Source organism: Streptomyces cyanogenus, assembly GCF_017526105.1.
Taxonomy (GTDB): domain Bacteria; phylum Actinomycetota; class Actinomycetes; order Streptomycetales; family Streptomycetaceae; genus Streptomyces; species Streptomyces cyanogenus.
This window is the reverse complement of record NZ_CP071839.1, coordinates 4444509-4502179: the sequence shown is the minus strand read 5'-3', so window position 1 is coordinate 4502179 and position 57671 is coordinate 4444509. Positions and strand designations below refer to the sequence as shown.

The window sequence follows — 57671 nt, the reverse complement described above, 5'->3', positions numbered from 1 at the left end:
GACATCAAGCCGGCCAACGTCATGCTGACCCGCAACGGCCAGGTCAAGGTGATGGACTTCGGCATCGCCCGCGCCATGGGCGACGCCGGCATGACCATGACCCAGACCGCGGCGGTCATCGGCACGGCCCAGTACCTCTCCCCGGAGCAGGCCAAGGGCGAGCAGGTCGACGCGCGGTCCGACCTCTACTCGACCGGCTGCCTCCTGTACGAACTGCTGACGGTACGGCCCCCCTTCGTGGGCGACTCCCCGGTGGCCGTCGCCTACCAGCACGTCCGGGAGGAGCCGCAGCCCCCGTCGGTCTTCGATCCGGAGATCACGCCGGAGATGGACGCGATCGTCCTGAAGGCGCTGGTCAAGGACCCGAACTACCGTTACCAGTCGGCCGACGAGATGCGCGCCGACATCGAGGCGTGCCTCGACGGCCAGCCGGTCGCGGCCACGGCCGCCATGGGCGCGGTCGGCTACGGCGGCTACCCCGACGACCAGGCGACGACCGCGCTGCGCTCGGAACCGGGCGCGGGTGCGACCACCATGCTCCCGCCGATGAGCCCCGACGACGGCGGCTACGGCTACGACGACCGCCCGGACCGCCGCCGCCAGCAGAAGAAGTCCAACACATCCACGATCCTGCTGGTGCTCGCGGGCCTGCTGGTCCTGGTCGGCGCGATCCTGATCGGCAAGTACGCCTTCACCGGCAACAACGGGGGCGACGACAAGGTGGCCGTGCCCTCGTTCGTGGGCCAGCCGCAGAAGACGGCCCAGAAGATGGCCCGGAACGTCGACCTGAAGGTGTCGGTCACCAAGAAGTCCTGCGAGGACCAGGCCACGGGCAACGTGTGCTCCCAGAACCCGGAGCAGGGCACCAAGGTCGACAAGAACAGCACCGTCACCCTGGTGGTCTCCACGGGCGCGCCCAAGGTGCAGGTGCCGGACGTGCTCGGCGCCCAGTTCGCCGACGCGGAGTCCCAGCTGAAGGCGAAGGGCTTCCAGGTCGACAAGAAGACCGAGGTCTCGGACCGCACGCCCGGTGTCGTCATCAACCAGGACCCGCAGGGTGGCGCCACCAAGGAGAAGGGCTCCACGATCACCCTCACGGTCGCCAAGCCCGAGGAGAAGGTGACCGTCCCCGACGTCACCGGCAAGTCCTGCGACGAGGCGAAGGCCGAGATCCAGGCCAAGGGCCTGACGGCGTCCTGCAACGACACCCCGGTCAGCGACCCCGCCCAGGACGGCAAGGTCATCTCGACCAACCCGCAGGCGGGCCAGCAGGTCGTCAAGAACAGCAGCGTGGTGATCAACGTCGGCAAGGCGCAGGAGCCGCAGCAGAAGCAGGTTCCGAACGTCACGGGTCAGACCCTGAAGCAGGCGCGGGAAATCCTGCAGCAGCAGGGCTTCACGAACATCCAGGTCAGCGGCTCGAACGATGACAAGGCACGGGTCATCCAGCAGAACCCGCCGCAGGGCACCCAGGCGGACCCGGCCGGCACGCAGATCGTTCTGACCACCGTGGACTTCGGTGGCGGCCAGGGCGGCAACGACAACGGCGGCCCGAACATCTTCGGCGGCGTCAGCGGCTGACGTGCCCCGTACACGCGTGGGCCCCTGCCGGGACGTCCCGGCAGGGGCCCACGCGTGTCTCAGCGCAGTTCCTTCGGCGGAGTGCGGTCGGCGTCGACCTTCTCCACCCGGACCAGCTCACCCCACACCACGTACCGGTAGCGGGAGGTGTAGGCGGGGGTGCAGGTCGTCAGGGTGATGTAGTGGCCCGGCTTCTTCCTGCCGGATTCCTTCGGGACCGCCGAGACGACCTTGACGTTGTACTTCGAGGTCTCGGGGAGGATCGCGTAGACCTTGTAGACGTACCAGTCGTCGCGGGTCTCGAAGACGATCGGGTCGCCCTTCTCGATCTTGTCGATGTTGTGGAACTTCGCGCCGTGCCCGTCCCGGTGGGCGGCGACGGCGAAGTTGCCGTCCTTGCCGGTGGTGGGCAGCGTGGCCTTGACCGGGTCGGTGTAGTAGCCGGCCACGCCGTTGTCGAGGACGTCCGTGCCGGTGCCCTTCTCGACCAGCACCTCGCCGTTCCGCATCGCCGGCACGTGCAGGAACCCGATGCCGTCCTTCGTGTCGAGCGCGCCGGGGCCGGACTGCTGCTGCGCCCAGTGTTCGCGCACCTTGTCGGCCTGCCGGTCCGCCTTGCGGTCCGCTATCACGTTCGTCCACCACAGCGAGTAGACGACGAACAGGCCGAGCAGCACCCCCGTCGTGATGAGGAGTTCCCCGAAGACGCTGACCGCCAGCGCGATCCGGCCGGGGCGCCGGCGGCCCGGCGCGGTATCCGGAACCGGTTCGGACGCGTCCGTGGTCTCTTCGGTCTCGTCGGCGGTCGCTGCCACAGTCCCTCTGCCCCTACTCGGTGAAGCCCTACTCGATGAGCGCGTCCGGCTTGCCCTTGCTGCGCGGGCGTTCCTGGACCATCTTGCCCCAGACGATCAGCCGGTACTTGCTGGTGAACTCCGGCGTGCACGTGGTCAGGGTGATGTAGCGGCCGGGCCGGGTGAAACCGGAACCGGGCGGGACGGGATCGAGCACGCTGGTGTTGGACGGCGGGGTGACCGGCAGCATCGAGGTCACCTTGTACACGAAGTACGTGTCCTGCGTCTCGACCACGACCGCGTCACCGGCCTCCAGCCGGTTGATGTACCGGAACGGCTCACCGTGCGTGTTGCGGTGCGCCGCGAGCCCGAAGTTGCCGGTCTTCGCGTCGGGCATCGCCGTCTTCAGCGGAGCCTCGCCGTAGTGCCCGACCATGCCCTTGTCGAGCACCTTCTTGTTGCTGACGCCCTCCGCGATGGGCGCCACCACGTCCAGCTTCGGGATGTGCAGGATCGCGAAGCCCTGCCCCGGCTCGAAGACACCCGGGTTCCGCTTGCCGCTGGCCCAGTCGTCCTGGAGCTGGTGCGTCGCGCTGCCGGCCTGCGCGTGCGCGCGGACGTTGGTCCACCACAGCTGGTAGGTGACGAACAGCAGCATCAGCACGCCGGTGGTGATGAACACCTCGCCGATCACCCGGCTGGCGACGGTGGCCGGGCTCGGCCTGCGCAGCCGGGCCTGCCGCCGGGCCTCCACCCGGGTCAGCGGCCGCTGCGGGTCCCGCTGTGCCCGGGGAGCCGCCGTCCCACGCGCCCCGCCGTGCCGCCCGCCACGCCGCTTGGCGGCCTTTCTCCGGGCCGCACGGCCGCCCGGAGCGGCCCGGGAGGCCCCGGCGGCCGAGGCGGCCGCAGAGGCGCCTGTGGGCCCGCTTCCCAGGCCGGATCCCGTCCCTGCCGGGATCCGCAGCGCCATCGTCTCCTCGTCGGGCACAGGCATGCCGGCGGGCACACCGGACGGCGCGACGGGAGACAGCGGCGCCGTGAGGTCATCGCCGAGCGGAGGCCGTGCCAGGCCGTCCTCGGTCAGCCGGGGCATCGGCGCCGTCGGCGGGTCCGGCCGGCGTCCCGCGTACGGCCGCGCACCGACGGAGGACTCGTACGGGCTCCCGCCGCCGTACAAGTCCTCGCGCTCGGGGCGCAGGGCGGTCACGCCGTGGCCCTGCCCACCACCGGGGCGAGCCCCGCAGACCTCGCCACGGCACCCTGGTCGCCGCACTCCGCCAGCCAGTTGGCCAGCATCCGGTGCCCGTGCTCGGTCAGCACCGATTCGGGATGGAACTGGACGCCCTCCACCGGGAGTTCACGGTGGCGCAGGCCCATGATGATCCCGTCGTGGGTGCGGGCGGTCACCTCCAGCTCGGCCGGAACCGTGGCGGGCTCGGCGGCCAGCGAGTGGTAGCGGGTCGCCGTGAAGGGCGAGGGCAGCCCGGCGAAGACGCCCCTGCCCTCGTGCTCGACCAGCGAGGTCTTGCCGTGCAGCAGCTCGGGCGCCCGGTCGACCACACCGCCGTACGCCACCTGCATCGACTGCATGCCGAGGCACACCCCGAACACCGGCACCCCGGTGGCCGCGCAGTGCCGGACCATGTCCACGCACACGCCCGCCTGCTCCGGCGTCCCGGGGCCGGGCGACAGCAGCACGCCGTCGAAGCCGTCCTGGGCGTGCGAGGTCGACACCTCGTCGTTGCGCAGGACCTCGCACTCGGCGCCCAGCTGGTACAGGTACTGGACGAGGTTGAAGACGAAGCTGTCGTAGTTGTCCACGACGAGAATCCGCGCACTCACTGGTTGTCCACCGTCACATCGTTGAAGGGCAGCAGCGGTTCGGCCCACGGGAAGACGTACTGGAACAGGACGTAGACCACGGCCAGGATCAGTACCAGCGTCAGGAGCGCCTTCACCCACGCGTTGCCCGGCAGATGCCGCCAGATCCAGCCGTACATGCCGTCCCTTGCCGTCCCTTCCGTATCCCCTACGGCACCAGACCCACGCCGTACGTCACCAGACTAACGGCGCAGCGCCCCCGGTTCGCCTGCCTCCACAGGCTGGGTGGAATCCAGGTGCGCCCAGACGATCAGCCGGTGACTGTGCCCCCATTCCGGATCGCACGTGGTCAGCGTCAGATACCGGCCCGGACGCGGGTACCCGGACTTCCGGGGGACAGCGTCGATCACCCCGACGTCGGTCGGCACGGTTTTGTAGGGCCCTTTGTCGATCCGATACGTGAACCAGGCCGTTCCGTCCGTGAGGACGACCGCGTCGCCGGGCCGCAGCTCGGGGAAGTCCCTGAACGGGTCGCCGTACGTCCGCCGGTGCCCGGCGACGGCGAAGTTCCCCTGCCCACCGAGCCGCGCGGTGCGCGCGTAGTGGCCGAGGCCCTTCTTCAGGGTGCCGGTGCCGGTGCCCTCCAGTACCGGTTTGTTCCACGTGGAACCGAGCCGCGGGATGTACATGATGGCAAACGGTTCGCCCGGTCTGTACGGTTTCGGCGGCTTTGCCGTTCCGGAGGTCCTCGGTGCCGCCGCGGCCTGTGTCCGGACGCTCCCCCGCGACCACTCGGCGTGCAGCCGGTCGATCTGGTCGTTCATCGCGCCCTCGGCCCGTAGGCCCGTCCAGAACAGCACATAGGCGACGAAGAGCACGATCAGGGTGCCGACGGTGATGCACAGTTCGCTGACGGTTCTGAGGATCACGCGCACCGGCGGCTCCCGGACGGACGTCTACCCCACTGGCTTCGCGTAGTGCAGATCCACTGTGCCGGAGTAACCCGGAAGAGTCACCGTCCCGTCGTCGGTGACTTTCCAGCCGAGGCCGTAGACGTTGACGTAGACCATGTAGGTCTGGATCGCCTTGCTCGCGGCGAGCGCCTGCTTCAGCCGGTCCGGGTCGCCGACCGCCGTGATCTTGTACGGCGGTGAGTAGACGCGGCCCTGGAGGATCAGGGTGTTGCCGACGCAGCGCACCGCGCTGGTGGAGATCAGCCGCTGGTCCATGACCTTGATGCCCCGGGCACCGCCCTGCCAGAGCGCGTTCACCACGGCCTGGAGGTCCTGCTGGTGGATGACCAGGTAGTCGGGCTGCGGCTCGGGATAGCCGGGGAGCTTGGCGGTGGCGCCCGGCGGGGCGTCGTTCAGGGTGACGGTGACGGCCTTGCCGGTCAGCTTCCGGGTGCCCGCGCTCTTCTCCAGCCCGCCGAGCTTCTCGTCCTGGGCCCTGGTGCTGCCGTCGTCGCTCTCGGCGAGCGACTCCACGCTGTCCCGCAGGGTCGCGTTGGACTCGTCCAGCTCCTTGTTCTTGCGGCTGCGCTGCTGGATCAGGTCGGACAGCTTCAGCAGCGAGCCGTCCTGGCGGATGTCGGTGCCCTTGGCGGTGTCGAAGCTGGTGAAGAAGATCAGCCCGGCGAGGGCGAAGACGGCCGCCGTGAGCATCCGCACGGGCCGCAGACGCAGCCTGCGGACAGGGCCCGAACCCGTTGATCCCGTCCCGGGGGAGTCGGCAGAATTGCTCAACGTACCCTTATCTCCTTCGGCGCCACGGAAGCACTACGCTAACGGACGCCCGGGGGAGCACACAGAGTCGTCATGTTGGCCCCTTGTACGCTGCCCCGAGCCCGACCCAGTTACCTGCGCGGCCACGCAGCGCATCGACAGGAGAGACCCTCGTGCCGAAGTCACGTATCCGCAAGAAGGCCGACTACACGCCGCCGCCCGCGAAGCAGGCGCAGGCCATCAAGCTCACCAACCGCGCCTGGGTCGCGCCCGTCATGCTGGCGATGTTCCTGATCGGCCTGGCCTGGATCGTGGTGTTCTACGTGACGGACGGCTCGCTGCCCATCGACAGCCTGGACAACTGGAACATCGTCGTGGGCTTCGGCTTCATCGCCGCCGGCTTCGGTGTCTCCACGCAGTGGAAGTAGCACCCCCGGCACCTCGGTGACCAGCTCTGCCCAGGGCTATCCACTGAGTTATCCACAGCCGTTTTCCACATGGGGAAAAGAAAGACGATCTGTGGATAACCCATCGGGTGTTGACGCCGGTGTGACTGGCCAAACGGCCGTCAGACATCCGTTCGCCCCCTGCCTGACCTGCGGAAACACATCCGAGCGGCAGGGGGCACAGCTGTGTACGCACCGTGTGCACAAGATCCGCCACATCCTGTGGACAACGGTTCGGCAGCAGGGTGTTCCCCTGCTGCCCTTCGGCCCGATCAGGTCAGCTGAGCGGTTCTGACCAGCACCAGCGCCACCGACAGCGCCAGGACGACCGCGCAGGTGCCGTACTGCACCAGCGACCGCCGCTCGCGCGGGGCGTGGACCATCGCGTACCCCGTGACGACACCGGCGACGAGCCCGCCGATGTGCGCCTCCCAGGAGATGTGCATGGACGGGTTGAAGGTGAAGATCAGGTTGATCACCAGCAGGGCGATGACCGGCCGCATGTCGTAGTTGAGCCGGCGCATCAGCACCGCGGTCGCGCCGAAGAGGCCGAAGATCGCACCGGAGGCGCCCAGCGAGGCGGTGGTCGGGGAGGCGAGCAGGTAGGTCAGCGCGCCGCCGGCCAGCCCGGAGACGAAGTAGACCGCCAGGTAGCGGACCCGGCCGAGGGCCGCTTCGAGGGGGCCGCCGATCCACCACAGGCTCAGCATGTTGAAGCCGATGTGCCAGTACTGCTCGTGCGCGAACATCGACGTCACGAAGCGGTACCACTCGCCGCCGGCGACCCCGGAGGTCGGCGTGAACGGCTTCGGCGGCCAGGCGCCGTAGAGCACCACGTCGTCCAGGAGGGAGCGGTCGGCCTGGATCGCGATGAACACCGCGAGGTTGATCCCGATCAGGATCTTGGTGAGCAGGCGCGGGTCGGCCGTGACCGTGCCGCCCGCGATCGTGCGCGGCCGGGACGCCTGCGGTGCGTGCCCCGTACCGGAGCCGCCGCGGACGCAGTCCGGGCACTGGAAGCCGACCGAGGCGCTGACCATGCATTCGGGGCAGATGGGGCGCTCACAGCGGGTGCAGCGCACGCCGGTCTCGCGATCCGGGTGCCGGTAGCACACGGGCACGCTCCGGGCGTCCTGCGCGCTCCCTGCGGCCTGGTCCATCGGTTCCCCTTGGTCGTCGTGTCCGTGCCTGGTCGTACGTGCCTCACGGCGCCGTTCCACCCCGTTCATCCTTACGGACGAGCGGTGCGATTGGTTCCCCGCGTGCGGTGCCCTGCGCGGCCTCCGCTGCGGGTGCGTCCCAGCCCTCGCGTCTGAGCCCTGGCGTGTCAGCCCTCGCGTGTCTCCACGACCACCGTCTCGATCACGACGTCGACGAGCGGCCGGTCGTTGCGTCCGGTCGGCACGTTCGCGATGGCGTCGACCACCTTCCGGCCGGCCGGGCCGGTGACCTCGCCGAAGATGGTCCGCTTGCCGTTGAGCCAGGTGCTCGGCGTGACGGTGATGAAGAACTGGGAGCCGTTGGTGCCCGGGCCGGCGTTGGCCATGGCCATCAGGTACGGGGTGTCGAAGGCCAGGTCGGGATGGCATTCGTCCTCGAACCCGTAGCCGGGGCCGCCCAGGCCGTTCCCCAGCGGATCACCGCCCTGGATCATGAAGCCGCTGATGACGGAGTGGAAGACCGTGCCGTCGTAGAGCGGCTTCCTGCTCCTCTCGCCGGTGCCGGGGTGGGTCCACTCGCGTTCCCCGCGGGCCAGCTCGACGAAGTTTCTGACCGTGACGGGAGCGTGCAGCGCAAAGAGCCGCACCTCGATGTCGCCGAGGGTGGTCTTCAGAGTGGCATACAGCTGCTCGGCCACGGTCCGCCTTCCGTTGTCGTCCGCCGGCTTCGATCCTTCCACGGTCCCGCCCCCGCGTCGCCGGTCGTCCACGACTTCCGCGGGGCGGGCGGCGCGCCGCGGCGATTCGTGGCAGTGTCGACGGCGGGCCCCTGTTGCCCCGAATCAGGCCGAAGCAAGTGATCGGCACCCATATGCCCGCCCACGCATGCCGTACCTGCCGTCCGCAGGCATGATCCGTAAAAGGGTGGAAAGTCGAAATACCGTACGCCACCGAGGAGGAGGAACCCGTGACCCGCATCGACAGCGTGCGCGCCGCGACCGGCTCGGCGAAGGACAGCGTGCTGCACGCCGCGGAAGTGGTGGCGCCCTACGCCGACACGGCCAAGGAGCGTGCCGCGTACTACGCGCAGGAGGCACGCGTACGGCTGGCGCCCGTGGTGTCGCAGGCCGCAGAACAGGCCCGCGTGCAGTACGACGCCCGGCTCGCCCCACGCCTGGAGCAGGCCCGAGCCCATGTGCCGCCGAAGGTGGACGCGGCCGCGCACGAGGCCGCCGTCCGCACCCGCAAGGCCGCCCGGCAGGCCGCCGACTACTCGCGCCCCAAGCTGGAGCAGGCCGTCGCCGCGACCGCTCCGGTACGCGACGAGGCCGCCGCGCGCGGTGCCGCCGCGCTGGCCGCGCTGCGCGGCCAGGTGTCGGCGCAGCAGATCCAGAAGCTGGCCCGGCGCAATGCCCGGCGGGCCCGTACCGGCCGCGCCGTGAAGGTGGTGGCGGTGCTGGCCGTCGTGACGGGCGGCGCCTTCGCGGCCTGGAAGTGGTGGGACAAGCAGGCCAACCCCGACTGGCTGGTGGAGCCGCCCGCGGCGACGGAGGTCCCCGACGGGGGCCGCCTCACCTCGGTCGACGGCACCGGCCCGACGGGCCTGGATTCCGAGGTCCAGGCCAAGCAGGCGGAGGAGGACGCGGCCGACCGCGACGACGAAGTGTGAGCCCGCACATCTGACGAATTATCCGAAAAATGCCCTCCGGCACTGCGTTTTCGCAGGCCGGAGGGCATTTTCTGGGTGGAGCCTAGGGGAGTCGAACCCCTGACATCCGCCATGCAAAGACGGCGCTCTACCAACTGAGCTAAGGCCCCGGCAAGGAGCGCCCGGCCGGAGGAATCGCGTTCCGGCGGGTGCCGCAGACCAGAGTACCGGGTCACCCCCCGTATCCCGCAAAAAGATTGGGGGTCCCCGCGGATGACCACTCTCCGTAAGATGCTCGACGTGGTTCGCTACAGCGAACCGCGGTTTTCAGGGGAAGCGATGGGGAGACGCAATGGACGCCGCACAGCAGGAAGCCACCGCGAGAGCGCGGGAGCTGCAGCGGAACTGGTACGGGGAGCCGTTGGGGGCGCTCTTCCGTAAGCTCATCGACGATCTCGGGCTGAACCAGGCCCGGCTCGCGGCGGTCCTGGGCCTGTCCGCTCCGATGCTCTCGCAGCTGATGAGCGGCCAGCGCGCGAAGATCGGCAATCCCGCGGTGGTCCAGCGGGTGCAGCTGTTGCAGGAGCTGGCGTCCCAGGTCGCGGACGGCAGTGTCAGCGCCGCCGAGGCGACGGAGCGGATGGACGAGATCAAGAAGTCGCAGGGGGGCTCAGTGCTCAACAACACCACCCACACCGTGAACAGTTCGGGTGCGCCCACGGTCAAGCGCGTGGTCCGCGAGATCCAGTCGCTGCTCCGCTCGGTGGCCGCCGCCGGTGACATCATCGACGCCGCGGACGCCCTCGCCCCGAGCCACCCCGAACTCGCCGAGTTCCTCCGCGTCTACGGCGCCGGCCGCACCTCGGACGCCGTCGCGCACTACCAGTCGCACCAGAACTGACCGCTCGGCCGGCGCACCGGAGGGGTCCGGGAGCCGGCCGGCGCAGTGGGGCGAGTGGCTCCTCTCGTGGGTAGGGGGTACGGAGGGGAGCGAGCGGCGCGGGGGTTCGTCGGGCCAGGGGAGGAGCGCGGCTGCCATGGGTGAGGTCTTCGCCGGCCGGTACGAGCTGGCCGACCCGATCGGGCGCGGTGGGGTGGGCGCCGTATGGCGTGCCTGGGACCATCGCCGCCGGCGGTACGTGGCCGCGAAGGTCCTCCAGCAGCGCGACGCCCACTCCCTGCTGCGCTTCGTGCGGGAGCAGGCGCTACGCATCGACCATCCGCACGTGCTCGCCCCGGCCAGCTGGGCCGCCGACGACGACAAGGTGCTGTTCACCATGGACCTGGTCGCCGGCGGCTCGCTGGTCCACCTGGTCGGCGACTACGGCCCCCTGCCGCCGTTGTTCGTGTGCACCCTGCTGGACCAGTTGCTGTCCGGGCTCGCCGCCGTGCACGCGGAGGGTGTCGTCCACCGGGACGTCAAACCCGCCAACGTGCTCCTGGAGGCCACCGGTACGGGCCGGCCGCGGCTGCGGCTGTCCGACTTCGGCATCGCCATGCGGCTCGGTGAACCCCGGCTGACGGAGACCAACCTCGTGGTGGGCACGCCCGGTTACCTCGCGCCCGAGCAGGTGATGGGCGCCGAACCGGACTTCCCGGCCGACCTGTTCGCCGTCGGCCTGGTGGCCCTGTACCTCCTGGAGGGTGCCAAGCCCGACGCGAAGGCGCTGGTGCAGTACTTCCTGGAACACGGCACGCCCGGTCCGCCCAAGGGCATCCCGGAGCCGCTCTGGCAGGTCGTCGCCTCGCTGCTCCAGCCGGATCCCGCGGACCGGTTCCGCACCGCCACGGGGGCGCGCAAGGCGCTCGCCGCCGCCGTGGAACTCCTGCCGGAACCCGGCCCGGACGACGAACTCATCGAGATCTTCGACCAACTCGGCCCGCTTCCCCCGGGGTTCGGCCCGGGCGGCCCGCTCCGGCAGGCCTCCGGTGTGGCGTTGGAACTGGTCCCGGGCGAGGCCGCGGAGCCGGCCACCGACGAGGTGCACGGCTCGGAACCCGGCGCGGGCAACGGGGCGTTCACGGGTTCCGGCACGGGGACGGATTCCCGCAGGTTCACGGGTTCCGGCACGGGGACGGGTTCCGGCGGGTTCACGGCTTCCGGCACGGACACGGGTTCCCGTACGCCCACCTCCACCGGCTCCCTCTCCGACACCGGCAGCTTCCGGCTGCCGCCGCCCCAGCAGCCCCCGGCCCCCGACCCGTACCCCGCCCCGTCCCGGCACCCGGTGCCGGGCGGCGTGCCGGACCCCCGCGTCGACACCACCACGGCGGCGTACACCGCCCGCGACCCACGGGTCCCCCCTCCGCCTGCGCCCCCGCCGCCGCCCGTTCCGCGCGCGCGGGGCCGTCGGGCGCGGCGCGCCGCCCGCCGCCCCGGGCCTCCGGCCAAGGCCGCGATCCCGATCCTGCTGCTGGCGCTCGTCTGCTACGCGGTGGGTTTCTGGGCGCTGGCCCGGGTGTGAGCCCGCCGGGCCGCCACCGTCCACCCGCCGAGGAGGAGCAGCAGCGCGGTGCCCGTGCCGATCCCGCCGACCGCGACCAGCCGCATCACCCGGTGGCCGGTCCCGTCCCCGGTGGCCCCGGTCAGCGCGGCCTCCCGGTCCTGCCCGGTGATCGTGAAGACGTCGTCGGGCACGGGCCGGCCGGCGTATCCGGGCCCGGCGTGGGCCCGGCCGCCGACCCGGACCCGCAGCGTCACGTCGAACGGCCCTTGCCCGAACGTGCCGGCCAGCCGCGCGCTGAGGTGGACGACGAGGTAGTAGTCGCCGGCGAAGCGGACGGAGGTCACCCCGGCGGGCACGGCGTAGCGGTTGGTGTACTCCACCGGCGGGAGCGGGGCGAGGGCGGCGGACTTCGGTGCGCCGGTGTAGCCGAGGGCGATGTCGTCGACGTGGCCGCGCACGGGGTTGTAGAGGGAGAGGTTCAGCGCGCCGCCGACATAGCCGTGGCCGGGGGCGCCGCCCAGGTCGGCGGAGGCGTGCAGGTGCCGGCCCCAGTCCAGCGGCACCTTGTAGAAGCGGGTCTCGCCGGGTGCGAGTGCGGTCCGCCAGACGCCCTGGGCGAGCGGGCGTGCGGTGGCGAAGCCGGTGCCGCCGGGGCGGGAGCGCGCGGTGCCGGTGAGGGGCTCGGGGGTGGCGGAGTTCCAGGCCTGCGGCGCGGTGGTGGGGCCGGCCTGCGCGCGGCCGGGTTCCGTGACGGGCGCGATCTCCAGGTCCCATCGGCCGGCCCGGGCCGCCGCTCCGGAGCCCTCGGCGTCGAGCCGTTCGACGAGCACGTAGTACGTCCCGCCGCCTTGGCACAGCGTCTTGCCGGCATCGCGCTGTGCCAGTGCGGTGACCGGGCGCGGGCTGAGCCCGGCGCCGAAACGGGCGGAGGCGTAGGAGCAGGGTGTGCCCTCGGCGTCCTGGAGCGAGACGCGGATGCCGTCGGTGGCGGAGACGGTGGTGTCCGCGGGCGGTACGGCGGTGACGGGGACGTACGCGGTCTCGGCGGCGGTGAGGTGGAGGCGGTAGAACAGCCTGCCGTCGCGTGGCAGGGAGCTGCGGTAGGTGTGGCCCGCTTCCAGCAGGGCGGCGTCGGTTGCGGGCCGCTGCGCACCGGTGACGCTCTGGGCGCCGGGCGCGAAGGAGTACGGCACCGGAACCGGCGGGGCGGCGGCGGCCGGGGCGCCGGCCGGCAGGGCGAGGGCGGCGCACAGGGCCGGCAGCAGGATCAGGACGCGCCGGGCGGCCACGGCCTGCCGCCACACCCACGCCGCCGTACCGCCTCGCGCCCGCACGCGCCACCACCCCCAGTCGTCGGACGGCCGCACCGGACCGCAGGCCCCATCCTGCCCCGGCCGCCGCTGCGCCATCCGGGCAATGCCCGCGCCCGTCCGAAACGCGCCCGGCTCCCTGCGGCGCCCGGGCCGCCCGCTAGCCCACCCGCCGGCCGCCCGCAACCCGGGGACAACGCAAAACCCCGACCGCGCAGGCGGCCGGGGTCGGTTCAGATCGGGTATCGGGACTCACGAACCCGTGGGCACGGAGTCAGTCGCCTCCGTCCACAGATCCTGCTCGGCGCGATCCGCCTGGATCTGGCGGTACACGAGGAGCCCGCCGATGGCGGCCAGTGCGACCAGGAGCAGCTTCTTCACCGCGCGACCTCGTCTTTCCTTGACGTAGGGGACCTCTGGCGCCCGACTATACACACCGGCCGATATCGATCGGTGACCTGCGTCGGGGCCCAACTCCCGCCCCCGGAAGCGCAATAGACCAGGTCGGAGGCGGTTCCGGCCGGAGGGTGACGGCGCCCCCACGGACGGTTACTTTGCTCCCTCTTCGCTCACCCTCACCGCGTTTTGCAGGCTTTTCCTCCCTCCTGCACCCATCCGAGTGGTGTTGATCTGAACATCGACGCGCCACGGGCGTCGGTCCACCACTTCGCGACGCTCATACACATCATGAGGAAAGTACGCAAATCGCCCAACCCGAAAGTGAGGGGCCATGACCAGGAACAAGGTCATGAAGCTGTGGACCGCCATCGTCACCGCCTTCCTCGCGCTGTGCACGGCGCTCGGACTCGTCACCGCCGCCTCCGCGACCGTCGCCGCGGCCGGACCCCGGACCGAGAGCCCCCGCACCGGCACCGCGCAGCGCACGACCCCGACGATCCCGGCGGCACGCCACTGGGCCTGGTCACATGCCAGGGCCCTGCCCCCCACGATGAAGCAGCGGATCCGGGCCGAGGCCCATGGCAAGACCCCCAGTTGCCGGCACCGTCCGCTCACCGAGACCGAGGCGGAGACCGCGGCCCAGGACCACCTCTCGGAGTCCCTCGACTGCTGATCCCTCCCCCGCCGCAGTACCGCAACGTCTCGACCGCACGGCGACTTGCGTACGCACCAGTCGACACGGAAAGACCCCCGGCCGGGTTCGGCCGGGGGTCTCGCGCTGTTCCGGCACGGAACAGGCCCCCGCCACCACGCCGCCCCCGGCACGCCGCCGCCCATGCGTCATCCTCGTACGGCAACGACCACACCCCACGGAAAGGTGGTGAGCGCTGCCGTGAACCGGCGCGTCACCGTAGTCACCGCTGTCCACGGCCCGTCCGCCCGGTTCCTGCCGGACGCGTACGCGTCCCTGTGCGCGCAACGGCTGCCCGCCGGCTGGGAGTGGGACTGGGTCGTGCAGGAGGACGGCACGACCGACGAGGTCCGCCCCCACGTCCCGGACGACGACCGGGTGTCCTTCCGGCAGGGCCGGCCGGGCGGTCCCGGGGTCGCCCGGACGATCGCGCTGGCGCGCGTCGAGGGCGCGTACGTCAAGGTGCTGGACGCCGACGACCAGCTCACCCCGGGTGCGCTCGCCCGGGACGTGGCCGTGCTGGAAGAGCACCCGACCGTCGGCTGGACGACGTCCCGCGTCCTGGACCTGCTGCCCGACGGTTCCACGGCCGGCTTCCCCGGCGACCCGGACGACGGCCCGATCGAGCGCGGTACCGTCCTCGACCGGTGGAAGCGGGACGACTTCCGCGCCCCGGTCCACCCGGCGAGCCTGTGCGTACGGCGGGAGCTGCTCACCGCGCTGGGCGGCTGGATGGCGCTGCCCGCCTCGGAGGACACCGGCCTGCTGCTGGCGCTGGACGCGGTCAGCCGCGGCTGGTTCTCGGCCGAGACCGGTCTGCTGTACCGCAAGTGGGAGGGTCAGGTCACGGGCCGGCCGGCGCACGTCGACCCCGCCGAACGCGCGGCCCGCATGGCGGTCGCCGAGACCCGCGCCCGGGCGCTGGCCACCTTCGGCTGGGCCTGTCCGCCGGCCGCTACCCGCTGAACGGCTCCTCCCCCTCGGCGAGGAGGACGGCCTGCGAGGGGCACTTCTCGGCCGCCTCCCGGACGGCCTCCCGCACCCGCGGGTCCTCGGCCGCCTCCGCCGCACCGGGCCGTACGACGCCGTACCCGTCCTCGAAGGCGAACACGGCCGGCGCCCGGTACGCGCACTCGGCGGAGCCGTAGCACAGGGAGCGGTCGACGGAGACCTTCATGCGTCCTCCACGCGTGGGCGGTGACCTTCAGGACGTCACTGCCCGGCCGCACCCCCGCCGAACCCGCCCGCCGGGCTACCGCTGCCCGCCCGCGGCCGAGAGCCAGTGGGCCACCCGGCGGACCGTCGGCTCGTCGAGCCGGTCGGCGAGCGTACGGACCGCCTCGTCGTCCTCGGGACCCAGGTCGTACAGGCCCGCCTTGCCCAGTCCGGCCATGAGCACCTGGTGCCGGCGGTCCGTCATGCGCTCGGCCAGCCGCGCCGGTTCCGGGGAGAGCGGCGCGGGCCGCTCCGGCGCGGGGGCGGGGGGCGTGGCGGACGGGGCGTCGAAGAGGCGCCAGCCGCCGTCCTCGGGCCCCCACAGGGCGACGGTCGCCTCGGCTCCGCGCGCCCGCACGGTCCGGGTCATGTCCCCGACGGCGTACAGCACCGGCTCCCGGTACGGGGACTCGGCGCCCACCGTCCAGGTGCCGTGGGCGGGTTCGTGGAACATCGCTACCCAGCGGGGTTCACCGGGCGGCCGCGGGCACCGGGGACGCTGCTTCTCCATGGGACACCTCACCCCTTCGGAAAGGACCGGCGGGGCGACCGTAACTGACGCACCGTCAGATCACCAGGGGTGGGCGTTCCCGCCCGTCCGGCACCGGTCCCTCCCCTCGTGGGGACCGGTGCCGGACGGTGCCGGGCCGTCGACCCGTGCCCTGTCGGCGCTGCGGCACGGGTCGAAGTACGGGGGCCGGACGGTGTCCGGGGCGCGCGCGGGCTCACCCGCCGGGCGCGACACGCGAGCGATTTCGGCTGAGAACGTTCGGCGCCATGGGGTGCCTCTGCGAGCACTGAGCCGGTGGCCTGTCCGGACGGTGTGTGACCGGTCCGGTACCGGGTTCGGATCCTGCCATCTGCGGTCCCGCAGCAGGAGTGCCCGATCTCCGGACCCACCCTTCGCCGCAGGTCAGCCGTATAGGGTGAGTTTTCCGGTCCGGACGTCCGCACGCGGGGGAAAGTAAGGGGTGGGAACCTTGAGTTCCGACTCAGGGGCACGCACAGCCTTCGCCGAGCGCCTGGCGCTGCTGTACAAGGAGGCCGGAAACCCTCCCCTCAAGAGCGTCGCCGAGGCGGTCGTACGACTGCAGCGGGTCGACGAACGCGGCCGTCCGGTACGGGTGTCGGCGCAGCGGATCAGCGACTGGCGCCGGGCCCGGAACGTGCCGGCCCAGTTCGCCGCCCTCGCCGCGGTGTTGCAGATCCTGATCCCGGAGGCACGGCGCCTGCGGCCCACCCCGGTCTCCACCGGCCTGTACGACCTCACCCACTGGCAGCGGCTGTGGGAGCTGGCGCTGACCGGTCCGAGCGGCGAACGGCCCGCGCCGCCCGCGGAGGAGAACCGGCGGCCGCCGGCCCAGGCCCCGCCGGTCGCCGGCGGCGTGTGCCCGTACCGGGGCCTGGCACCGTACCGGCGGGAGGACGCCCGGTGGTTCTTCGGCCGGGAACGCAGTACGAACGCCCTCGTCGCGCAGCTCCGCGCGGTCGAGCGGCCGGGGGGCCTGGTGATGCTGGTCGGCGCCTCGGGAGCGGGGAAGTCGTCCCTGCTGAACGCCGGGCTGGTCCCCGCAGTCCGGAACGGCGCCCTGGACGGCCCGGCGGCGGACGGGGCGGTCCGGCCCCAGCGGGTCCTGCAGTTCGTCCCCGGTGCCGATCCGCTCGGTGAGCTGGTCCGCCGCATCCCGGAGCTGGCCGAGATCGCCGACGTCGCACGCAGGGCCGAGCGCAAGGCGGCGGAGAACCCGGTGCTGCCCGGCAGCGACGCCCCGCACCTCGCCCGGGCCGTACGCAGGGCGGTCGCGGTCTGGGCGGGCCACGACCGGGACCCGGACGCCCGGCCGGTCGTCATCGTGGACCAGTTCGAGGAGGCGTTCACCCTCTGCGCCGACGAGGCGGACCGCCGGGCCTTCATCCAGTTCCTGCACACCGCCTGCACGCCGCCCGCGGGCTCCACCGGACCCGCCCCCGTCCGGGTCGTCCTCGGCATCCGCGCCGACTTCTACGAGCAGTGCCTGCGCTACCCGGAACTGGCCGATGCGCTGCAGCACCGGCACATGGTGCTCGGCCCGCTGACCAGCACCGAGCTGCGCGAGGCGGTGACCGGTCCGGCCAAGGCGGTGGGCCTGGAGCTGGAGCCGGGGCTCGCCGAGCTGATCGTGCGCGAGGTGAGCGCCGACGGCCCGCGCGGCGCGCACGACGCGGGCGTGCTCCCCCTGCTGTCGCACGCGCTGCTGGCCACCTGGCAGCGCCGCAAGGGCGGGAAGCTGACGCTGGCCGGCTACCGCGCGGCGGGCGGCATCCAGGGCGCGGTCGCGGCGACCGCCGAGCGCGCCTGGTCCGGGCTCGACCCGGCGGCCCGTACCGCCGCCCGGCTGCTTCTGCTGCGGCTGGTCCGGCTGGGCGAGGACACCCAGGCCACGCGCCGGCGCGGCACCCGGCGGCAGCTGGCGCAGGAGTCCGCGGACCCGGGCAAGACGCAGGAGTCGCTGGAGGCCCTGGTGCGGGCCCGGCTGGTGACCCTGGACGCCGACACCGTGGAGATCACGCACGAGGCGCTGCTGCACGCCTGGCCCCGGCTGCGGCACTGGATCGACGAGGGCCGCGGCGACCACCTGCTGCGCCAGCGGCTGGAGGAGGACGGCCGGGCCTGGGAGGACTCGGGGCGGGACAGCTCGCTGCTGTACCGGGGGTCCCGGCTGGAGGAGGCCCGCACCTGGGCCCGGTCGGCCGGGGACACGTTCCTCACCCGCAGCGCGGTGGAGTTCCTGGCCGCCTCGGTACGGCTGCGCAAGCGCTCGGTGAGGCTGGGCCGGGCCGCGGTGGCGGCGCTGGTCGTGCTGGCCGTGCTCGCCGCCGGCTCCGCGGTGATCGCCTTCAAGCAGCGCGACGACGCCGTGTTCGCGCAGGTGCTCGCCGAGGCCGACCGGGTGCAGCACACGGATCCGTCGCTGGCCGCGCAGCTCGACCTGGTCGCGCACCGGCTGCGCCCCGGCGACGAGGGCACCTACAGCCGTCTGATCTCGATCGTGAACGCGCCGCTGGCCACCCCGCTGTCCGGCCACACCGGCGCCGTCTACCTCACCTCGTTCAGCCCGGACGGCCACACCCTGGCCACGGCCGGCTACGACCGCACGGTCCGGCTGTGGAACGTCACCGACCCCAACCGCCCGGCCCCGCTCGGCAAACCGCTCACCGGTCCCGCCAGCTGGATGAGCAGCGCCGTCTTCAGCCCGGACGGCCACACCCTGGCCGGCGCCGGCGACGACGGCACCGTCCGGCTGTGGGACGTGACCGACCCCGCCCGCCCCGTACCGCTCGGCACGCCGCTCGCCGGCCACCAGGGCACCATCTACCTGGCCGCCTTCAGCCCCGACGGCCACACCCTGGCCACGGCCGGCGAGGACCGCACGGTACGGCTGTGGAACGTCACCGACCCGCGCCGGCCCGCCCCGGCGGTCACGCTGCGCGGGCACTTGGCGGCGGTGCGCTCCGTGGCGTTCAGCCCGGACGGGCACACGCTCGCGACCGGCGGCGACGACGACACGGTCCGGCTGTGGGACGTCACCGCGTCACGCCGGCCGACGGCGGTCCGGATCCTGCGCGGGCACACCGACCTGGTGCACTCGGTGGCCTTCAGCCCGGACGGGCACACCCTGGCCAGCGGCAGCGCGGACGACACCATCCGGCTGTGGGACGTGTCCGAACCCGCCCGCGCGGCGGCGATCGGCTCGCCGCTGACCGGCCACACCGGCCCGATCTGGTCCGTGGCCTTCAGCCCCGACAGCGGCCGGCTGGCCGCCGCGAGCGCCGACAGCACGGCGAGCCTGTGGAACGTCGGCGACCCGGCCTCCCCGTCCCAGATCGGCGAGCCGCTGGCGGGCAGCAGCGGCGAGATGTACGCGCTCGGGTTCAGCCCGGACGGCCGTACCCTCGCCACCGGCAGCGGCGACGGCAAGGTGCGCCTGTGGTCGGTGCCGACCTCGGACATGCTCGGCCGCAGCGGGGCGTTCCGCCCGGACGGGCGGGTTCTGGCCACCGCCACCCGGGACGGCAGGCTCCGGCTGTGGAACGTGGCCCGGCCCGGCCGGCCCGTCCCGCTCGGCAAGCCCTTCATGCACGCCGACGGCGACCAGCGCTCCCTGGTGTTCTCCCCCGACGGCCGCACCCTCGCCGTCCTCACCGGCGTCCGCGCGGTCCACCTGTGGAACGTCACCGATCCCGCCCACCCCGTCTCCGCCGGCCCGCCGCTGCGCCTGCGCACCCGCTTCATGGGCCCCGACGCGCTGGCCTACAGCCCCGACGGCCGCACCCTGGCCACCGCCTACGACGACCGCACCATCCAGCTGTGGAACGTCACCGACCCCGCCCACGCCGTACCGCTCGGCACCCCGCTCACCGGCCACCGGGGCTACGTCAACGCCCTCGCCTTCAGCCCGGACGGCCGCACGCTGGCCGGCGGCAGCGCGGACGGCACGATCCGGCTGTGGAAGGTGACCGACCCCGCGCACGCCGTACCGCTCGGCACGCCGCTCACCGAGCACTCCGGGCCCGTCAACGACCTCGCCTTCAGCCCGGACGGGCACACGCTGGCCAGCGGCAGCGACGACGACACGGTCCGCCTGTGGAACGTCACCGACCCCGGCTCGGCGAGCGCGCTGGGCGCCCCGCTCACCGGCCACACCGAGGCGGTCACGTCCGTGACGTTCAGCGCCGACGGCCGCACCCTGGCCAGCGGCGGCAACGACAACACGGTCCGCCTCTGGAACGTCGCCGACCCGGACTCGGCGACCCCGATCGGCCAGTCGATGAGCCCCAACGCCAAGACCGGCGCCTTCCTCTCCTTCAGCCCCGGCAGCCGTGTCCTCGGCGTCTCCAGCGGCAGCGACACCGTCCGCCTGTGGAGCCTGGACGCCGACGCGGCGATCCGGCACATCTGCTCGGTCACCCGGAACGTCCTCACCCCGCACCGGTGGCACGAGTACCTGTCCCGCCTCTCCTACGACCCTCCGTGCGGTCGATGATCGGCCAACATCCCTGATTCCCCCCGGACTTGGCCCCACGGAACCGACAACCTTGTTACCCTTGGCCATAGCCCGGTCGCTGGTGCATCCCCCGTCGCCAGCGGCCGGGTGTTTCGCTGTGCCGTGCTCCGGCGCACGCTGATCGTTCCCGGGAGCAACCCCGTGGTCCGCGCACCTGGTCCTCGCGTACCGCCACCACCACCGCCGACCGGCCGATCAGTCCCAGTCGGACGGTGGCTGCTCGATCCTGCCGCCCGTGTGCGGCAGCCGCACGTGGTCCTCGGCGCCGGCGGGAAGGGCGGAGACGCAGGCTGCCGAGCAGGCGTTGACCAGGAGGGGCAGGACGTCGGTGGCCACCCGCAGGGAGATCCACGCCTGGTGGAGCCCGTGCTGCTCGATCGGCCGATCACAGACACTGCACCCACGGATGGCTGTGGCACCCCAGCGCCGGGCATCGAGCGCCGTCAGGTCGAGATCTTCAACGGAGGCTCTGGGCGGCTGTAGTCGGGGGAACGGAGGACGGAGCTTGTAGTTCCCGAACAGCGCGCGGGTGCTCACCGTGCTCCGGACCAGTTTCGAGCATCTGGTGATCTCGTAGGGGAACCAGTGCAGCCGGTACGAGGTGTAGGGGGTGAACTCCTCCAGGCTGGTCATGGCACCGATCTCGGGCGGAATGCGGACCAGGTTGCTGCCGTAGAGCACGAGGTGTCTGACCGCCGTCAGTCTGGCGATGCCCGTCGGCAGGGTGATGACCTGTCGGCGCTCCTCGGCACTGAGTCCGGCCAGAGGCCGGAACTCCTCCCGCCCGTCTTCCGCGGCCTCGTCGACCAACTCCAGCAGACGTCGCCACCCAGCGGTCGAGGTGTCCTGGCGTTCGGCGTGGAAACCGACACGGGCGCGCGGCTGCGGCCTGGCCTGGTCGAAGCACACGCACTCGTCCCGGCAGGAAGCGCGTCCCACCGATGCCGGGTCCGCTGTGTCGCCCCACCGGTTCACGAAGAGTTTCGATGCGCCCTCATCCACCATGGGGCCACGATACGGATCTTCATTTGGCCGGCCCAGCGCTCACGGACCTTCGACCGCCTGACTTCATGGACATCAAAGACCCCCAACCGGTACCGGCTGGGGGTCTCGCTGGTGAGCCCTCCTGATAGCCAGAAGAACCCCGGCTCGGCGGCGGCGCGATGACCGCTGGGCACCGCTGTTCTCCGCACCTGTACGCCGTTGTTGGTGTCAGTAACTGGTGTCAGCCCCAACGCCGCGCTTGACGCGGGGCTATGTACTCCATTTTGCGCTGCTCTCGCCTCTGGTCATGCGTCGGTGTGGTGTGCGCGACTCTGGTTGCAGTACCGGACTTCGCCCAGATTTCCAAGTCGACACTGGGTTATTTCGCCCCAAAAGCCCCTGCCCCGCCCTGCCGCCCCTTGCCGAGGCTTGCCTAAGCCTGCCGCGGCATGGGATGGTCGTCGCAAGCCGCACGTTGCCGCTGAAGGGGGTGTGAATCCGTGACCGACCATGAAGCTGTCCCGCCACCAAAGTGGACTGACCAGAAGATCGGCACCAAGGTCCGCTTGGCGCTGTGGCTTCGCGACGTGGTTGGCGAGGGGAACATCTTCACCAAGGCGCAGATGAGGCATGCCTTTCCGGAATACGCCCAGCTGGATCGTCGTCTCCGCGACCTGCGGGATCATGGGTGGGAGATCGAGACTAGGCTCACCCGGGTCTCCCTCAAGCAAGACGAGCTCTTCTTCGCGCGGGCTGGCGAACCTATCTGGGACCCGGCGACGAGGGCTGCTCGTGTCGCTCGCCGGGGCCCTTCTGCCCGTATCCGCCGCATAGTCCTCGAGAGGGATGGGCACGCGTGCGTGCGCTGCGGATTGCGGGCCGGCTCTACTCGTCTGGGCCTCGCCTACGTAGTGCCGATTTCGCACGGCGGGACCGATAGTCCGGACAATCTGATCACTCTTTGCCCGAACTGTAACGCTGGCCGTACCTCTCAGCCACCAGGCGAGGAAGAAGTCTGGTTGCGGATGCAGAGTCTGTCACCGGGCGAACAGTCTCGCTTGCTCGCCTGGATGACACTGGGCCGTCGACCGGTTTCTGCCGTCGAAGAAGTGTGGCAGCTGTACCGCGCCGCTCCCGCCAGCCAGAAGAACACCCTTAAGGAGCTTTTGGCGCATGCCGTAAGTGCCCGAGATGAGGGCGATGAGCCCCTCTGACCCACAAGCTTCCGCCGGTCCCCGCATCACCTTCCACAGATCTACGGGTCCCGGCGGATGGTCCTACCCCTTCGACAGAGGAGAACTTTGTCCAGTATGCAGGGTGCGCTGCCCGAACGGGAGCGTCCGCCAAGTTATGAGATCCTCGTCGCCGCGATCAGCGTTGGCTATGGCGCCGGGTATAGCGCCGGCATCGGCGGCGAGACGGAGCAGGTACTCGGCGCCGTGGTCGTGATGACGATCACACATTTCTGGGCTCGGTGGCGTCGCTGACAACAGGCAGGCGACCTGCTCGCCTGGCCGACAGGCGGGGCCCTGCTCACCCCGGCAGGACCCTGCCTTCCTCCGCCTTGGCGGGGGTCATCCAGCTCCTATAGAGAGAGACCCCTGACAAGGCGCCTTTGGACATCATTAGTCCTGACATCTGCGGACCGCGTACCTCAAGTACTTCGACGAGACGGACGCCCTGGGGGGTACGGGGAGATGCACGACGGGGAGTACAAGGTGGACGACCCGCTCCCCCGTCGAACTCCTCGGTGAGATCAACATGGGTGGCGCGATTCGAGGCCGGCCACTCCACCCCGATCAAGCAGGTGCAGCGGGTCAAGGGCGTGGGCCTGGTCCTCAAGGACCTGAAGACGGAGTCCTCACAGGCCGTGCTACCGCTCCCGGAGTTCTGCGCTCGCGTCCTGGAGGAGCGCCGGGAGCTTCAGGAACTGGAACGGAAGATCGCTGGTGAGCACTGGTCGCAAGAGCCAGACCATGACTTGATCTTCTCCTCCGAGCACGGCGGCATGATCGACCCTGTGGGCTTCTCCCGTACCTTCGATCGGCTCGTCAAGCGTGTCGGCGTCCGCCGGATCACGGTTCGCCTCGCTCGGCACACCTGCGGCACCCTGCTGGCCTTCCTGAAGGTGCACCCCAAAGTGGCTCAGGCGATCCTGCGGCACAGCCAGATCAGCATGACCATGGACGTCTACACGCACGTGGTCGGCGACAGTGAGCGGGAAGCGGTCGGCATGCTCGCCGAGCTTCTGGAAGATCCACTCATCGGCTCATGTCAGCCGTAGATGTCAAAAACCCCCAGCCGGTACCGACTGGGGGTCTCCTCGCTGGTGGGGCTAACAGAGGCCCTTACCACGAATAGGCCCTGGCCTTAAACGGGAGAGACCCGGAGTAGTGCCCGCTCCTGATCACCACCGTGCTTCCGTAGCAACCGTCCTCGCTGTAGACGGTGACGTTGAAGCGGGACTGGTTCGAGATCGTGCGGAAGCTGGTGTTCACCGGGCCCGGCGCATCGCAACCGTGTTCCGAAGCCGTGCGATCATAGCGCGTACCGGTGAAGTTAGCCCCGGTCCAGGCGCACACCTTGCCCGTCGCGCACACCGACGCTGCGGAAGCGGGCTGCACGGCAGCGAAGGGAAGGGTTGCTGCCAGAGCCGCGCCGGCCAGCAGTAAAGAACGTTTCCTCACGGGCACATCCGTTCTCAGAGATCGTTACTGGTTGTTGATCTTGTCATGCCCTGAACGGGCAAGCAAGCCTCACAGTGAGCTACCGAGGGAGCCTCGGGCGGCGGGCAGCAAAGCGCCTCGGGGCCCGCGCCGCGTCGAGCCTCCGGCACAGTCAGATCAGCATGACCATGGACGTGTAAACCCACGTCGTCGGCGACAGTGAGCGTGAAGCGGTCGGCACGCTCGCGGAGCTGCTGGAAGATCCGCTCATCGGCTGACCGCCGCCGTTGGTGTCAACCACTGGTGTCAAAAGACCCCCGGACCAATGATCCGGGGGTCTTTGTGCTGGTGGGGCTAACAGGATTTGAACCTGTGGCCTCATCCTTATCAGGGATGCGCTCTAACCAACTGAGCTATAGCCCCGCCGCGCTCTGCGGTGTGTGTCCCGCGCGCTGACTCCTGAAGATTAGCGCACGACCGCGTCAGTCCCAAAATCGGTTGTCGGGGGACCGTCGGAACGCCGCTGGTCCGGTGGTCACTCGTCCTCCGCCAGGGTCAGCTCGATGCCGCCCACGAAGCCCGCGGAGAGGTTGTAGATGAACGCGCCGAGCGTCGCGAGGGCCGTGGCCAGGACGACGTCGATGACCGCGATGATCGTCGTGAAGGTCAGGACGTGGGGGAGGGACAGGAACGCCTGGAGGTCGAAGCCGTTCGCCTCGTTCGAGCCGGTCGCCTCCGAGATCGTGCCGCCGACCGTCGAGAACACGCCCATCGCATCCATGACCATCCACAGCACCGCCGAGGCGACGATCGTGCAGATGCCGAACGCGATGGAGAGCAGGAAGCTGACCTTCATCACCGACCACGGGTCGGCCTTGGCCACCCGCAGCCGCGCCTTGCGGGTCCGCGGCGCCGTCCGCACCCCCGTACGCGGCTTGCGCACCGCACCGGCGGGAGCCTGCGCCGGATAGGCCTGCGGCGGGTGGTACGGCCCGTCGGGCTGCTCCGGGCGCCGCTCGCCGGGCAGCGGCGACGCCGGCCGCGCCTCACCGGCCGCGGCCGGACCTCGGGTGTCCGTCACAGTGCCCCCCTGGGACTCCTGGGATTCCTGCGTGCCGGAGGACTCCGCCACGGAAGCCTTCACCGGCTTCAGGTTGGTCGTGTGCGGATCGCTCGCACTCCCCGCACGCGCGGCGGAGCCACGGCCGCCGCCGTCCGTTTCCGTACCCGTGGAGGTACCGGCCGATCCGGCGCCCGTGGCTCCGCTCACGATGACTCACTCCTCGTGCTACTCGGCCGAGGGTGCCTCACCCTCGTCCGTGCCGGTGGTCGCGGCGTCCTCGGCGGTCTCGTCCACGGCCACATCGCCGTCGACTTCCTCCGCCTCGCGCCCGGCCTCGGCGTTACGTGCGATACCGACCACGGCATCGCGCTTGCCCAGGTTGATCAGTTGGACGCCCATGGTGTCACGGCCCGTCTCCCTGACCTCGCTGACTCGCGTACGAATCACACCGCCGGAGAGGGTGATCGCGAGGATCTCGTCGTTCTCCTCGACAATCAGCGCGCCGACGAGCGAACCACGGTCCTCCACGATCTTGGCGGCCTTGATGCCGAGGCCGCCGCGACCCTGGACGCGGTACTCGTCGACGGCGGTCCGCTTCGCGTACCCACCGTCGGTGGCAGTGAACACGAACGTACCGGGTCGAACAACATTCATCGAGAGAAGCTCGTCGCCCTCCCGGAAACTCATCCCCTTGACACCGGAGGTGGCACGGCCCATCGGGCGAAGGGAGTCGTCCGAGGCGGTGAACCGGATCGACTGCGCCTTCCTGCTGATCAGCAGCAGATCGTCGTCGGCCGAGACCAGCTCGGCACCGATCAGCTCGTCGCCCGAACCGTCCTCGCGCTCCCGAAGATTGATCGCGATGACACCGCCGGAGCGGGGCGAATCGTAATCCTTCAGTGGCGTCTTCTTGACCAGGCCGGACTTGGTGGCCAGCACCAGGTACGGCGCCGCCTCGTAGTCCCGGATGGCCAGGATCTCGGCGATCGCCTCGTCCGGCTGGAAGGCGAGCAGGTTCGCCACGTGCTGCCCGCGCGCGTCCCGGCCGGCCTCGGGCAGCTCGTACGCCTTCGCCCGGTACACGCGTCCCTTGTTGGTGAAGAACAGCAGCCAGTGGTGCGTGGTGGAGACGAAGAAGTGGTCGACGATGTCGTCTTCCTTCAGCTTCGTACCGCGCACGCCCTTGCCGCCGCGCTTCTGCGCCCGGTAGTCGTCCGTCTTCGTCCGCTTGACGTAGCCGCCGCGCGTGACGGTGACGACGATGTCCTCCTCGGCGATCAGGTCCTCGATGGACATGTCGCCCTCGTACGGGATCAGCTTGGTCTGGCGGTCGTCGCCGTACTTCTCGACGATCGCGGCCAGCTCCTCGCTGACGATCCCGCGCTGGCGGACCGGCGAGGCGAGAATCTCGTTGTACTCGTTGATCTTCGCCTGGAGTTCGTCGTGCTCCTGGACGATCTTCTGCCGCTCCAGGGCCGCCAGGCGCCGCAGCTGCATCTCCAGGATCGCGTTGGCCTGGATCTCGTCGATCTCCAGCAGCTCCATCAGGCCCGTGCGCGCGACGTCGACGGTGTCACTGCGCCGGATCAGCGCGATGACCTCGTCGATGGCGTCCAGGGCCTTCAGCAGGCCGCGCAGGATGTGCGCCCGCTCCTCGGCCTTGCGCAGCCGGAACTTCGTCCGGCGGACGATGACCTCGATCTGGTGCGTCACCCAGTGGCGGATGAACGCGTCCAGGGACAGCGTGCGCGGCACACCGTCGACCAGCGCCAGCATGTTGGCGCCGAAGTTCGTCTGCAGGTCCGTGTGCTTGTACAGGTTGTTCAGGACGACCTTGGCGACCGCGTCCCGCTTGAGGACGATCACCAGGCGCTGGCCCGTGCGGGAGGACGTCTCGTCGCGGACGTCCGCGATGCCGCCGATCCTGCCGTCCTTCACCAGGTCGGCGATCTTCTGCGCCAGGTTGTCCGGGTTCACCTGGTACGGCAGCTCGGTCACCACCAGGCACTGGCGGCCCTGGATCTCCTCGACCTCGACCACCGCGCGCATCGTGATGGAGCCGCGCCCGGTGCGGTACGCCTCCTCGATGCCCTTGCGGCCCACGACCAGCGCGCCGGTCGGGAAGTCGGGGCCCTTGATGCGCTCCATGAGCGCGTCGAGCAGCTCCTCGTGGGAGACGTCCGGGTTCTCCAGGTACCACTGGGCGCCCGCCGCGACCTCGCGCAGGTTGTGCGGCGGGATGTTGGTGGCCATGCCGACCGCGATACCGGCGGAGCCGTTGATCAGCAGGTTCGGGAAGCGGGCCGGCAGGACGGTCGGCTCCTGGGAGCGGCCGTCGTAGTTGTCCGTGAAGTCGACGGTCTCCTCGTCGATGTCCCGGACCATCTCCATCGACAGCGGCGCCATCTTGCACTCGGTGTAGCGCATGGCCGCCGCCGGGTCGTTGCCCGGCGAACCGAAGTTTCCGTTGGAGTCGACCAGCGGCATCCGCATCGACCACGGCTGGGCGAGGCGCACCAGGGCGTCGTAGATGGAGGAGTCGCCGTGCGGGTGGTAGTTGCCCATGACGTCGCCGACGACACGGGCGCACTTGTAGAAACCGCGCTCGGGGCGGTAACCGCCGTCGTACATGGCGTACAGCACGCGGCGGTGGACGGGCTTGAGACCGTCCCGGACGTCCGGCAGCGCACGGGACACGATGACGGACATCGCGTAGTCCAGGTACGAGCGCTGCATCTCCGTCTCGAGCCCGACGGGCTCGACACGCATCGCGAGTTCGCCGCCCTCTTCAGGCGTCACGGGGGTGTTCTCGTCGGCCATTGCTGGTGGGGATCCTTCCTGGTGCGGTCAGCTGAGACCGACTCAGATGTCGAGGAAGCGGACGTCCTTGGCGTTGCGCTGGATGAACTGGCGCCGGGCCTCGACGTCCTCGCCCATCAGTACCGAGAACAGGTCGTCGGCCTGGGCGGCGTCGTCGAGGGTGACCTGGCCGAGGACCCGGTGCTCCTGGTCCATCGTGGTCACGCGCAGCTCCTCGGCGTTCATCTCGCCGAGACCCTTGAAGCGCTGGATCGAGTCCTCGCGGACGCGCTTGCCGCGCTGCCGGCCCATCTCGATCAGCGCGTCGCGCTCGCGGTCCGAGTAGGCGTACTCCACGTCGTCCCGGCCCCACTTGATCTTGTACAGCGGGGGACGGGACAGGTACACGTGCCCGGCCTCGACCAGCGGCCGCATGAAGCGGAACAGGAAGGTCAGCAGCAGGGTGCTGATGTGCTGGCCGTCGACGTCGGCGTCCGCCATCAGGATGATCTTGTGATAGCGGAGCTTCTCGATGTCGAAGTCCTCGTGCACACCCGTGCCGAAGGCCGAGATCAGCGCCTGGATCTCCTGGTTCTGCAGGATCTTGTCGATCCTGGCCTTCTCCACGTTCAGGATCTTGCCCCGGATCGGGAGGATCGCCTGGTACTGCGGGTTCCGGCCCGACTTGGCCGAGCCGCCGGCGGAGTCACCCTCGACGATGAAGATCTCGCACTTGGCCGGGTCGTTGGACTGGCAGTCGGCCAGCTTGCCCGGCAGCGACGCGGTCTCCAGCAGGCCCTTGCGACGCGTCAGGTCGCGCGCCTTGCGGGCCGCCACGCGCGCGGTGGCCGCCTGGATGCCCTTGCGGACGATGTCCGCGGCCTCGACCGGATTGCGGTCCAGCCAGTCGTTGAGGTGCTCGTAGACCGCCTTCTGCACGAAGGTCTTGGCCTCCGTGTTGCCCAGCTTGGTCTTCGTCTGGCCCTCGAACTGCGGCTCGCTCAGCTTGACGGAGATGATCGCGGTCAGACCCTCACGGATGTCGTCACCGGTGAGGTTGTCGTCCTTCTCGCGCAGCAGCTTCTTGTCGCGCGCGTACTTGTTGATCAGGCTGGTGAGGGCCGCACGGAAGCCCTCCTCGTGCGTACCGCCCTCGTGGGTGTGGATGATGTTGGCGAAGGAGTACACGCCCTCGCTGTAGCCGCTGTTCCACTGCATGGCGACCTCGAGGGACAGGCTCTTGTCCTTGTCCTCGGCCTCCAGCGAGACGACGGTGGGGTGCACCGCCTCTCCCTTGCGGGAGTTGAGGTACTTCACGAAGTCGACGATGCCGCCCTCGTAGTGGTACGTGACGGTCTTGACCTCGGCCTTCTCGTCCGCACCCGCCTCGTCCGCGCCGCTCGTCGCCTTCGCCGACTCGCGCTCGTCGGTGAGCCGGATCGTCAGGCCCTTGTTGAGGAACGCCATCTCCTGGAAACGCCGCGACAGCGTCTCGAAGGAGTACTCGGTGGTCTCGAAGATCTCCGGGTCGGCCCAGAAGGTGACCGACGTGCCGGTCTCCTCCGTCGCCTCGTGCTGGACCAGCGGGGCCGTCGGAACGCCCATCTTGTAGTCCTGCGTCCACCGGTGCCCGTCGGTCCTCACCTCGACGGCGACCTTCGTGGACAGGGCGTTCACGACGGACACACCCACACCGTGCAGACCGCCGGAGACGGCGTACCCGCCGCCGCCGAACTTGCCGCCCGCGTGCAGCACGGTCAGCACGACCTCGACGGCCGGCTTGCCCTCGGAGGGCACGATGCCCACCGGGATGCCACGGCCGTTGTCGACGACGCGCACACCGCCGTCGGCGAGGATCGTCACGTCGATGGTGTCGGCGTAACCCGCCAGCGCCTCGTCGACCGAGTTGTCGACGACCTCGTACACCAGGTGGTGCAGACCGCGCTCGCCCGTGGAGCCGATGTACATGCCGGGCCGCTTGCGGACCGCGTCCAGCCCTTCGAGCACGGTGATGGCGCTGGCGTCGTAAGAGGCCGAGGCGGTGGCCTCGGTGCTCACGCCGGCGTCGGTGGACGGGATGTTCTCGTTGGGGTTGCCGGAATCGGCCACGAAGCGCCCTTTCTGGCACAGCACGAGCCGGGCTCGTCGGCGGATTGCCGGAGCGGCTGCGGCATGTTGCGTTGGTAAGCCTTGATCAGCGTTGCTCAGCTTTTCCCGGGCGGTCCCCACGTTGGGGCGGGATTGTCTTCCAGTCTACCGGTAGCACTGACATCGATGGGGGTTTGCCGGTACCTGAGTCCCCATGTGCCGCCCTGAACCGGTCTCGGCCGGGTCCCGATATACGGATGGGGGCTCCAAGGGGCTCACGGCGGCACTCAGAGCTTCGGGCCGTCAACCCTTGGCTACTGGGGGGTCAGATGGCGATCCGCGGCCTTTCCGGGCCCGGTGCGACGGTGATCCACGCCGGTGCGCGCGGGTACGACGGGCCGCCGGGACGACCGCCCGACGTGAGGTAGATCACCCGTAGGTGTCGCCGGGACCGGTGCTCCCCGGGGCCCGCAGCGGGCCGTAGCGACGGGCCTGGCCGCCCGGGTTGAGCACCTTGATCACGCGTACGCTGCCGTGCCCGAGGTCCTCGTTGATCCGCGCCACCAGCGTCGGCGCGAGTACCCGCAGCTGGGTCGCCCAGGCCGTCGAGTCGCACTGCACGGTCAGCACCCGCTCGTCCTCGTCGTACCGCTGCGGCACACAGTGCTTGGCCAGGTCCTCGCCGACGATCCGCGGCCAGCGGCCCATCACGCCGCCCACCGCGGCCGGCGTCTCCCAGCCGCGCTCGGTGATCAGCCGGTTGATCGCCGCACCCAGCGCCATCGGATCACGGCCGTCGGCGCCCGCCCCGGAGCGCAGACCGCCGCCCCGCCGCGCCTGCTTCCTCTGCCGCGCCGCGTCTCCGCGCGCGCGTGCCTGCTCCTTCGCGGCGCGCAACGCCACGCGCGCGAGATCGACACCGGAGGGCTCGGTCCTCCCCGCGGCCCTCGGGGCCTTCGGGGTCTCGGCGGCATTGGGGAGCTTGGGGGGCTTCGGGGTGGGTTCCTCGGGGCTCATACGCGCTCCACCGTCCCGCCCGCCACCACGTACCGGGCACCGGCCAGCACGTGCGGAACGTCGTCGTCCACGGCGGCGGTGACCAGCACCTGCTCGCCGGGCGCGACCAGCTCCGCCAGCCGTTCCCGGCGGCGGGCGTCCAGCTCGGCGAAGACGTCGTCCAGGATCAGCACCGGCTCGTTGCCCTCGGCGCGCAGCAGGTCGTAGGAGGCCAGCCGCAGGGCGAGGGCGTAGGACCATGACTCGCCGTGCGAGGCGTACCCCTTGGCGGGCAGCTCCCCGAGTCTGAGGACCAGGTCGTCCCGGTGCGGTCCGACGAGGGTGACGCCCCGCTCGATCTCCTGCTTGCGGGCCTCGGTCAGCGCCGCCGTCAGCTGGGCGTACAGCTCCTCGCGCGTGTGCGCCTCGCCGGGAGCCGACGGCTTGTACTCCAGCGCGACCGGTCCGCCGCCGGGGGCCAGCTGCTCGTACGCCTTGTCGGCGAGCGGCTGCAGCGCGGCGACGAGGTCGATCCGCTGGGCGAGCAGTTCGGCACCCGCGCGCGCGAGGTGCTGGTCCCAGACGTCGAGGGTGGACAGGTCCATGGAGCGCCCGCCGTGCCGCCGGGCCAGCGCCGCCGTCTTCAGCAGGGTGTTGCGCTGCTTGAGCACCCGCTCGTAGTCGGAGCGCACGCCCGCCATCCGCGGCGACCGCGCGGTGACCAACTCGTCCAGGAACCGCCGCCGCTCGCCCGGGTCGCCCTTGACGAGGGCGAGGTCCTCGGGCGCGAACAGCACGGTCCGTACGATCCCCAGCATGTCCCGCGGCCTGACCTGCGAGGACCGGTTGATGCGGGCGCGGTTGGCCTTGCCCGGGTTCAGCTCCAGCTCGATCAGCTGCTGCCGGTCGCCCTGCCGGACCTGCGCCCGGACGACCGCCCGCTCGGCGCCCATGCGCACCAGGGGCGCGTCGGAGGCGACCCGGTGGCTGCCGAGGGTCGCCAGGTAGCCGACCGCCTCCACGAGGTTGGTCTTGCCCTGCCCGTTGGGGCCGACGAAGGCGGTGACGCCCGGGTCGAGCGGGACCTCGGCCCGGGCGTACGAGCGGAAGTCGGCCAGCGAAAGATGCGTGACGTGCATGGTCGTCCGCCGACCTCCCCCAGGGTTGTGGATCGCTCGGGCGACCCTGTGGACTACTTCTTCTCTACGGCGTGACCGCCGAACTGGTTGCGCAGCGCGGCGATCATCTTCATCTGCGGCGAGTCCTCCTGACGGGAGGCGAACCGCGCGAACAGCGACGCGGTGATCGCCGGCAGCGGCACCGCGTTGTCGATGGCGGCCTCCACAGTCCAGCGTCCCTCACCGGAGTCCTGTGCATAACCGCGCAGGCCCTCCAGGTGCTCGTCCTCGTCGAGGGCGTTCACCGCGAGGTCAAGCAGCCAGGACCGGATGACCGTGCCCTCCTGCCAGGACCGGAACACCTCGCGGACGTCCGTGACGGAGTCGACCTTCTCCAGCAGCTCCCAGCCCTCGGCGTAGGCCTGCATCATGGCGTACTCGATGCCGTTGTGGACCATCTTCGCGAAGTGGCCCGCGCCGACCTTGCCCGCGTGCACCGAGCCGAAGTCGCCCTCCGGCTTCAGCGCGTCGAAGACCGGCTGCACCTTGGCGACGTGCTCGGCGTCGCCGCCGTACATCAGCGCGTACCCGTTCTCCAGGCCCCAGACGCCGCCGGAGACGCCGCAGTCCACGAAACCTATGCCCTTGGCGGCCAGCTCCTCGGCGTGCCGCTCGTCGTCCGTCCAGCGGGAGTTGCCGCCGTCCACGACCACGTCACCGGGCTCCAGCAGCTCGGCGAGCCGGTCGATGGTCGACTGGGTGGGCTCGCCGGCCGGGACCATCACCCAGATCACCCGCGGGCCGCTGAGCTTGCCCACAAGCTCTTCCAGGCTGTGGACATCCGCGAGGTCCGCGTTGCGGTCGTATCCGATGACGGTGTGGCCCGCGCGGCGGATCCGCTCGCGCATGTTGCCGCCCATCTTGCCGAGGCCGACGAGACCGAGCTCCATCAGTTGTGTTCCTTAGGTCGCTGTGTGGCGTGTGGGGCACCTTCGTGCCGAGCCGAGCCTAAACCCGACCACTTCCGCACAGTTGTGGGCATACCCGCTCACCTGCGGAGACCCAGGAGCACCCATCCCGCCCGGTCACGGTGCCGGATACCCACAGGAGCCCCCGGCACCGTGCACAGCTGTGGAGAACGGTCAGCCGCTGAGCCGCACCGGCATGATCAGGTACTTGTACGCGTCGTCGGCCTCGGCATCCAGCGCCGGCTTGCCGCTCAGCAGCGCCGGCTTGGTGGACGTGGTGAACGACAGCTGGGCCACCGGCGAGTCGATCGCGCTCAGACCGTCCAGCAGGAACGTCGGGTTGAAGGCGATCGAGATGTCGTCGCCCTCCAGCTGCGCGTCGACCCTTTCCACAGCCTGTGCGTCGTCGCTCGACCCGGCCTCCAGGATCAGCACACCCTGCTCGAAGCTCAGCCGCACCGGGGTGTTCCGCTCGGCCACCAGCGCCACACGCTTGACGGCCTCCACGAAGGGCGCGGTCTCGATCACGGCGACGGAGTTGAACTCGGTCGGGAACAGCGTGCGGTACTTCGGCAGGTCACCCTCGAGCAGCCGGGTGGTCGTACGCCGGCCCGCGCCCTCGAAACCGATCAGGCCCTCACCGGCGCCGGAGCCGGACAGCGCCAGCGTGACGCTGTCGCCCGCGCCCAGCGACTTCGCGGTGTCCAGCAGCGTCTTGGCGGGGACCAGGGCGACGGCGGAGGCGTCCGGGTTCTCCGGCTTCCACAGGAACTCGCGGACCGCGAAGCGGTAGCGGTCGGTGGAGGCCAGGGTGACCGTGTCGCCCTCGATCTCGATGCGCACACCGGTGAGCACCGGGAGCGTGTCGTCACGGCCGGCCGCGATGGCCACCTGCGAGACGGCGGCCGCGAAGACCTCGCCGGGGACGGTGCCGGTCGCGTTCGGCATCTGCGGCAGCGCCGGGTACTCCTCCACAGGCAGGGTGTGCAGGGTGAACCGGGAGGATCCACAGACCACGGTCGCCCGTACACCGTCTGTGGAGATCTCCACCGGCCGGTTGGGGAGCGCGCGGGAGATGTCGGCGAGCAGGCGGCCGGAGACGAGGACCGTGCCCTCCTCCTCGACCTCCGCCTCGACGTTCACACGCGCGGAGACCTCGTAGTCGAAGCTCGACAGGCTCAGCTGGCCGTCCTCGGCCTTCAGCAGCAGGCCGGCGAGGACAGGCGCCGGCGGACGGGCCGGGAGGCTGCGTGCCGCCCACGCCACTGCCTCCGCGAGTACGTCGCGTTCCACCCGGATCTTCACCGTAAGCCGCCTCCTGCTGTTGCTACTGAGTCCTCCGACTCGGTGTCACCGCCCACTGCGAAGGGAAGGACACCGGGGACCAGTCTGACGCACCCCACTGACAGTAGGTGCCCGTCGGGGTCAAGTCGGTCCGAGGGGCAGCCGGGCACGAGACGGCGAGTTGTGCACAGCCCCCGCTTCAAAGCGATTCCCGAGCTCTCTCTAGTCGGGAGTAGTAGTAGGGCCTGTGGATACCGTGGATAACCCCGTTTGCCCAGCTCAGCGCGGGTTTTTTGTCCACCGGCCCTGTGTATGGAGGCAGTGGACAACCGGGGCCTTCTGTGGAGAACGGAAAGTTCTGCACACGTCGCCCACAGGCTGAGGGCAGTTCTCCCCAGCTGCGTCCCCAGGAATACCCACGTTACCCACACCCCAACCCGGCAGCTTCCTGTGACGCCTTTCACTCGACGCGGTGACGGGGCGCGCCGCGTTGCCGAACAGTGGACAGCGCTGTGGAGAAGCCGGGGATCGCTGGGGACAACCGCCCTCAGCCTGTGGGCGGCCGGTGGACAACTCGGTGCACAGGCTGCGGGCCCCCGCGTTTTCCACAGTCTGTGGAGATCGTTCGTCCACGATTCCACAGGCCTCTGAGCTGGGCGGAAGCGGTGGGACCAGCTTCCCTGTGGACACAGTTCGGGACAACTCCACAGTCCCCAGGATGTGGACGGAAGAAAGTCACCGAATCTGTGGAGAGTGGCCGTAACCAGGCAATTAATCGAACACCGGATGACGACCGAGGAACGCTCCACAGCCCGCGGGAACCGGGTCCGCAGCCCGCAACGGCGGTCTGCAGCCGTCGGTAGGTGGTCCGCGGACCGGCAGGCGGCGCCCCTGCCGGCCGTCTCCGGCGCCCGGCACAGAAAAGGGCGCCCTGGGGGCAGGTGTCCCCAGGGCGCCCTCGGCGCCGCCGTACGGCCGGCGTCAGCCGTTCTTGATGCGGTTGGTCAGCTCGGTGACCTGGTTGTAGATCGAGCGCCGCTCCGCCATCAGCGCGCGGATCTTGCGGTCGGCGTGCATGACGGTCGTGTGGTCACGGCCGCCGAACTGCGCGCCGATCTTCGGCAGCGACAGATCCGTCAGCTCCCGGCACAGGTACATCGCGATCTGCCGGGCCGTGACCAGCTGGCGGCCTCGCGAGCTGCCGCACAGATCCTCCACCGTGAGCCCGAAGTAGTCCGCGGTCGCCGCCATGATGGCCGTCGCCGTGATCTCCGGCGTCGAGTCCTCGCCACCGGGGATCAGGTCCTTCAGGACGATCTCGGTCAGGCCCAGGTCCACCGGCTGCCGGTTGAGCGAGGCGAACGCCGTCACCCGGATCAGCGCGCCCTCCAGCTCACGGATGTTCCGCGAGATCCGGGAGGCGATGAACTCCAGCACCTCCGGCGGGGCGTTGAGCTGCTCCTGGACCGCCTTCTTCCGCAGGATCGCGATACGCGTCTCCAGTTCCGGCGGCTGGACGTCGGTGATCAGACCCCACTCGAAACGGTTCCGCAGCCTGTCCTCCAGGGTGACCAGCTGCTTGGGCGGCCGGTCGCTGGAGAGCACGATCTGCTTGTTGGCGTTGTGGAGCGTGTTGAAGGTGTGGAAGAACTCCTCCTGCGTCGACTCCTTGTCCGCCAGGAACTGGATGTCGTCGACGAGCAGGATGTCCATCTCGCGGTAGCGCTTGCGGAAGCTGTCGCCCTTGCCGTCGCGGATGGAGTTGATGAACTCGTTGGTGAACTCCTCCGAGCTGACGTACCGCACGCGGGTGCCCGGGTAGAGGCTGCGCGCGTAGTGCCCGATCGCGTGCAGCAGGTGGGTCTTGCCGAGCCCCGACTCCCCGTAGATGAACAGGGGGTTGTACGCCTTCGCGGGCGCCTCGGCGACCGCGACCGCCGCCGCGTGGGCGAAGCGGTTGGAGGCGCCGATGACGAACGTGTCGAAGAGGTACTTGGGGTTCAGGCGCGCGGTCGGCTCACCGGGGCCGCTCGCCGGTGCCGGCTGCGCGGCCAGCGGACCGGGGGCGCCCGTGGAGGGCACGTCCGGGCGGCCGGGGCCGCCGCGGTGCGCCGGCGGCTCGGGCAGCTCCCGGCGGACCGGGTCCCGCTGGTCGTACTCGGTCCGGGACGGGTCGTACTCCCCGCGTCCGGTGTCGTAGTCCGGGCGGGAGGGTTCGTACTCGGCGCGCGGGCCGTCGTAGTCGCCGCGCTGCTGCTCGTACGGCGGCCGGTCCATGCCCTGGGGGCGGTAGTCCTGGGCCGGCGCGCCGTACGCGTCGGCGCCGGAGCCGTAGCCGTCCTGGGACGACGGCGAGGCGTACGGGTCCCGCTCGGGGAAGCCGAGCCGGGGCTGCTGCCAGCCGTAGTCGTCCTGCCCGTGGCGCGGCCAGGCGCCGGGCTCGGGGCGGTGGTACTCGGACGGATAGGCCGGGCGGACGGTCGGGAGCTGGTCCGGGCGCGGCGGCGGGTGCTCGGTGCGCGGCTCGGTGCCCGGGAGCTGCTCGGCGCCGCGGTGGCGGCCGTAGCCCTCGTACGGCCCGGAGGGCAGCTCCGGCTCCTCGTAGCGCTGCTTGGGGCCCTGCGGGGCGGGCGCGGCGGAGGCCGGCGGTTCGCCCGCCGAGTCGTCCACGGTGATCGCGATGCGGATGGGGCGGCCGCACTCACGGCTCAGGGTCTCGCTGACGATCGGCGCGAGACGGCCCTCCAGTACGCCCTTCGCGAATTCGTTCGGTACGGCGAGCAGAGCGGTGTCCGCGACCAGCGCGAGCGGCTGGCAGCGGCGGATCCAGTGCTCGTCCTTCGTCTCCACACCCTGTCCGCGGCCCTCGCCGAGGAGCTGCTCCAGTACTCGTGGCCACACTGCGGCAAGATCGGCAGGTACGTCAGCCACAGGGCACGCTCTCTCACAGGTCCCACGAACGTGTGGTCCGGGGACGGGTCGGGATGGGAATCCGGGTGGGTGGTCGGGGCGGTCCCCCTCGGGCAGGGACAAGGGAACGCATTCGGAGTCCAGTCACGGTAGTCAGCGCGGCGGGTACGGTTCAAGTTGTTGTCCCCAGCCTGTGGACAGTGTCTCTCGGTGACCCCCGGTTTGACCGAATGGCGCAGCCGCGCGTACCGTAACCAGGTCGAGTTGTCGATGGCTGCTGCCGCCTGCCTCCGATGGGCACAGGTCACTTCAGGTGATCGGGAAGCGGTGCACTCGGGCGTGACGCGAGCTACTCGTGGGCGCACGGTGACAGCCAGGACGGCACCCCGCCACTACCGATTTCTTCTGGAGCCCCCGAGTGAGCAAGCGCACCTTCCAGCCGAACAACCGTCGTCGCGCGAAGACCCACGGCTTCCGGCTGCGTATGCGCACCCGTGCCGGCCGCGCGATCCTCGCGTCCCGCCGTAGCAAGGGTCGCGCCCGCCTGTCCGCCTGATCCCGATCAGGTCATGACGTCGTGCTGCCCACCGAGAACCGGCTGAGGCGGCGCGAGGACTTCGCGACCGCGGTACGACGGGGTCGTCGGGCCGGACGCCCGACTCTCGTCGTCCACCTTCGTAGCGGTGCCACGGACCCGCACGCGCCTGGGGAGAGCGCTCCCCCGACGCGTGCGGGTTTCGTCGTGAGCAAGGCCGTGGGTGGCGCGGTCGTGCGCAACACAGTGAAGCGCAGACTGCGCCATCTGATGCGTGACCGAGTCGCCCTGTTTCCCCCCGGTAGCCTGGTAGTCGTACGAGCGCTGCCCGGAGCGGGCGACGCAGACCATGCACAGCTGGCCCGAGACCTGGATGCCGCCCTGGAGCGGCTGCTGGGAGGGGGCACGCGATGAAGTACCCGCTACTGGCCCTGATCAAGCTGTACCAGTGGACGATCAGTCCGCTGCTGGGGCCGGTGTGCAAGTACTACCCGTCGTGCTCCCACTACGGCTACACGGCCATCGACCGGCACGGTGCAGTCAAGGGAACGGCACTCACCGCTTGGCGCATCCTCCGGTGCAATCCGTGGTCGCTCGGCGGTGTGGACCATGTTCCGCCGCGTAAGCGCCCGCGGTGGCACGAAATACTGCGCAACGCGTGGCGCGCACGCAGGGGCGGGCCCTCCGCCGCCGAACCGGCCATCGAGGCGAAGCTTGTTCCCGAGTCTCCTTCGAGCCCGGCCGCAGAGACCTCGTCCCATGCCCAAGGAGCATGATTAGTGGACACGATTGCCAGCCTCTTCAGCTTCATCACAACACCCGTTTCCTGGGTCATCGTCCAGTTCCACACGGTGTACGGCGCCATCTTCGGCCCTGACACCGGATGGGCCTGGGGCCTGTCCATCGTGTCCCTGGTGATCCTGATCCGCATCTGCCTGATCCCGCTCTTCGTGAAGCAGATCAAGGCGACCCGTGCGATGCAGACGCTCCAGCCGGAGATGAAGAAGATCCAGGAGCGCTACAAGAACGACCGGCAGCGCCAGTCGGAAGAGATGATGAAGCTGTACAAGGAGTCGGGTACCAACCCGCTCTCCTCGTGCCTTCCCATCCTGGCGCAGTCCCCGTTCTTCTTCGCCCTCTACCACGTGCTCAACGGCATCGCGTCGAACAAGACCATCGGCGTGATCGACCAGGGGCTGCTGGAGAGCGCGCAGAAGGCGCACATCTTCGGGGCCCCGCTGGCCTCCAAGTTCTTCAGCAGCGAGAGCCAGGTCGCCGCGCTGCACGCCTCGCTGACCGACGTCCGCGTCGTGACGGCGATCATGATCGTGCTGATGTCGGCGTCGCAGTTCTACACGCAGCGCCAGCTGATGACGAAGAACGTCGACACCACGGTGAAGACGCCGTTCATGCAGCAGCAGAAGATGCTGATGTACGTCTTCCCGGTCATGTTCGCCGTCTTCGGTGTGAACTTCCCCGTCGGTGTCCTCGTCTACTGGCTGACCACCAACGTGTGGACCATGGGCCAGCAGATGTACGTCATCCACAACAACCCGACCCCGGGTTCCAAGGCCCAGGCCGCCTACCTGGAGCGCCTGACCAAGCACGTCACGCAGCACGGCAAGGTCCGCCGGCGCAGCGAGAAGGTCATCATCAAGGCGATCGTCGCCAAGGGCCGCGACCGCAACGAGTTCGAGCGCAAGTTCATCAACGCGCTGAACAAGGCCGGCCTCGCCGCCCAGGCCGACGGCACGGTCACGCAGAGCGCGGCCCAGGCCGCCGCACAGACCGAGGAGGGCGCGGTCGCCGGCACCGCCACGGCCACCGCCGTCCGGCGCCAGCAGCCCAAGCGTCAGTCCAAGGCCCAGCGGCAGTCCGGCGCGGCCAAGCAGGCGGAGGACTCCCTGTCGCTGGAGAAGTCCGAGCCGCAGGACGCCAAGCCAGCCGCTGCCAAGCAGCCCCAGAAGCCCGGCTCCGGCACCCGTAGCAAGGCCCAGTCCGGCCAGCGCAAGGGTGGACCGCAGCGGCCCAAGTCCCCGTCCAAGAAGTAAGAAGGAGCCCATCCCGTGACGGAAGGCACCACCTCCGCCGCTTCCGAGGGTGCAGACACCCTCACCCGCCTGGAGCAGGAGGGTGAGATCGCGGCGGACTACCTGGAGGGTCTGCTGGACATCGCCGACCTCGACGGCGACATCGACATGGACGTCGAGGCCGACCGCGCCGCCGTGTCGATCATCAGCGACACCGGCAGCCGCGACCTGCAGAAGCTGGTCGGACGGGACGGCGAGGTGCTGGAGGCGCTGCAGGAGCTGACGCGCCTGGCGGTGCACCGGGAGACCGGCGACCGCAGCCGGCTGATGCTGGACATCGCGGGGTACCGGGCCAAGAAGCGGTCCGAGCTGTCCGAGCTGGGCGCCAAGGCCGCCGCCGAGGTGAAGAGCACCGGCGAGCCCGTGAAGCTCAAGCCGATGACCCCGTTCGAGCGCAAGGTCGTGCACGACGCGGTCAAGGCCGCGGGACTGCGCAGCGAGTCCGAGGGCGAGGAGCCGCAGCGCTTCGTCGTCGTGCTGCCCGCCTGATCGGTCCCTTCGTTTCACCGGCCCCGTCTGTTGAGCAGGCGGGGCCGAACTTTGTCAGCCTGGTAGTTCTGGTGGCCGGTGCGCGAAGCGCCGGCGCTGTACGGAAGGACGGTCCCCGTGACGGAGGCAGCGGAGCTTCCCCCCGCGCCCGAGCAGGCGCGGGAAGTGTTTGGTGATCGCTTCGCCGATGCGGTCCGCTATGCGGAGCTGCTCGCCGAGGCGGGCGTGCAGCGGGGCCTGATCGGCCCGCGGGAAGTGCCCCGCCTGTGGGAGCGGCACCTGCTGAACTGTGCGGTGCTCTCCGAGGCGGTCCCGGAGGGAGTGACGGTCTGCGACGTCGGCTCCGGGGCCGGGCTGCCGGGCATTCCGCTGGCCCTGGTCCGCGACGACCTGAACATCACGCTGCTGGAGCCCCTGCTGCGGCGCACCAACTTCCTGACCGAGGTCGTCGAACTGCTCGGCCTGGACCATGTCACCGTGGTGCGCGGCCGTGCCGAGGAGGTCCTGGGCAAGCTGCCGCCGGTCCATGTGGTGACCGCCCGGGCCGTGGCCCCGCTGGACCGCCTGGCCGCCTGGGGCATCCCGCTGCTGCGCCCGTACGGCGAGATGCTCGCGCTCAAGGGCGACACCGCCGAGGAGGAGCTGAAGGCCGCGGCCACCGCCCTCAGCAAGCTCGGTGCCGTGGAGACGTCCATCCTCCATGTGGGCGAGGGCGTGGTGGATCCGCTGTCCACGGTGGTGCGGGTCGAGGTCGGGGAGAGCCCGGGAGGTGTGCGCTTCGCCGCGAAGCGCGCCAAGGCGGCCCGTACCGGTCGCGCCCGGCGACGTCGGTGAGACGAGGGACGAGCATCACTGATCCGTCCTGACGACGAGACGTACTCCACACAAGCTGCCAAACCTACGCAAGCCGGAGTGTCGCGAAGGTCCGGTCGCGGTGGCTGTGCATCGTGTTTCACGTGAAACGTCGCTCACTGCTGCACGGCATCATCAGTCGTGGCCGCGCTGCGGCCGAACCCCGCGACCGTAAGCCTCTCGGTGCACTCCGAGAGGACCCCGTTTCCCCGGACGCTCCGTCCCTCTCCGGGGGCACGGAGTTGTCCACAGAGGTGGATTTCTCCACAGAACACCAGGCCTCACTGGTTCACGACCCCGAAGACATGGGAGGCTCTGTTCATTGCGAGCCTGAAGTCGAGGAGAGTGAATCCTTGCGGTCCGACGCCAACATCGCGGGACCGATGACCGATCCGGTCCCCGGTCCCCGTACCGAGTCGATGGGGGCGGATGTTTCACGTGAAACACCGTCCCCGATGGACGACACTCCCATCGGTCGTGCGGCCCAACTGGCGGTGGAGGCTCTCGGCCGCGCCGGCGAAGGTCTGCCACGACCGGAGCAGACCCGAGTCATCGTGGTCGCCAACCAGAAGGGCGGTGTCGGCAAGACGACGACGACCGTCAACCTTGCCGCTTCGCTGGCTCTGCATGGTGGCCGTGTTCTGGTGATCGACCTCGACCCGCAGGGCAACGCGTCTACGGCCCTGGGGATCGACCATCACGCCGAAGTTCCCTCCATCTACGACGTGTTGGTGGAGAGCAAGCCTCTCGCCGAGGTCGTCCAGCCCGTCCCCGACGTCGAAGGCCTCTTCTGTGCCCCGGCCACCATCGACCTCGCCGGTGCGGAGATCGAGCTGGTGTCCCTGGTGGCCCGGGAGAGCCGGCTGCAGCGAGCCATCCAGGCATACGAACAGCCGTTGGACTACATCCTCATCGACTGCCCGCCCTCGCTCGGCCTGCTGACGGTCAACGCGCTCGTCGCGGGCGCGGAGGTCCTCATCCCGATCCAGTGCGAGTACTACGCGCTGGAAGGCCTCGGCCAACTCCTGCGCAACGTCGACCTGGTGCGGGGGCACCTCAACCCCGCCCTTCATGTGTCGACCATCCTGCTCACCATGTACGACGGCCGGACGCGTCTTGCTTCCCAGGTCGCGGAAGAGGTGCGCAACCACTTCGGTGACGAGGTGCTGCGGACGAGCATTCCTCGCTCCGTCCGTATCTCCGAGGCGCCGAGTTACGGGCAGACGGTGCTGACTTACGATCCAGGATCGAGCGGCGCCCTCTCGTACCTTGAGGCCGCCCGAGAAATCGCGCTGAAGGGCATCGGCGTCAGCTACGACGCGAGCCAGGCCCACATCGGCGCCCAGAAAGACCCGAGCATGGTGGAGGGGATCCAGTGAGCGAGCGACGGAGGGGTCTGGGCCGTGGTCTCGGCGCATTGATCCCCGCGGCCCCGACCGAGAAGGCCCCGGCCCCGGCGGCGATGGGAGGGGGAGCATCCGCCTCCCCCGCAGCCGTCCCGGTGCTGACGACCGATCGCGGAGTGGCCGCGGCGAAGGTGGCCACGCTGCCGCCGGCTGCACAGGAAGCCGAGGCGGCGACGGCGAGCCCGGGCGCCGAGGTGCCTGCGCCTCCGATGGGAGCCCACTTCGCCGAGATCCCCCTCGACGCCATCACGCCGAACCCGCGCCAGCCGCGTGAGATCTTCGACGAGGACGCGCTCCAGGAACTGGTCACCTCCATCAAGGAGGTCGGCCTTCTGCAGCCCGTCGTCGTGCGGCAGCTGAGCCTCGGCCGCTATGAGCTGATCATGGGCGAGCGCCGCTGGCGGGCCTGCCGCGAGGCCGGCCTGGAGGCCATCCCGGCCATCGTCCGGGCCACGGACGACGAGAAGCTCCTCCTGGACGCGCTGCTGGAGAACCTGCACCGCGCGCAGCTGAACCCGATCGAAGAGGCGGCTGCCTACGACCAGCTGCTGAAGGACTTCAACTGCACGCACGACCAGCTGGCCGACCGGATCGGGCGTTCCCGCCCGCAGGTCTCCAACACCCTGCGGCTGCTGAAGCTCTCCCCGACCGTCCAGAAGCGGGTGGCCGCCGGAGTGCTCTCGGCCGGTCACGCCCGAGCGCTGCTGGCCGTCGAGGACTCGGAGGAGCAGGACCGGCTGGCGCACCGGATCGTGGCCGAGGGGCTGTCCGTGCGGTCCGTGGAAGAGATCGTGACTCTGATGGGCTCGCGACCGCAGAAGGCCTCACGCGCCCGGGGGCCTCGTGCCGGCTCCGTTCCCTCGCCGGCGCTGAACGAGCTGGCCACGCGGCTCTCTGACCGCTTCGAGACGCGGGTGAAGGTCGAGCTGGGCCAGAAGAAGGGCAAGATCACCGTCGAGTTCGCCTCCGCGGACGACCTCGAGAGGATCCTCAGCACGCTCGCCCCGGGCGAGAAGCTGGCACTCCAGAAGAGCCTCCACGAGAGCGACGGCGAGGAGACGCACGACTGATCCTCGGGCAGTGCCGCCCGGTGGTGCAGGGAGCGGGCCGTGTTCCGGTGTGTACCGGAACACGGCCCGCTCTTTGCTGTGAGGCGGTATCGAGTGGATCGCATCGTGGATACGATGCGATCAGGTATGGCACATCCACCGGACAGCATCTGCATCTGTGAGTGGGAGACGGGAGCCATGCGATCGATGAGCCGCACCGGACTGGTGAGCGCGGGTCTGAGCCTGGGAGTGGTCGGCGGATTCGTCAGCAGCCTGCTCAGGCGACGGAGTGCTCTGACAGCCGCTCGCGATGCGGCGGGTGAAGGAAGCGAGGATCAGCCTTCATGGGGCGTCGGCTCGTGCCGCTTACGCTGGACAACCTTCAGGACGTTCCCCATCGTTGCCGCTCGTGCGTCTTCTGGGAGCTCGACCCTGTCAGCGGTGAGGCGGCAGTGAAGGCGGGCACGGCCGCACTGGAGAAGGAAGCCTGGATCTCCGCCGTCCTGCTGGACTGGGGGTCGTGCGGCCGGGTGGTGTACGTCGATGACGTACCGGCGGGATTCGTCCTCTACGCTCCGCCGGCCTATGTCCCACGCTCGACGGCCTTCCCCACCAGCCCGGTGTCGCCGGACGCCGTCCAGCTGATGACGGCCTTCGTCATGCCCGGCTATCAGGGGCAGGGACTGGGCCGGGTACTGGTACAGGCGGTCGCCAAGGATCTGCTGCGCCGGGGCTTCAAGGCGATCGAGGCGTTCGGGGACGCCCGCTGGAAGGAGCCCGCCTGCCTGCTGCCCGCCGACCATCTCCTGGCCGTGGGCTTCAAAACGGTCCGCCAGCACCCCACGCATCCCCGGCTGCGGCTGGAACTGCGGTCGACGCTCTCCTGGAAGGAAGACGTGGAGATGGCACTCGACCGGCTCCTGGGAGCGGTCCAGAAGGAGCCGGCGCTCCGGCCGCTGTAGTTCCTGGGCAGCGACCATGGCAGGTGGCCGTTCAATGGGAATGGGCCAACCCGAGGGGGTTGGCCCATTCGTGTTTCACGTGAAACGTCACTGGGTGATGAACTCTTCGAGGTCGCGGAGGAGCGCGGCCTTGGGCTTGGCGCCGACGATGGTCTTGGCAACCTCGCCGCCCTGGTAGATGTTCAGGGTGGGGATGGACATGACGCCGTACTTGGCGGCAGTACCCGGGTTCTCGTCGATGTTGAGCTTGACGATCTCGATCTTGTCGCCGTGCTCGGCAGCGATCGCCTCCAGGGACGGAGCGATCTGGCGGCACGGGCCGCACCACTCCGCCCAGAAGTCCACCAGGACAGGCTTGTCGTTCTTGAGGACTTCCTGATCGAAGGAGTCGTCGGTCACAATCTTCAGGTTGCCGGCCACGGTGGGCTCCTTACCTTGGTCGTGCGGTGGGGCGGGGGGGGAGAGGAAGGTCAGACTGCGGTCTTCTCGGGTTCCGCCTGCTCCTCGTCGGCGAGGGCGGCGAGGTAACGCTCGGCGTCCAGAGCCGCGGAACAACCGGTGCCGGCCGCGGTGATCGCCTGACGGTAGGTGTGGTCGACCACGTCACCGGCGGCGAAGACACCGGCAACGTTGGTGCGGGTGGACGGGGAGGCGACCTTCAGGTAGCCCTCCTCGTCGAGGTCCAGCTGGCCCTTGAACAGCTCGGTGCGCGGGTCGTGGCCGATGGCGATGAACAGGCCCGTCACGGGCAGCTCGGACAGCTCGCCGGTCTTGACGTTGCGCAGCTTCAGGCCGGAGAGCTTCTGGTCGCCCTGGATCTCGGCAACCTCGCTGTCCCAGACGAACTTGATCTTCGGATCGCCGAAGGCACGCTCCTGCATCGCCTTGGAGGCGCGCAGGGTGTCCCTGCGGTGGACGACCGTCACGGACTTGGCGAACCGCGAGAGGAAGGTGGCCTCCTCCATCGCGGTGTCGCCACCGCCGATCACGGCGATGTCATGCTCCTTGAAGAAGAACCCGTCACAGGTGGCGCACCAGGAGACACCACGGCCGGAGAGCGCGTCCTCGTTCGGCAGGCCCAGCTTGCGGTGCTGGGAGCCGGTGGTGACGATGACGGCCTTCGCCCGGTGCACCGTGCCCGCGGTGTCGGTGACGGTCTTGATCTCACCGGTCAGATCGACGGAGACGATGTCGTCCGGAACCAGCTCGGCACCGAAGCGCTCGGCCTGGGCGCGCATGTTGTCCATGAGGTCGGGGCCCATGATGCCGTCGCGGAAGCCCGGGAAGTTCTCCACCTCGGTGGTGTTCATCAGGGCACCACCCGCGGTGACGGCGCCTTCGAACACCAAGGGCTTCAGCGACGCACGGGCGGTGTACAGCGCCGCCGTGTAGCCTGCGGGCCCGGAGCCGATGATGATCACGTTACGGACGTCGCTCACGGCTTGATTCCTCGTCTCTGGTCTGCGTCAGTCGACCGGTGCTAGTCCCTTTCGGGACTCTCACCCCACCCAACGGATCCTACGGGGCGCGCATTCCCGGTGTGTCCGGGCACACGCATGCCCTTGAGCGGCCGAAGGAGTGTTCCAGCGGACTCAGGGCCGTCCGACGGACTGCTTCAGCAGCACCGTGCCGGTCGAAGCCGTCTGCTGGTGTACGCAGGCCGCGTCGATCACGTACGCGGTGACCCGCTTGCTGTCCTGGCCGTCGGCCACGACGACGAGGTAGGCGGCCCTCCCCGCATAGGTTCCCGTCTTGGCGCCCAGGACGTCGGCGCTCTGGCGGAGCGCCTGCCGGACACAGTCGGGGACCGGAACCGCGGTCTGGATAAAGGTGTTCGGGCCCTCGGTCGAGCCGGGCGTGCCCGACCCGTCGTCGGAGTTCAGCCGGGGCTTCCCGCTGCCCCGCTGCAAGCCCTTCTGGGTGGTGAGGAGAGTCTTCACCTGGTGCTGCACGCTGTCGCCGGAGAACGTCTCGGCGGACGCGGTCGGGGTCCCGTGGGCCGTCGTGTGGTCGCCGTTGTCGCCGAGCGTCGTCAGGACCAGGCTTCCGGCACCCAGGACCGCGGCCGTGAGAACGGCACCCAGGACGAGCCGGCCGCGGCGCCGCCCTCGCTTGTCCTTGCGCCCCGGCCCGGTCGCCGCACGCGGACGCCCCGCGGGGCGGTCGGCGGGATGATCCGCGGGGTGATCGGCAGAGGTCGGTGTTTCACGTGAAACATGACCCGCGGTGCCCTCACCGCCGGTGGTCAGCGGTGCCTCGGCGGCCAGGGCGGCGTCGATACGGGCGGCCACCTCGTCCGGCATCCGCTCGGGCGCCGGCACGGAGACCAGCAGACTCCGGATCTCCTCCAGGGAGGCGTACACGTCCGCGCATGCCTCGCACGCCTCCAGATGGCGCCGTACGTCCGTGCTGCGGTCCGGCGGAAGCAGGCCTTCGGTGAGGTCGGAGATCTCCGCGACGTCCGGGTGCCCGGCCGTGTCTGTCGTGGAAGTCACGCTCGCCCACCTCCGCCCTTCGCTACGGCTGAATCACTCGGTCCCGCGTTCCCGGGACGCCCGCCCGGGGACCCCGTTGCCGGTGGGACGGATGACCCCGGCTCCCGGTTCCGTCCCGGGCCGGCTTCTTTCCCGCTCCCGGCACCGCCCCGTCCTCGGTCTGGGCTGCCTTCGGGCCGTAGGTGCGTGAGCAGCGGGAGCAGCCTGGCCCTGCCCCGGGCGCAGCGGCTCTTCACCGTTCCCGTCGGCACGTCGAGGATCCGCGCGGCCTCCGCCACGGGGTAGCCCTGCATGTCCACCAGGACCAGGGCAGCCCGCTGCTCCGGTGGCAGGGTGCCGAGCGCTTCGAGGAGCTGGCGGTGCACGTCCTTCCGCTCGGCCGGCGCCGAGGCGGACTCGACTGGCTCCAGCAGCTGCTCCAGCCGTTCGGTGTCGTCGACCGGGGCCGTCTTGCGCGAGGCCGTCTTGCGCGCCCGGTCCAGGCAGGCGTTCACCGTGATCCGGTGCAGCCACGTGGTGACGGCCGACTGGCCCCGGAAGGTGTGGGCGGCCCGGTAGGCCGACACCAGGGCGTCCTGCACCGCGTCAGCGGCCTCCTCGCGGTCCCCCAGGGTCCGCAGGGCGACCGCCCAGAGCCGGTCCCGATGCCGCCGCACGATCTCGCCGAAGGCCTCGGGGTCGCCTTCCACGTGGCGGGCGAGCAGGTCGCGGTCGCCCACTCCGTCGTATCCGGCGCCCTCCGCCATCTGCCCCCTCCGGTCCGGGCGGGCGTCAGCCCGTGAACTTCACTTCGCCGATGGCCTGCTTGAAACCGGCACTGGCGTACAGAGTGGAGTCGTACCCCGAGGTCGGAACGGCCGTCAGCCAGACCAGAACGTACTGCGTCTTGACCGGCTTGGTGACCTTCACCGTGGCGGTGGTCCCCGTGGTCGTGGCACTGCCGATCTTCGTCATGGAGTCCAGCGACGCCGGCGTCAGCGAGTCGGCAGCGTACAGCTCTACCGTCGTGTGGTCACCGCCGTAGCGCAGGTCGAGGGTGGCCGTGGTGACCTTCTTGGCCGAACCGAGGTCGTACACGATGCCGACGCCCGGCTTGTACGGCGCGAACGTCGGACCCTCGTTGTAGCTCTTGGTCTTCCAGTACGTCGACGTGTCGCCGTCGTAGGTCTTGGGTTCGGCACCGGAGTTCTGGGGGTCGCCCTTGGCGACGAACTCCTGGCCGTTCTGGATCTTGATCGGGACCGGCTTCGGCTTGACGGCGTTCTTGTCGCCGCCGTCCGTCGTCTGGGTCTTGTGGGTGTCGTCCGACTTCTCACTCCGGTCCATCAGTGCGTCCGCCAGCTGCCAGCTGCCGAGGCCCAGGGCGGCGATGAGCAGGGCCGACACCGCCCACTTCAGAGCCTTGCCGGTACGGCTCTGGAGCGGGGGCGGCGGGGCCGCGATCGGCTGGGTGGCACCGGGGTGCGACGCCGGGCGGCCGTAGGTCCCCTGCTGGTAGGTCGTGCGCTGGTACTCCGGCGGGGCCGTGAACGCCGGCTCGGGCGGGCGGATGCGCGGCATCTCGCCGATCGCCTTCACCAGCTCCTCGGGCGTGGTGCACGGCGCCTCGTGCCGGGACGCCGTGGCCCCGTCGTTGACGAGGGCGCGCATGGCCAGCTCGGACAGGCCGCGATGCACGCCGGCCCGCACCTGGTCGGGGGCGATGAGACCGATGTCCTTGGGGAGGCCGGACAGGCCGTAGGCGTCGCTCTCGTAGGGCCAGCGCTGGGTCAGCGCCGCGTACAGCAGGGCGCCGATCGCCTCGGTGTCGGTGCGCTGCGGGGTGTCGGAGCCGATGCCGCGCAGCGCCGCGTTCACCGCCAGCCCCCGGATGCGCCACTGGCCGGTGGAGGCGCGCAGTACGGCGTTCGGGTTCAGCCGCAGATGGGCGAGGCCCTCACGGTGCGCGGCCGCCATGGCCGAGGCGACCTGACTGACCATCTGGTAGGCGTCGTGCGGCTCCAGCGGGCCGCCGGTGAGGAGCGTGGACAGCTCGGTGGCGTCGGGCAGCCACTCGTGGACGACGTAGACGAGGTCGTTCTCCTCGACCGCGTCGAGGACCTGGACGAAGCGTGGATCTCCGAGCAGGGCGGAGGAACGGGCGGCGGCGAGGACGGAACGGGCCCGGGCGTGGTCCGCGGGCAGTACATGGATGCCGACGGCACGACGGAGTTTCTCGTCGACCGCACGCCAACTGCTGAATCCGTCCAGACGGGTGACGCACTCCTCCAGCCGGTAGCGTCTGGCGAGCTTGTGACCGCTGTGCAGCTCCGGAGGCGATGCCTTACGCCCGGGACCTTCGGTTCCGCCGCTCCCCTGCGCCTCGTCGCTGTCCGTGTCCCGCTCCGGGTTCATGGCCACCCCGTCGGCCGTGGACTGGTCCGCCTTGGCGGTCAGCGGCTGCTCACCGCTGTTGTCTGCCACGTCGACGGCAGCCGTGCTCCGTTCCGCCACCGTCGTCCCTGCCTCCCCATCCGTTGCACGCTGTCCGACGCCGAAACCAATTGTGCCCACAGTCCGCCGCTATGCACGACACGCGGCGGCGGACGATGGTTGTGCGGCTACCCCCACCTCACCGACCCAGGCGCCCGCGCACCATGCCGACGAGCGAGTTGAGTTCCTCGATACGCATCCGGCGCGCGGCGACGAAGAAGACGCCGAACAGGACGGCACCGCCGACGAGGAGCGCGGCGAACGAGCCGACGACGCCGTGGCCGAGAGTGTGCCCGATGCCGTAGCAGGCCGCGCCGCTCAGCAGGACCGCCGGCACCGAGGCGATCCCCAGCCGCGCGTACGTCCGCAGCACCCGGGCCCCGTCCAGGTCCCCGCCCAGCCGCTTGCGCAGCCGGCGCCAGGCGACGCCCACACCGATGGCGTAGGCGAGGCCGTAGGCGGCGGCCATACCGGCGACCGCCCAGCGGGCGGGCAGCAGGAAGTAGCACAGTGCCGAAGCGCTGGCGTTGACCGCGGCCACGATGACCGTGTTGTAGAAGGGGGTGCGGGTGTCCTCGTAGGCGTAGAAGGCGCGCAGGACGACGTACTGCACGGAGTACGGGATCAGGCCGAGGGCGAAGGCCATCAGCATGTAGCCCATGTTGACGGCCGCGCCCGTGCCGGCCGAGCCGAAGATCAGCGTGCACATCGGGATGCCGAGCGAGACGAACCCGAAGGCGATGGGCACGATGGCGACCGCCGTGGTGCGCAGGCCCTGGGAGATGTCGTCGCGGACGGCGCCCGCGTCGTCCTCGGCGGCCGAGCGCGAGATGCGCGGCAGCAGGGCGGCCATGAGGGACACGGTGATGATGGCCTGAGGCAGGCCCCAGATCAGCTGGGCGTTGGCGTAGGCGGCGAAGCCGGTGCCCTTGACGCCGGAGTCCTTGCCGGCGGCGGTGGACAGCTGGGTGACGACCATGGCGCCCGCCTGGTTGGCGAGGACGAACAGGACCGTCCACTTGGCGAGCATCGCGGCCTTGCCCAGGCCGTGGCCCCGCCAGTCGAAGCGCAGCCGGATCCGGAAGCCTGTCTCGCGCAGGTAGGGGATCATCGCCAGGGCCTGGACGACCAGGCCGAGCAGCACACCGACGCCGAGCAGCCGCTGGCCCTCCGGCGGGATGGTGGTGACGCCCATGTGGGAGTTGGCGGCAGTGCCGTAGACCCAGATGAACATCCCGAGCGTCACGATGATGACGATGTTGTTCAGGACCGGGGTCCACATCATCGCGCCGAACTTCCCGCGCGCGTTGAGGATCTGACCCATCACCACGTGGATGCCCATGAAGAAGATCGAGGGCAGGAAGTAGCGGGTGAAGGTGACCGCGACCTCGTTCGCCGCCGGGTCGTTGGCCACCGGGTTGGCGAGCAGCCGCACCAGCAGGGGCGCGGCGAACATCGCGAGCCCGGTCAGTGCGGCCAGGGCCACCATCACGAGGGTCAGCAGCCGGTTGGCGAAGGCCTCGCCGCCGTCCTCGTCCTCCTTCATGGAGCGCACCAGCTGCGGCACGAACACGGAGTTCAGGCCGCCGCCGACGGTGAGGATGTAGATCATCGTCGGCAGCTGGTAGGCCACCTGGAAGGAGTCGGCGAGGAAGCCGAGGCCCAGTGCGGCGGCGATCAGCGCGGAGCGGATGAAGCCGGTGAGGCGGGACACCATCGTGCCCGCCGCCATGACCGCGCTGGACTTCAGCAGCCCGGCGGCCCGTCCGCCCTTCCTGGCGGGAGCGGCCGTGGCCGTGGAGGTCTCCGCCGCGACGGCCGCGGCCGGACCGGCGGGATCCGGAGCGACGGCCGGTGCGGGCACCGAGGACGGCGCCGGATATCCGGCGCCGGCATAGGGGTGGCCCTGCTGCGGGCTCTGCGCGTGCGGCGGGTACTGGCCGGGGCCGAGTCCGGCGCCCGGCGCGGCGGCCGGTCCCGGGACGGCCGGAGGGTCCATGGGCGCGTGCCCACCGCCCTGCTGCTGGTCCTTGAAGAGATGCGCGAAGGCGTCCGGCTCGTGGTACTCCTCACCGGAGTGCGTGACCAGGTCGTCCACGCCGACGAACTGGGTCGTGCGCGGATCTTCGCCGTAGGGCAGGTACTGGGTGGCGCCGGCCGGCTCCGGCGCCGGAGTCTGGGCCCACACGTTCGGGTCGGGGGCGTGGGGCGACTGGGCGGGCGGGGCGTACAGCGGCTGCTGCTGGTCGTACGGGTCCGCGGGCGGTGGCGGGTGCGCGGCGCGGTCGTAGAGCGCCTCGGCGACCGGGTCCTGGGCGGCGAGGTCGTGCGCCCGGTAGGGGTCCTGCTCGTAGGCGTCCTGGAGATACATGTCCGCCGCGTGCTGCGGCGGCACCTGGCCGGGCTCGGGCGGCGGCTCGGGGTAGCCCGAGCCGGCCGCGCCCTGACCGCGGTCACCGTCGTACGGCGCGTTCATGCTTACCCCACCTCATCGTCCCGGGCCCACCGGCCATGACATCGCTCAACGGTCCACTCTCTCACCCGTCCCGGACGGGTCGGTGTTTTCCGGTGCGGTGTCCGGCGCAGGGTCACTCGGCTGCTCCGGGTCCTCTGCCCCGGAGGCGGAGCCGGACTCCTCCGTGTGACGGTCTCCGGGTGCCCCGGGGTTCCCGGGCTGGTCCGCGTGTTCTCCCGCCGTGCCGGGGCCGTCCTCGTCGGCCTGCCGGGCGGCGGCACGCTTGCGCTGGGTGTACATCCGGAAACCGGCCAGTACGAGGAGCAGGACGCCGCCGCCGATGACCAGCATCACGGTGGGCGTGACCTCGGTGACCTTCACATCGAAGCTCACGGCGTCGCCGTAGGGCCGGCCGTCCTGGGTGTACAGCTGGGCGAGAACCGTCACCCGGCCGTTGGCGTTGGCCGACGTGGTGAACTTCACCGACTGGCTGTGCCCGCCGGAGATCTCCACGGGCTGCTCGTCGTAGGCCTTGCCGCCGATCTTCAGGCGGGTCGGCATGGTCGAGGTGAGGCGCAGCACCAGGTGGCCGACGGGCTGGACGAGGTTGTTCTGGACGGTCACCGGGATGGTGGCGCTGCGGCCCGAGAGCTTGGTCTCCGACTTGTCGATCAGCTTGACCTGCTCGGCCAGGTCGTCGACCCAGGCCTCCACGCCGTCGCGGTAGCTCTCCGCCTCGTCGCTCCAGCCGCGCCAGGACGTGGACATCTCGCGGTTTATGGCCATACCGAACGGTGTGACCACGCGGGACTGGTTGGAGAGGACCACCCGGAACCTGTCGAGCTTGTCCTGGGTGCGGGCGATCTGCTCGAAGGCCGTCCTCGGCAGCTCCTGGCGGCGCAGCGAGGAGGGGTAGGCGGAACTCGACGGAATGCGCGTGGTGGCGCTCGGGTCGGGCTTGTCCTTGGCCGCGGCGGTGAGGTTCTGGGGCTGGGACCAGGTGCCGCCCTGGAGCGCCTTCACCGCTGCCGCCATCGCCTGGGCCTGGCTCGCCGTGGGCATGCGCTGCGGAGCGACGACGATGCTGCGCTGCTTGTCCGTCTGCGTGTTCAGTTCCAGGCTCTGGGCCAGGAACTGCTGGACGGCGAGGGTGGCCGAGCCCGCCTTGGTCAGGTCGTCGTCGAACGCCGTGGACAGCCGCGCGTCGGCGACCACCGCCGTGGTGCCGCCACCGACAGGCCGGGCGGCGGACGGCGTGTACGGCAGTCCGGCGGTCTCCTGGAGGCTGTCGCTGCGGGCGATCACCCGGTCGGCGCCGGCGGAGGTCGCGACCTTCATGATCGACGGGTCCACCGCGCCGTCCACCGGCCAGGCGAAGTCGGTGCTCGCTGTGACATGGAGCACTGTCTTGACGGTGGTCGCGGCGACGTCCGTGGCGTCCTTGAGGTGGCTGAGCGAGCCGGTGACGCTGGTGCCGCGGTGCGCCAGGGAGGCCAGGTCCGGATCGCCGAACGGCAGCGCGACGACCTCCTTGCCGGCCACCGCCTTCTGCAGGGCGGCCAGCCACTGCTTGGCGACCGCCTGGTGCTCCCGTGAGCCGGGCGTGCTGGTGCCGTCGGGACCCTGGAGCCGGTAGTTGCCGGCGGCCATGGCGTCGACCGAGGCCAGCAGGTCCGGGTCGATCACCCAGGCGACGTCCAGGTCCTTGCCCAGCTCCACCATCCGGGCCAGCCGGCCGCCGGGGGCCAGCTCCTTGGCCAGGTCGTCGTCGAGGAACTCCGGCGTCTGCAGCTCGCCCGCGCCCGTCTTGGCGGTCATGTGGACCGTGGAGATCAGCGGCCACAGGAACGTCGTCCTGGTCTTGGTGTCGGCGTCCGACGGCTGCCACGGCAGGAACGTCCGCTGGATGCCGAGCACCTGGTCCCAGGGCTGGGCGGAGGTCTGGCCGGAGAGGGCGACCCCGAACTCGTAGACCCCGTCCTCGCCGAGGTCGAGCTTGTCCACGGGGACGGAGATGCTGAAGTGCTCGGCGACGCCCGGGGCGAGCTTGGCGAAGTTCTCCTCGTACTTGTCGCCGACGTCGGTGCCGGTGCTGCCCTGCGTCTCATCGGGGTGCCGGGCGACGGAGTCGATGGCCGAGCGGGTGGTCAGCGGGGGGCCCACCCGCAGTCCCACATGGGCGTGGGTGACGGTCTGCTTGCCGTTGTTGGTCACCGTGCCGGACACGGTCAGCGTGTCGCCGTCCGTGGGGGCACTGGGGCTGAGCGAGTCCAGGGAGACGGACACCGTGTCGGAGGAGGCGGCCTGCGCGGGCGCGGCCGCGGGCAGCTGGAGCAGACCGGCCAGCAGTGGTGCCCCGGAGAGCAGTGCTCCGGCGCGCCGCAGCCACCGGCGGGCAGGTGAGGCACTGGTCCCCTGGAAGTCAGCCGCCTCGGCCACGCGCTCGCCCGTCCCTCGTCGTCGTCAGTGGTCGTCGGAATGTGCGTCCACGCATGGTAACGATGCCCGCTGAACTGAAGTGCCGCGGTCTGCTCCGCAAGATCGAAGAACAGCCGCGGCACGTCCTCTATATCCAGTATCGAGGGGAGAGCGACCGAACGCCGCAAGAGCAGTGCTTGCGGCAGGTATGCCGGGAGCTGTCCGCACGCCGTAATGGGGCGCCCCGGGTCGCGCGGGGCACGTACCCTCTTCTGTTGTGCCGAACCCGAACGAAGACACTCCCTCCGCCCTGAGTCAGGCGCAGCACCGCGCGGTCACCGAGCTGCTGCGGGTGGCCCCTGTCGCCGACGATCTCGCCCGCCGATTCCAGCAGGCCGGCTTCTCGCTCGCCCTCGTCGGCGGATCGGTCCGCGACGCGCTGCTCGGCCGGCTCGGCAACGACCTGGACTTCACCACCGACGCCCGCCCCGAGGACGTACTGAAGATCGTCCGGCCATGGGCGGACGCCGTCTGGGAGGTGGGAATCGCCTTCGGCACGGTCGGCGCGCACAAGGATGGCTACCAGATCGAGATCACCACCTACCGGTCGGAGGCGTACGACCGCACCTCCCGCAAGCCGGAGGTGTCCTACGGCGACTCCATCGAGGAGGACCTGGTCCGTCGTGACTTCACGGTCAACGCGATGGCCGTGGCACTGCCGGAGAAGGAGTTCATCGACCCGCACGGCGGTCTGGAGGACCTCGCGGCGCGCGTGCTGCGCACGCCGGGCACGCCCGAGGAGTCGTTCTCGGACGATCCCCTGCGCATGATGCGGGCCGCCCGGTTCGCCGCCCAGCTGGACTTCACGGTCGCCCCCGAGGTCGTCACCGCCATGACGGAGATGGCCGGGCGCATCGAGATCGTCTCGGCCGAGCGGGTCCGGGACGAGCTGAACAAGCTCATCCTGTCCGCGCAGCCGCGCAAGGGTCTGACGCTGCTCGTCGACACGGGACTCGCCGGGCATGTGCTGCCCGAGCTGCCGGCCCTGCGTCTGGAGAGTGACGAGCACCACCGGCACAAGGACGTCTACGAGCACACGCTGATCGTCCTGGAGCAGGCGATCGAGCTGGAGCAGGACGGCCCGGACCTCACCCTCCGCCTGGCCGCGCTGTTGCACGACATCGGCAAGCCGCGCACCCGCCGGTTCGAGAAGGACGGCCGGGTGTCCTTCCACCACCACGAGGTGGTCGGCGCCAAGATGACCAAGAAGCGCATGATCGCGCTGAAGTACTCCAACGAGCTGGTGAAGGACGTCTCACGACTGGTCGAACTCCATCTGCGCTTCCATGGCTACGGCACCGGGGAGTGGACGGATTCGGCGGTCCGCCGGTACGTGCGTGACGCGGGCCCGCTGCTGGACCGCCTGCACAAGCTGACCCGCTCCGACTGCACCACGCGGAACAAGCGGAAGGCGGCGGCACTGTCCCGGGCCTACGACGGCCTGGAGGAGCGCATCGCTCAGCTGCAGGAGCAGGAGGAGCTGGACGCGATCCGTCCCGATCTGGACGGCAACCAGATCATGGAGATTCTCGGCATCGGTCCGGGCCCGGCCGTCGGCAAGGCGTACAAGCACATGCTGGAGCTGCGCCTGGAGAACGGTCCGATGGACCGTGACACCGCGGTCACGGCTCTCAAGGAGTGGTGGGCCGCACAGGGCTGAGTGAACGCCGGGCGATGTTTCACGTGAAACACCGGCCGGGACGGCGGCACCGAGGGGCGATGTTTCACGTGAAACATCGCCCCTCGCCCTGTCCTACCGTTGCTGGACGTCCTGCCGGCGCTGGGAGCGTGCCATTCCCGCGGGGATCACGCCGTAGATGACGGCGACGAGAACCACGAGCACCGTCGAGCGGCCGTCCGGCGGGAGCATCAGCGCTGCCACTCCGGCCGCGCCGACGAAAGCGACATTGAAGAGCACGTCGTACACGGAGAAGATCCGGCCGCGGAAGCCGTCCTCCACGCAGGCCTGGACGATCGTGTCTGTGGCGATCTTGGCGCCCTGGGTGATCAAGCCCAGAACGAACGCCGCGACCATGAGTGGGCCGGTGGCGAACGGAAGACCCAGGGCTGGTTCCAGCACCAGGGCCGTCCCGGAGCACACCGCGATCCAGCGTCCGGGGCCGAGCCTGCCCACCGCCCAGGGCGTCACCACCGCCGCCGCGAAGAATCCCGCGCCGGACAGCGCCAGAGCCACTCCGAGCAGTCGCAGCCCTTCCTCGGGCGTGTCGGCGAGGGCGTAGCGGCAGAGCATGAGCAGCAGGACGAGGAGCGCGCCGTAGCAGAAGCGCATCAGCGTCATCGCGGCCAGGGCGGAGGCCGCCTCCCTGCGCTGCGGCGCCGCCAGGTGCCGGACGGCGGCGAGCAGTTCGCGTGCCGTCTCGGCGAGCACCGTGGCCAGGCGGGGGTGGGCCGGGTGCCGGTCGGGGCCGAGGACGCCGGGCGCCAGACTCAGGGACGCGAGGCTCGCACACCCGTACAGGAAGGCACCCGACAGGACCACGGCCGCATCGGAGCCCGAGGCCACGATCCGTACACCGAAGGCCAGGCCCCCGCCAGCGGTCGCGGCGAGAGTGCCGGCGGTCGGGGAGAGCGAGTTGGCCAGCACCAGGCGCTCGGTGTCGACGACCCGGGGCAGGGCGGCCGACAGCCCGGCGAGGACGAAGCGGTTGACGGCGGTGACGCACAGCGCGGAGGCGTAGAAGAGCCAGTCGGGGGCGTGGCCGATCATCAGGACGGCGGTGGCCGCGGCCAGCAGGGCGCGCAGCAGATTGCCGTACACGAAGACCTGCCGGCGGCGCCAGCGGTCCAGCAGGACCCCGGCGAAGGGCCCGACCAGCGAGTAGGGGAGCAGCAGGACGGCCATCGCCGAGGCGATCGCGGTGGCCGAGGTCTGCTTCTCCGGGGAGAAGACGACGTACGCGGCGAGTGCGACCTGGTAGACGCCGTCGGCCCCCTGGGACAGCAGGCGGACGGACAGCAGGCGCCGGAAGTTCCGCAGGCGCAGCAGGACGCGCAGGTCACGGACGACGGGCATGGATCACACCCTCACACATGCGGAAGGTCCCCGGGTCGCGGAACCCGGGGACCTTCACAGCCCTGGCAGGAGCGTTCTCGTGCGAGCGGCGCCGAGCGGCTTAGCGCTCGACCTCACCGCGGATGAACTTCTCGACGTTCTCGCGGGCCTCGTCGTCGAAGTACTGGACCGGCGGGGACTTCATGAAGTACGAGGAC

Annotated in this window: 51 protein-coding genes, 2 tRNA genes and 1 pseudogene (2 of these 54 cut by a window edge); 21 read left to right on the top strand and 33 right to left on the bottom strand. The window is 70.3% G+C overall.

The annotated features are described in order from the left end of the window. Window positions 1-1581: the 3' portion of a Stk1 family PASTA domain-containing Ser/Thr kinase gene (pknB, locus tag S1361_RS20295; protein ID WP_208033224.1), read on the top strand. 411 nt of this gene lie to the left of the window's left edge; only the last 1581 of its 1992 coding nucleotides appear in the window; the start codon falls outside the window, past its left edge; the stop codon is at window positions 1579-1581. Between the two features lie 59 nt (window positions 1582-1640). On the opposite strand, the gene S1361_RS20290 is transcribed toward pknB, so the two are convergent. From S1361_RS20290 to S1361_RS20265, 6 genes are all read right to left on the bottom strand, one after another. Then, window positions 1641-2396, bottom strand: coding sequence for a class E sortase (locus S1361_RS20290; protein WP_208033223.1), 756 nt, complete (start codon window positions 2394-2396; stop codon window positions 1641-1643). Between the two features lie 28 nt (window positions 2397-2424). Then, window positions 2425-3582 carry a class E sortase gene (locus tag S1361_RS20285; RefSeq protein WP_208033222.1) on the bottom strand — a complete coding sequence of 386 codons (1158 nt, stop codon included), beginning with the start codon at window positions 3580-3582 and terminating at the stop codon, window positions 2425-2427. Further along, on the bottom strand, window positions 3579-4217 hold the full coding sequence (locus S1361_RS20280; protein ID WP_208033221.1) for an aminodeoxychorismate/anthranilate synthase component II: 639 nt from the start codon (window positions 4215-4217) through the stop codon (window positions 3579-3581). Before S1361_RS20280 ends, S1361_RS20285 begins: the two co-directional genes overlap by 4 nt. Further along, entirely contained in the window at window positions 4214-4375 is a 162-nt protein-coding gene (locus S1361_RS20275; protein ID WP_208033220.1) for a hypothetical protein, read from the bottom strand. The genes S1361_RS20280 and S1361_RS20275 overlap by 4 nt, the downstream gene beginning before the upstream one ends. A 63-nt stretch (window positions 4376-4438) precedes the next feature. Further along, window positions 4439-5131 (bottom strand): class E sortase, encoded by a 693-nt coding sequence (locus S1361_RS20270; protein ID WP_208033219.1) that lies wholly within the window; start codon window positions 5129-5131, stop codon window positions 4439-4441. A 21-nt stretch (window positions 5132-5152) separates the two neighbouring features. After that, window positions 5153-5941: a DUF881 domain-containing protein gene (locus S1361_RS20265; RefSeq protein ID WP_208033218.1), complete on the bottom strand. Its 789-nt coding sequence runs from the start codon at window positions 5939-5941 to the stop codon at window positions 5153-5155. Window positions 5942-6093: 152 nt separating this feature from the next. Between S1361_RS20265 and crgA the strand changes: the two genes are divergently transcribed. Further along, window positions 6094-6348 (top strand): cell division protein CrgA, encoded by a 255-nt coding sequence (crgA, locus tag S1361_RS20260; protein WP_053711550.1) that lies wholly within the window; start codon window positions 6094-6096, stop codon window positions 6346-6348. 290 nt (window positions 6349-6638) lie between these two features. On the opposite strand, the gene S1361_RS20255 is transcribed toward crgA, so the two are convergent. Continuing rightward, a complete protein-coding gene (locus S1361_RS20255) occupies window positions 6639-7526 on the bottom strand; it encodes a rhomboid family intramembrane serine protease (RefSeq protein ID WP_208033217.1) in 888 nt (295 codons plus the stop codon). Window positions 7527-7693: 167 nt separating this feature from the next. Beyond that, window positions 7694-8224 (bottom strand): peptidylprolyl isomerase, encoded by a 531-nt coding sequence (locus tag S1361_RS20250; RefSeq protein WP_208033216.1) that lies wholly within the window; start codon window positions 8222-8224, stop codon window positions 7694-7696. Window positions 8225-8493: 269 nt separating this feature from the next. Here S1361_RS20250 and S1361_RS20245 point away from each other — a divergent pair, with 269 nt between their 5' ends. After that, complete coding sequence (locus S1361_RS20245; RefSeq protein ID WP_208033215.1) at window positions 8494-9195, top strand: DUF5324 family protein; 702 nt, start codon at window positions 8494-8496, stop codon at window positions 9193-9195. A 76-nt stretch (window positions 9196-9271) separates the two neighbouring features. On the opposite strand, the gene S1361_RS20240 is transcribed toward S1361_RS20245, so the two are convergent. Beyond that, a tRNA-Ala gene (locus S1361_RS20240) sits at window positions 9272-9344 on the bottom strand. A 182-nt stretch (window positions 9345-9526) separates the two neighbouring features. On the opposite strand from S1361_RS20240, the gene S1361_RS20235 reads away from it, so the two are divergent. Beyond that, window positions 9527-10075 carry a helix-turn-helix domain-containing protein gene (locus S1361_RS20235; protein WP_208033214.1) on the top strand — a complete coding sequence of 183 codons (549 nt, stop codon included), beginning with the start codon at window positions 9527-9529 and terminating at the stop codon, window positions 10073-10075. Window positions 10076-10211: 136 nt separating this feature from the next. Beyond that, the gene (locus S1361_RS20230) at window positions 10212-11639 is read left to right on the top strand and encodes a serine/threonine-protein kinase (protein ID WP_208033213.1); all 1428 of its coding nucleotides are present in this window, start codon (window positions 10212-10214) and stop codon (window positions 11637-11639) included. Here S1361_RS20230 and S1361_RS20225 read toward each other — a convergent pair. Further along, on the bottom strand, window positions 11603-12925 hold the full coding sequence (locus tag S1361_RS20225) for a hypothetical protein (RefSeq protein ID WP_208036690.1): 1323 nt from the start codon (window positions 12923-12925) through the stop codon (window positions 11603-11605). The genes S1361_RS20230 and S1361_RS20225 overlap by 37 nt on opposite strands. A 258-nt stretch (window positions 12926-13183) precedes the next feature. Next, a complete protein-coding gene (locus S1361_RS39290; protein ID WP_003999697.1) occupies window positions 13184-13312 on the bottom strand; it encodes a DLW-39 family protein in 129 nt (42 codons plus the stop codon). Between the two features lie 349 nt (window positions 13313-13661). Between S1361_RS39290 and S1361_RS20215 the strand changes: the two genes are divergently transcribed. Together S1361_RS20215 and S1361_RS20210 are read left to right on the top strand one after the other, a co-directional pair. After that, complete coding sequence (locus tag S1361_RS20215) at window positions 13662-14003, top strand: DUF6344 domain-containing protein (protein WP_208033212.1); 342 nt, start codon at window positions 13662-13664, stop codon at window positions 14001-14003. 219 nt (window positions 14004-14222) lie between these two features. Further along, window positions 14223-14987 carry a glycosyltransferase family 2 protein gene (locus S1361_RS20210; protein WP_208036689.1) on the top strand — a complete coding sequence of 255 codons (765 nt, stop codon included), beginning with the start codon at window positions 14223-14225 and terminating at the stop codon, window positions 14985-14987. Here S1361_RS20210 and S1361_RS20205 read toward each other — a convergent pair. Together S1361_RS20205 and S1361_RS20200 are read right to left on the bottom strand one after the other, a co-directional pair. Next, on the bottom strand, window positions 14977-15198 hold the full coding sequence (locus tag S1361_RS20205) for a ferredoxin (protein ID WP_208033211.1): 222 nt from the start codon (window positions 15196-15198) through the stop codon (window positions 14977-14979). The genes S1361_RS20210 and S1361_RS20205 overlap by 11 nt on opposite strands. 75 nt (window positions 15199-15273) lie before the next feature. Beyond that, complete coding sequence (locus S1361_RS20200; protein WP_208036978.1) at window positions 15274-15690, bottom strand: hypothetical protein; 417 nt, start codon at window positions 15688-15690, stop codon at window positions 15274-15276. A 517-nt stretch (window positions 15691-16207) separates the two neighbouring features. On the opposite strand from S1361_RS20200, the gene S1361_RS20195 reads away from it, so the two are divergent. Then, window positions 16208-20260 carry a WD40 repeat domain-containing protein gene (locus S1361_RS20195; RefSeq protein WP_208033210.1) on the top strand — a complete coding sequence of 1351 codons (4053 nt, stop codon included), beginning with the start codon at window positions 16208-16210 and terminating at the stop codon, window positions 20258-20260. Window positions 20261-20476: 216 nt separating this feature from the next. On the opposite strand, the gene S1361_RS20190 is transcribed toward S1361_RS20195, so the two are convergent. Further along, a complete protein-coding gene (locus S1361_RS20190) occupies window positions 20477-21286 on the bottom strand; it encodes a leucine-rich repeat domain-containing protein (RefSeq protein WP_243769236.1) in 810 nt (269 codons plus the stop codon). A gap of 479 nt (window positions 21287-21765) precedes the next feature. On the opposite strand from S1361_RS20190, the gene S1361_RS20185 reads away from it, so the two are divergent. The 3 genes and pseudogenes from S1361_RS20185 to S1361_RS20175 all read left to right on the top strand — a co-directional run. Beyond that, on the top strand, window positions 21766-22479 hold the full coding sequence (locus tag S1361_RS20185) for an HNH endonuclease (RefSeq protein WP_208033209.1): 714 nt from the start codon (window positions 21766-21768) through the stop codon (window positions 22477-22479). Window positions 22480-22575: 96 nt separating this feature from the next. Further along, the gene (locus tag S1361_RS20180; protein ID WP_167546367.1) at window positions 22576-22752 is read left to right on the top strand and encodes a hypothetical protein; all 177 of its coding nucleotides are present in this window, start codon (window positions 22576-22578) and stop codon (window positions 22750-22752) included. Between the two features lie 287 nt (window positions 22753-23039). Further along, window positions 23040-23549: pseudogene (locus tag S1361_RS20175) on the top strand (tyrosine-type recombinase/integrase); the annotation flags it as partial. Window positions 23550-23613: 64 nt separating this feature from the next. On the opposite strand, the gene S1361_RS20170 reads toward S1361_RS20175, so the two are convergent. The 10 genes from S1361_RS20170 to dnaA form a co-directional block, all read right to left on the bottom strand. Then, the gene (locus S1361_RS20170) at window positions 23614-23952 is read right to left on the bottom strand and encodes a peptidase inhibitor family I36 protein (protein ID WP_208033208.1); all 339 of its coding nucleotides are present in this window, start codon (window positions 23950-23952) and stop codon (window positions 23614-23616) included. A gap of 325 nt (window positions 23953-24277) precedes the next feature. Next, a tRNA-Ile gene (locus S1361_RS20165) sits at window positions 24278-24354 on the bottom strand. A 112-nt stretch (window positions 24355-24466) separates the two neighbouring features. Further along, window positions 24467-25201, bottom strand: coding sequence for a DUF3566 domain-containing protein (locus tag S1361_RS20160; protein ID WP_208033207.1), 735 nt, complete (start codon window positions 25199-25201; stop codon window positions 24467-24469). Window positions 25202-25219: 18 nt separating this feature from the next. Continuing rightward, on the bottom strand, window positions 25220-27814 hold the full coding sequence (gene gyrA / locus S1361_RS20155) for a DNA gyrase subunit A (RefSeq protein WP_208033206.1): 2595 nt from the start codon (window positions 27812-27814) through the stop codon (window positions 25220-25222). A gap of 42 nt (window positions 27815-27856) precedes the next feature. Beyond that, window positions 27857-29926 (bottom strand): DNA topoisomerase (ATP-hydrolyzing) subunit B, encoded by a 2070-nt coding sequence (gyrB, locus tag S1361_RS20150; protein WP_208033205.1) that lies wholly within the window; start codon window positions 29924-29926, stop codon window positions 27857-27859. Window positions 29927-30310: 384 nt separating this feature from the next. Continuing rightward, window positions 30311-30898, bottom strand: coding sequence for a DciA family protein (locus S1361_RS20145; RefSeq protein WP_208033204.1), 588 nt, complete (start codon window positions 30896-30898; stop codon window positions 30311-30313). Beyond that, complete coding sequence (gene recF, locus S1361_RS20140) at window positions 30895-32016, bottom strand: DNA replication/repair protein RecF (protein WP_208033203.1); 1122 nt, start codon at window positions 32014-32016, stop codon at window positions 30895-30897. Before recF ends, S1361_RS20145 begins: the two co-directional genes overlap by 4 nt. 53 nt (window positions 32017-32069) lie before the next feature. Next, a complete protein-coding gene (gene gnd, locus S1361_RS20135) occupies window positions 32070-32945 on the bottom strand; it encodes a phosphogluconate dehydrogenase (NAD(+)-dependent, decarboxylating) (RefSeq protein ID WP_208033202.1) in 876 nt (291 codons plus the stop codon). A gap of 192 nt (window positions 32946-33137) precedes the next feature. Continuing rightward, window positions 33138-34268 carry a DNA polymerase III subunit beta gene (dnaN, locus tag S1361_RS20130; protein ID WP_208033201.1) on the bottom strand — a complete coding sequence of 377 codons (1131 nt, stop codon included), beginning with the start codon at window positions 34266-34268 and terminating at the stop codon, window positions 33138-33140. Window positions 34269-35228: 960 nt separating this feature from the next. Continuing rightward, the gene (gene dnaA / locus S1361_RS20125) at window positions 35229-37178 is read right to left on the bottom strand and encodes a chromosomal replication initiator protein DnaA (RefSeq protein ID WP_208033200.1); all 1950 of its coding nucleotides are present in this window, start codon (window positions 37176-37178) and stop codon (window positions 35229-35231) included. Between the two features lie 397 nt (window positions 37179-37575). Here dnaA and rpmH point away from each other — a divergent pair, with 397 nt between their 5' ends. The 9 genes from rpmH (at window position 37576) to S1361_RS20080 (ending at window position 44540) form a co-directional block, all read left to right on the top strand. Beyond that, a complete protein-coding gene (gene rpmH, locus S1361_RS20120) occupies window positions 37576-37713 on the top strand; it encodes a 50S ribosomal protein L34 (protein WP_003956500.1) in 138 nt (45 codons plus the stop codon). A gap of 21 nt (window positions 37714-37734) precedes the next feature. Then, the gene (gene rnpA, locus S1361_RS20115) at window positions 37735-38106 is read left to right on the top strand and encodes a ribonuclease P protein component (protein ID WP_208033199.1); all 372 of its coding nucleotides are present in this window, start codon (window positions 37735-37737) and stop codon (window positions 38104-38106) included. Continuing rightward, window positions 38103-38468: a membrane protein insertion efficiency factor YidD gene (gene yidD / locus S1361_RS20110; RefSeq protein ID WP_208033198.1), complete on the top strand. Its 366-nt coding sequence runs from the start codon at window positions 38103-38105 to the stop codon at window positions 38466-38468. Before rnpA ends, yidD begins: the two co-directional genes overlap by 4 nt. A 3-nt stretch (window positions 38469-38471) precedes the next feature. Then, window positions 38472-39743, top strand: a complete 1272-nt coding sequence (gene yidC, locus S1361_RS20105) for a membrane protein insertase YidC (protein WP_208033197.1) — start codon at window positions 38472-38474, stop codon at window positions 39741-39743. Window positions 39744-39758: 15 nt separating this feature from the next. Then, a complete protein-coding gene (locus S1361_RS20100; RefSeq protein ID WP_208033196.1) occupies window positions 39759-40271 on the top strand; it encodes a Jag family protein in 513 nt (170 codons plus the stop codon). A 117-nt stretch (window positions 40272-40388) separates the two neighbouring features. Next, window positions 40389-41105 carry a 16S rRNA (guanine(527)-N(7))-methyltransferase RsmG gene (rsmG, locus tag S1361_RS20095; RefSeq protein ID WP_059250036.1) on the top strand — a complete coding sequence of 239 codons (717 nt, stop codon included), beginning with the start codon at window positions 40389-40391 and terminating at the stop codon, window positions 41103-41105. A gap of 323 nt (window positions 41106-41428) precedes the next feature. Beyond that, window positions 41429-42502, top strand: coding sequence for a ParA family protein (locus S1361_RS20090; protein WP_208036687.1), 1074 nt, complete (start codon window positions 41429-41431; stop codon window positions 42500-42502). Then, a complete protein-coding gene (locus S1361_RS20085; RefSeq protein ID WP_208033195.1) occupies window positions 42499-43599 on the top strand; it encodes a ParB/RepB/Spo0J family partition protein in 1101 nt (366 codons plus the stop codon). Before S1361_RS20090 ends, S1361_RS20085 begins: the two co-directional genes overlap by 4 nt. A gap of 323 nt (window positions 43600-43922) precedes the next feature. Further along, window positions 43923-44540, top strand: coding sequence for a GNAT family N-acetyltransferase (locus S1361_RS20080; RefSeq protein ID WP_208033194.1), 618 nt, complete (start codon window positions 43923-43925; stop codon window positions 44538-44540). 87 nt (window positions 44541-44627) lie between these two features. On the opposite strand, the gene trxA is transcribed toward S1361_RS20080, so the two are convergent. The 7 genes from trxA to S1361_RS20045 all read right to left on the bottom strand — a co-directional run bounded on the left by trxA (window position 44628) and on the right by S1361_RS20045 (window position 54401). Further along, complete coding sequence (gene trxA / locus S1361_RS20075; RefSeq protein WP_208033193.1) at window positions 44628-44960, bottom strand: thioredoxin; 333 nt, start codon at window positions 44958-44960, stop codon at window positions 44628-44630. 50 nt (window positions 44961-45010) lie between these two features. Continuing rightward, window positions 45011-45979 carry a thioredoxin-disulfide reductase gene (gene trxB / locus S1361_RS20070; protein WP_208033192.1) on the bottom strand — a complete coding sequence of 323 codons (969 nt, stop codon included), beginning with the start codon at window positions 45977-45979 and terminating at the stop codon, window positions 45011-45013. A gap of 153 nt (window positions 45980-46132) precedes the next feature. Beyond that, a complete protein-coding gene (locus tag S1361_RS20065; protein ID WP_208033191.1) occupies window positions 46133-47035 on the bottom strand; it encodes an anti-sigma factor family protein in 903 nt (300 codons plus the stop codon). Further along, on the bottom strand, window positions 47032-47781 hold the full coding sequence (gene sigM / locus S1361_RS20060) for an RNA polymerase sigma factor SigM (protein WP_208033190.1): 750 nt from the start codon (window positions 47779-47781) through the stop codon (window positions 47032-47034). Before sigM ends, S1361_RS20065 begins: the two co-directional genes overlap by 4 nt. A gap of 25 nt (window positions 47782-47806) precedes the next feature. After that, complete coding sequence (locus tag S1361_RS20055) at window positions 47807-49528, bottom strand: protein kinase family protein (RefSeq protein ID WP_208033189.1); 1722 nt, start codon at window positions 49526-49528, stop codon at window positions 47807-47809. Window positions 49529-49646: 118 nt separating this feature from the next. Next, window positions 49647-51983 carry a murein biosynthesis integral membrane protein MurJ gene (gene murJ, locus S1361_RS20050; protein WP_208033188.1) on the bottom strand — a complete coding sequence of 779 codons (2337 nt, stop codon included), beginning with the start codon at window positions 51981-51983 and terminating at the stop codon, window positions 49647-49649. A gap of 45 nt (window positions 51984-52028) precedes the next feature. Then, window positions 52029-54401 (bottom strand): DUF6049 family protein, encoded by a 2373-nt coding sequence (locus tag S1361_RS20045; protein ID WP_208033187.1) that lies wholly within the window; start codon window positions 54399-54401, stop codon window positions 52029-52031. A 256-nt stretch (window positions 54402-54657) separates the two neighbouring features. Here S1361_RS20045 and S1361_RS20040 point away from each other — a divergent pair, with 256 nt between their 5' ends. Further along, the gene (locus S1361_RS20040) at window positions 54658-56100 is read left to right on the top strand and encodes a CCA tRNA nucleotidyltransferase (RefSeq protein ID WP_208033186.1); all 1443 of its coding nucleotides are present in this window, start codon (window positions 54658-54660) and stop codon (window positions 56098-56100) included. A gap of 93 nt (window positions 56101-56193) precedes the next feature. Here S1361_RS20040 and S1361_RS20035 read toward each other — a convergent pair whose 3' ends face one another. Continuing rightward, the gene (locus tag S1361_RS20035) at window positions 56194-57474 is read right to left on the bottom strand and encodes an MFS transporter (protein WP_208033185.1); all 1281 of its coding nucleotides are present in this window, start codon (window positions 57472-57474) and stop codon (window positions 56194-56196) included. A 100-nt stretch (window positions 57475-57574) separates the two neighbouring features. Further along, window positions 57575-57671: the final stretch of an inositol-3-phosphate synthase gene (locus S1361_RS20030; protein WP_181792762.1), read on the bottom strand. The gene runs 986 nt beyond the window's last position; only the last 97 of its 1083 coding nucleotides appear in the window; the start codon falls outside the window, past its right edge — the gene reads right to left on this strand; its stop codon occupies window positions 57575-57577.

Coding starts and splice junctions, on each gene's coding strand:
- yidD (WP_208033198.1), top strand. CDS start 38,103: ATGAAGTACCCGCTACTGGCCCTGATCAAGCTGTACCAGTGGACGATC.
- S1361_RS20200 (WP_208036978.1), bottom strand. CDS start 15,690: ATGTTCCACGAACCCGCCCACGGCACCTGGACGGTGGGCGCCGAGTCC.
- S1361_RS20230 (WP_208033213.1), top strand. CDS start 10,212: ATGGGTGAGGTCTTCGCCGGCCGGTACGAGCTGGCCGACCCGATCGGG.
- S1361_RS20145 (WP_208033204.1), bottom strand. CDS start 30,898: ATGAGCCCCGAGGAACCCACCCCGAAGCCCCCCAAGCTCCCCAATGCC.
- S1361_RS20205 (WP_208033211.1), bottom strand. CDS start 15,198: ATGAAGGTCTCCGTCGACCGCTCCCTGTGCTACGGCTCCGCCGAGTGC.
- recF (WP_208033203.1), bottom strand. CDS start 32,016: ATGCACGTCACGCATCTTTCGCTGGCCGACTTCCGCTCGTACGCCCGG.
- S1361_RS20255 (WP_208033217.1), bottom strand. CDS start 7,526: ATGGACCAGGCCGCAGGGAGCGCGCAGGACGCCCGGAGCGTGCCCGTG.
- S1361_RS20080 (WP_208033194.1), top strand. CDS start 43,923: ATGGGGCGTCGGCTCGTGCCGCTTACGCTGGACAACCTTCAGGACGTT.
- S1361_RS20090 (WP_208036687.1), top strand. CDS start 41,429: ATGGGAGGCTCTGTTCATTGCGAGCCTGAAGTCGAGGAGAGTGAATCC.
- murJ (WP_208033188.1), bottom strand. CDS start 51,983: ATGAACGCGCCGTACGACGGTGACCGCGGTCAGGGCGCGGCCGGCTCG.
- S1361_RS20215 (WP_208033212.1), top strand. CDS start 13,662: ATGACCAGGAACAAGGTCATGAAGCTGTGGACCGCCATCGTCACCGCC.
- gnd (WP_208033202.1), bottom strand. CDS start 32,945: ATGGAGCTCGGTCTCGTCGGCCTCGGCAAGATGGGCGGCAACATGCGC.
- S1361_RS20180 (WP_167546367.1), top strand. CDS start 22,576: ATGCAGGGTGCGCTGCCCGAACGGGAGCGTCCGCCAAGTTATGAGATC.
- S1361_RS20035 (WP_208033185.1), bottom strand. CDS start 57,474: ATGCCCGTCGTCCGTGACCTGCGCGTCCTGCTGCGCCTGCGGAACTTC.
- gyrA (WP_208033206.1), bottom strand. CDS start 27,814: ATGGCCGACGAGAACACCCCCGTGACGCCTGAAGAGGGCGGCGAACTC.
- S1361_RS20275 (WP_208033220.1), bottom strand. CDS start 4,375: ATGTACGGCTGGATCTGGCGGCATCTGCCGGGCAACGCGTGGGTGAAG.
- S1361_RS20190 (WP_243769236.1), bottom strand. CDS start 21,286: ATGGTGGATGAGGGCGCATCGAAACTCTTCGTGAACCGGTGGGGCGAC.
- S1361_RS20235 (WP_208033214.1), top strand. CDS start 9,527: ATGGACGCCGCACAGCAGGAAGCCACCGCGAGAGCGCGGGAGCTGCAG.
- sigM (WP_208033190.1), bottom strand. CDS start 47,781: ATGGCGGAGGGCGCCGGATACGACGGAGTGGGCGACCGCGACCTGCTC.